At 35.5% G+C, this 51,480-nt stretch carries 49 protein-coding genes; 2 read left to right on the top strand and 47 right to left on the bottom strand.

The window, feature by feature from the left end; translation table 11 throughout:
• The first annotated feature begins 306 nt into the window (after positions 1-306).
• Positions 307-1,653 carry an MATE family efflux transporter gene (locus BTO22_RS18610; protein WP_105056786.1) on the top strand — a complete coding sequence of 449 codons (1,347 nt, stop codon included), beginning with the start codon at positions 307-309 and terminating at the stop codon, positions 1,651-1,653.
• Between the two features lie 396 nt (positions 1,654-2,049).
• On the top strand, positions 2,050-3,582 hold the full coding sequence (gene gpmM / locus BTO22_RS18605) for a 2,3-bisphosphoglycerate-independent phosphoglycerate mutase (RefSeq protein ID WP_105056785.1): 1,533 nt from the start codon (positions 2,050-2,052) through the stop codon (positions 3,580-3,582).
• Positions 3,583-4,025: 443 nt separating this feature from the next.
• Here gpmM and galE read toward each other — a convergent pair whose 3' ends face one another.
• The 47 genes from galE to BTO22_RS18365 all read right to left on the bottom strand — a co-directional run bounded on the left by galE (position 4,026) and on the right by BTO22_RS18365 (position 51,457).
• Entirely contained in the window at positions 4,026-5,033 is a 1,008-nt protein-coding gene (gene galE, locus BTO22_RS18600; RefSeq protein ID WP_105056784.1) for a UDP-glucose 4-epimerase GalE, read from the bottom strand.
• A gap of 363 nt (positions 5,034-5,396) precedes the next feature.
• On the bottom strand, positions 5,397-6,350 hold the full coding sequence (locus tag BTO22_RS18595; protein WP_105056783.1) for an acetyltransferase: 954 nt from the start codon (positions 6,348-6,350) through the stop codon (positions 5,397-5,399).
• A 376-nt stretch (positions 6,351-6,726) separates the two neighbouring features.
• On the bottom strand, positions 6,727-7,956 hold the full coding sequence (locus BTO22_RS18590; RefSeq protein ID WP_374954032.1) for a J domain-containing protein: 1,230 nt from the start codon (positions 7,954-7,956) through the stop codon (positions 6,727-6,729).
• A 106-nt stretch (positions 7,957-8,062) separates the two neighbouring features.
• Entirely contained in the window at positions 8,063-8,320 is a 258-nt protein-coding gene (locus BTO22_RS18585; RefSeq protein ID WP_105056781.1) for a DUF1640 domain-containing protein, read from the bottom strand.
• 275 nt (positions 8,321-8,595) lie between these two features.
• Entirely contained in the window at positions 8,596-8,826 is a 231-nt protein-coding gene (locus BTO22_RS18580) for a nucleotidyltransferase domain-containing protein (protein ID WP_258132705.1), read from the bottom strand.
• 434 nt (positions 8,827-9,260) lie between these two features.
• Entirely contained in the window at positions 9,261-9,689 is a 429-nt protein-coding gene (gene hepT, locus BTO22_RS18575; protein WP_105056780.1) for a type VII toxin-antitoxin system HepT family RNase toxin, read from the bottom strand.
• Positions 9,682-10,071 (bottom strand): type VII toxin-antitoxin system MntA family adenylyltransferase antitoxin, encoded by a 390-nt coding sequence (gene mntA / locus BTO22_RS18570; protein ID WP_105056779.1) that lies wholly within the window; start codon positions 10,069-10,071, stop codon positions 9,682-9,684. Before mntA ends, hepT begins: the two co-directional genes overlap by 8 nt.
• A gap of 383 nt (positions 10,072-10,454) precedes the next feature.
• The gene (locus tag BTO22_RS18565) at positions 10,455-10,577 is read right to left on the bottom strand and encodes a HipA domain-containing protein (RefSeq protein ID WP_258132704.1); all 123 of its coding nucleotides are present in this window, start codon (positions 10,575-10,577) and stop codon (positions 10,455-10,457) included.
• A gap of 14 nt (positions 10,578-10,591) precedes the next feature.
• A complete protein-coding gene (locus BTO22_RS18560) occupies positions 10,592-10,867 on the bottom strand; it encodes a helix-turn-helix domain-containing protein (protein ID WP_105056778.1) in 276 nt (91 codons plus the stop codon).
• Positions 10,868-11,810: 943 nt separating this feature from the next.
• Positions 11,811-12,977, bottom strand: a complete 1,167-nt coding sequence (locus BTO22_RS18550; RefSeq protein ID WP_105056777.1) for a nucleotide sugar dehydrogenase — start codon at positions 12,975-12,977, stop codon at positions 11,811-11,813.
• A gap of 202 nt (positions 12,978-13,179) precedes the next feature.
• Complete coding sequence (locus BTO22_RS18545) at positions 13,180-15,114, bottom strand: polysaccharide biosynthesis protein (protein ID WP_105056776.1); 1,935 nt, start codon at positions 15,112-15,114, stop codon at positions 13,180-13,182.
• Between the two features lie 90 nt (positions 15,115-15,204).
• Positions 15,205-15,753 carry a sugar transferase gene (locus BTO22_RS18540; RefSeq protein ID WP_105056775.1) on the bottom strand — a complete coding sequence of 183 codons (549 nt, stop codon included), beginning with the start codon at positions 15,751-15,753 and terminating at the stop codon, positions 15,205-15,207.
• Entirely contained in the window at positions 15,750-16,706 is a 957-nt protein-coding gene (locus BTO22_RS18535) for a UDP-glucose 4-epimerase family protein (protein ID WP_105056774.1), read from the bottom strand. Before BTO22_RS18535 ends, BTO22_RS18540 begins: the two co-directional genes overlap by 4 nt.
• Positions 16,703-17,155, bottom strand: coding sequence for a PssE/Cps14G family polysaccharide biosynthesis glycosyltransferase (gene pssE, locus BTO22_RS18530; RefSeq protein ID WP_105056773.1), 453 nt, complete (start codon positions 17,153-17,155; stop codon positions 16,703-16,705). The genes BTO22_RS18535 and pssE overlap by 4 nt, the downstream gene beginning before the upstream one ends.
• 1 nt (position 17,156) lies before the next feature.
• Entirely contained in the window at positions 17,157-17,624 is a 468-nt protein-coding gene (locus BTO22_RS18525) for a hypothetical protein (protein ID WP_105056772.1), read from the bottom strand.
• A gap of 172 nt (positions 17,625-17,796) precedes the next feature.
• Positions 17,797-18,909 carry a hypothetical protein gene (locus tag BTO22_RS19890; protein ID WP_146107560.1) on the bottom strand — a complete coding sequence of 371 codons (1,113 nt, stop codon included), beginning with the start codon at positions 18,907-18,909 and terminating at the stop codon, positions 17,797-17,799.
• Positions 18,896-20,161 carry a hypothetical protein gene (locus BTO22_RS18515; RefSeq protein ID WP_105056770.1) on the bottom strand — a complete coding sequence of 422 codons (1,266 nt, stop codon included), beginning with the start codon at positions 20,159-20,161 and terminating at the stop codon, positions 18,896-18,898. The genes BTO22_RS19890 and BTO22_RS18515 overlap by 14 nt, the downstream gene beginning before the upstream one ends.
• A complete protein-coding gene (locus BTO22_RS18510; protein ID WP_105056769.1) occupies positions 20,154-21,344 on the bottom strand; it encodes a lipopolysaccharide biosynthesis protein in 1,191 nt (396 codons plus the stop codon). Before BTO22_RS18510 ends, BTO22_RS18515 begins: the two co-directional genes overlap by 8 nt.
• A complete protein-coding gene (locus tag BTO22_RS20440) occupies positions 21,341-21,940 on the bottom strand; it encodes a CatB-related O-acetyltransferase (protein ID WP_105056768.1) in 600 nt (199 codons plus the stop codon). Before BTO22_RS20440 ends, BTO22_RS18510 begins: the two co-directional genes overlap by 4 nt.
• Positions 21,941-21,954: 14 nt before the next feature.
• Positions 21,955-23,106: a polysaccharide pyruvyl transferase family protein gene (locus BTO22_RS18500; protein ID WP_105056767.1), complete on the bottom strand. Its 1,152-nt coding sequence runs from the start codon at positions 23,104-23,106 to the stop codon at positions 21,955-21,957.
• A gap of 68 nt (positions 23,107-23,174) precedes the next feature.
• Positions 23,175-24,212 carry an N-acetylneuraminate synthase family protein gene (locus BTO22_RS18495; protein ID WP_105056766.1) on the bottom strand — a complete coding sequence of 346 codons (1,038 nt, stop codon included), beginning with the start codon at positions 24,210-24,212 and terminating at the stop codon, positions 23,175-23,177.
• An 8-nt stretch (positions 24,213-24,220) separates the two neighbouring features.
• On the bottom strand, positions 24,221-25,831 hold the full coding sequence (locus BTO22_RS18490) for a cytidylyltransferase domain-containing protein (protein WP_105056765.1): 1,611 nt from the start codon (positions 25,829-25,831) through the stop codon (positions 24,221-24,223).
• A 63-nt stretch (positions 25,832-25,894) separates the two neighbouring features.
• Positions 25,895-27,598 carry a DUF6044 family protein gene (locus tag BTO22_RS18485; protein ID WP_105056764.1) on the bottom strand — a complete coding sequence of 568 codons (1,704 nt, stop codon included), beginning with the start codon at positions 27,596-27,598 and terminating at the stop codon, positions 25,895-25,897.
• Positions 27,599-27,608: 10 nt separating this feature from the next.
• The gene (gene rffA, locus BTO22_RS18480) at positions 27,609-28,766 is read right to left on the bottom strand and encodes a dTDP-4-amino-4,6-dideoxygalactose transaminase (RefSeq protein WP_105056763.1); all 1,158 of its coding nucleotides are present in this window, start codon (positions 28,764-28,766) and stop codon (positions 27,609-27,611) included.
• 7 nt (positions 28,767-28,773) lie between these two features.
• Entirely contained in the window at positions 28,774-29,139 is a 366-nt protein-coding gene (locus BTO22_RS18475) for an EamA family transporter (protein WP_105056762.1), read from the bottom strand.
• Positions 29,140-29,841, bottom strand: coding sequence for a metallophosphoesterase family protein (locus BTO22_RS18470; RefSeq protein ID WP_105056761.1), 702 nt, complete (start codon positions 29,839-29,841; stop codon positions 29,140-29,142). It lies immediately after the preceding gene.
• Positions 29,822-30,805 carry a hypothetical protein gene (locus BTO22_RS18465; protein ID WP_105056760.1) on the bottom strand — a complete coding sequence of 328 codons (984 nt, stop codon included), beginning with the start codon at positions 30,803-30,805 and terminating at the stop codon, positions 29,822-29,824. Before BTO22_RS18465 ends, BTO22_RS18470 begins: the two co-directional genes overlap by 20 nt.
• Complete coding sequence (locus BTO22_RS18460; protein WP_105056759.1) at positions 30,792-31,604, bottom strand: NAD-dependent epimerase/dehydratase family protein; 813 nt, start codon at positions 31,602-31,604, stop codon at positions 30,792-30,794. Before BTO22_RS18460 ends, BTO22_RS18465 begins: the two co-directional genes overlap by 14 nt.
• The gene (locus BTO22_RS18455; RefSeq protein WP_105056758.1) at positions 31,601-32,326 is read right to left on the bottom strand and encodes a class I SAM-dependent methyltransferase; all 726 of its coding nucleotides are present in this window, start codon (positions 32,324-32,326) and stop codon (positions 31,601-31,603) included. The genes BTO22_RS18460 and BTO22_RS18455 overlap by 4 nt, the downstream gene beginning before the upstream one ends.
• On the bottom strand, positions 32,313-33,248 hold the full coding sequence (locus tag BTO22_RS18450; RefSeq protein ID WP_105056757.1) for a glycosyltransferase family 2 protein: 936 nt from the start codon (positions 33,246-33,248) through the stop codon (positions 32,313-32,315). The genes BTO22_RS18455 and BTO22_RS18450 overlap by 14 nt, the downstream gene beginning before the upstream one ends.
• The gene (locus BTO22_RS18445) at positions 33,238-33,939 is read right to left on the bottom strand and encodes a WbqC family protein (RefSeq protein ID WP_105056756.1); all 702 of its coding nucleotides are present in this window, start codon (positions 33,937-33,939) and stop codon (positions 33,238-33,240) included. The genes BTO22_RS18450 and BTO22_RS18445 overlap by 11 nt, the downstream gene beginning before the upstream one ends.
• Positions 33,932-34,810, bottom strand: a complete 879-nt coding sequence (gene rfbA / locus BTO22_RS18440) for a glucose-1-phosphate thymidylyltransferase RfbA (protein ID WP_105056755.1) — start codon at positions 34,808-34,810, stop codon at positions 33,932-33,934. The genes BTO22_RS18445 and rfbA overlap by 8 nt, the downstream gene beginning before the upstream one ends.
• On the bottom strand, positions 34,810-35,904 hold the full coding sequence (gene rfbB / locus BTO22_RS18435) for a dTDP-glucose 4,6-dehydratase (protein WP_105056754.1): 1,095 nt from the start codon (positions 35,902-35,904) through the stop codon (positions 34,810-34,812). Before rfbB ends, rfbA begins: the two co-directional genes overlap by 1 nt.
• Positions 35,905-35,929: 25 nt before the next feature.
• A complete protein-coding gene (metK, locus tag BTO22_RS18430; protein ID WP_105056753.1) occupies positions 35,930-37,123 on the bottom strand; it encodes a methionine adenosyltransferase in 1,194 nt (397 codons plus the stop codon).
• A 168-nt stretch (positions 37,124-37,291) separates the two neighbouring features.
• Positions 37,292-37,570, bottom strand: coding sequence for an ISAs1 family transposase (locus BTO22_RS20320; protein ID WP_374954031.1), 279 nt, complete (start codon positions 37,568-37,570; stop codon positions 37,292-37,294).
• 593 nt (positions 37,571-38,163) lie between these two features.
• On the bottom strand, positions 38,164-39,255 hold the full coding sequence (wecA, locus tag BTO22_RS18420) for a UDP-N-acetylglucosamine--undecaprenyl-phosphate N-acetylglucosaminephosphotransferase (RefSeq protein ID WP_105056751.1): 1,092 nt from the start codon (positions 39,253-39,255) through the stop codon (positions 38,164-38,166).
• Positions 39,256-39,497: 242 nt separating this feature from the next.
• Positions 39,498-40,664 carry a nucleotide sugar dehydrogenase gene (locus tag BTO22_RS18415; protein WP_105056750.1) on the bottom strand — a complete coding sequence of 389 codons (1,167 nt, stop codon included), beginning with the start codon at positions 40,662-40,664 and terminating at the stop codon, positions 39,498-39,500.
• A gap of 24 nt (positions 40,665-40,688) precedes the next feature.
• On the bottom strand, positions 40,689-41,693 hold the full coding sequence (locus tag BTO22_RS18410; protein WP_105056749.1) for an NAD-dependent epimerase: 1,005 nt from the start codon (positions 41,691-41,693) through the stop codon (positions 40,689-40,691).
• Positions 41,694-42,821, bottom strand: coding sequence for a glycosyltransferase family 4 protein (locus tag BTO22_RS18405; RefSeq protein ID WP_181044699.1), 1,128 nt, complete (start codon positions 42,819-42,821; stop codon positions 41,694-41,696). It abuts the gene before it with no gap.
• Between the two features lies 1 nt (position 42,822).
• Entirely contained in the window at positions 42,823-44,241 is a 1,419-nt protein-coding gene (locus BTO22_RS18400; RefSeq protein WP_105056748.1) for a hypothetical protein, read from the bottom strand.
• Positions 44,234-44,788, bottom strand: coding sequence for a hypothetical protein (locus tag BTO22_RS18395; RefSeq protein WP_105056747.1), 555 nt, complete (start codon positions 44,786-44,788; stop codon positions 44,234-44,236). Before BTO22_RS18395 ends, BTO22_RS18400 begins: the two co-directional genes overlap by 8 nt.
• Positions 44,785-45,729: a glycosyltransferase family 4 protein gene (locus BTO22_RS18390; protein ID WP_219843880.1), complete on the bottom strand. Its 945-nt coding sequence runs from the start codon at positions 45,727-45,729 to the stop codon at positions 44,785-44,787. Before BTO22_RS18390 ends, BTO22_RS18395 begins: the two co-directional genes overlap by 4 nt.
• Before the next feature lie 53 nt (positions 45,730-45,782).
• Positions 45,783-46,967, bottom strand: coding sequence for an oligosaccharide flippase family protein (locus BTO22_RS18385; protein ID WP_105056745.1), 1,185 nt, complete (start codon positions 46,965-46,967; stop codon positions 45,783-45,785).
• A complete protein-coding gene (locus BTO22_RS18380) occupies positions 46,964-48,169 on the bottom strand; it encodes an O-antigen polymerase (RefSeq protein ID WP_105056744.1) in 1,206 nt (401 codons plus the stop codon). The genes BTO22_RS18385 and BTO22_RS18380 overlap by 4 nt, the downstream gene beginning before the upstream one ends.
• The gene (locus BTO22_RS18375) at positions 48,166-48,654 is read right to left on the bottom strand and encodes a serine acetyltransferase (RefSeq protein WP_258132701.1); all 489 of its coding nucleotides are present in this window, start codon (positions 48,652-48,654) and stop codon (positions 48,166-48,168) included. The genes BTO22_RS18380 and BTO22_RS18375 overlap by 4 nt, the downstream gene beginning before the upstream one ends.
• A 5-nt stretch (positions 48,655-48,659) precedes the next feature.
• On the bottom strand, positions 48,660-50,822 hold the full coding sequence (locus tag BTO22_RS18370) for a polysaccharide biosynthesis tyrosine autokinase (RefSeq protein WP_105056743.1): 2,163 nt from the start codon (positions 50,820-50,822) through the stop codon (positions 48,660-48,662).
• A gap of 194 nt (positions 50,823-51,016) precedes the next feature.
• On the bottom strand, positions 51,017-51,457 hold the full coding sequence (locus tag BTO22_RS18365) for an arsenate reductase/protein-tyrosine-phosphatase family protein (protein ID WP_105056742.1): 441 nt from the start codon (positions 51,455-51,457) through the stop codon (positions 51,017-51,019).
• Positions 51,458-51,480 lie beyond the last annotated feature (23 nt).

Genomic DNA, 51,480 nt, shown 5'->3' with positions numbered 1-51,480 from the left:
GAAGGATCGTTCAAGTAGCTAAACGATCGGCATTAAGGGTTAGGGAGGGGTTATTGCGCTGAAGGTAAATCGAATACATAGTTAACTTAATTTATACGCTGCAAGTTCTTGACCCCCTCCCTGCCTCCCCCTTAGTAAGGGGGAGGAGCTAAAATCAAAAGCATTCACCTCTGAAATCTGCAAGCGTAGCGATCTGAATCCTGCTCTTCCTAGCTCTTAGCTTTTCCTCGCCCCTCGAGCGAAGCGTCCTCGAATCTCGTCCCTATTTCCTATACACTACTCATCCCACCACCATTCGAGAAAACCATGCTAGATAAACACGGTTTACTAACCCAACCTATCGCCGACGTATTACAAAAACTAACCACCCCAATGGTGTTCGGTATGGTTGCGATTCTTCTGTTCAACTTGGTGGATACCTTCTTTATCTCACTGCTTGGTACAGATGCTCTTGCCGCAGTGAGCTTTACCTTTCCCGTCACTTTCGCTGTTAACTGCATTACGATGGGCATTGGGGTTGGTTTATCTGCCTCGATTGGACGTTTACTCGGACAAGGCAACAGTAAACACGCTGGTCAATTAACCACGCACGGCTTAATCTTAGCGGTCATTCTTATCCTTATTGCTTGTGTCATTGGCTTCTTTACCATTGACCCACTGTTTCGATTATTAGGCGCAGAAGACAAGCTATTGCCTCTTATTCACGAATATATGTCTATTTGGTATCTCACGATCCCATTACTTGTCATCCCAATGTCGAGCAACAGTGCCATTCGTGCCACGGGCGATACCACCACGCCTGCAAAAATCATGATGCTAGCAGGGCTAATCAATGGCGTACTCGACCCATTACTTATCTTTGGTTATGGTCCTTTCCCTGAATTAGGTATTCAAGGTGCAGCCATTGCCAGTGGCATCAGTTGGTTTGGTGCTTTATGTGCGTCTTTTTATGTCTTAACCCGAAAAGTAAAATTACTTGCCCCACCAAAACCATCAGAGATGAAACAAGATTGGCACCAAATCTTAAAAATCGGATCACCAGCAGCGCTCTCCAATGCATTAAACCCAATATCTGGTGCTATTTTAATGATGATGCTTGCTAGCCAAGGCACGGTGGCGGTCGCATCTTATGGTGCAGCGCAACGAGTCGAATCATTAATGCTATTAGTGATGATGGCACTGACTTCTTCATTAAGCCCATTTGTGGCGCAAAACCTTGGAGCTAAACAACCAGAGCGAGTCAAAGAAGCGATCTTCTTAGCTATGAAGTTCTCTGTGTTATTCCAACTATTTCTTTATATTTTGATTGTTCCACTCAGCATTCCGCTCTCTCATCTATTTGGCCAAGATGACGCCGTACAACATGGCTTATGGATGTACCTAATCTGTGTACCATTCAGTTATGGATTCCAAGGTATTGTGATGGTACTTGTTAGCAGCTTGAATGCGATGCAAAAAACGTTACATTCTTTCTGTTGGAGTTTCATGAGGTTGTTTGTATTTACTCTACCAACAGCTTGGGTTGGCAGTCACTTCTATGGTATGGAAGGATTGTTTGTTGGGATTGCGATTGGAAATGTGATGGGTGGGGTTAGTGCCTGGATATTTGTGAAGCATAGTAAGTTGTTGGAGACTATTCGCTTCGCTAACTAGAAACTATAAGATCTTAGGGTTCAGAGGTGATCGTTGAAATTATAGCGAATAATATACAGTTCCCTCCCCTTAACAAGGGGAGGGTTAGGGAGGGGTTGTTGTGATGATGGTTGAATTGAATACAAATCTAACTTAATTATACGCTGTTAGTTCTTGACCCCCTCCCAGCCTCCCCCTTAGTAAGGGGGAGGAGCTAAAAGCAACAGCAATCACCTCTGAATCCTGCAAGCGAAGCGATCTGAACTCTTTGATCTTAACTTTTGCTTTTATAGAAGCGAAGCGATCTAGTCTCTAGTTAGCCCAGCGTATAGTCTCTGGCCCATTTTCAAACTTTGTAGTAAAATTACACAAAGTTATTTATTCGAATTTATTAAGTTATTGACGAGGAACACCTTTATGTCAGCTAAAAAGCCTATGGCTCTAGTTATTCTTGATGGTTACGGTCACCGTGAAGCTCAAGCAGATAACGCAATCACAAACGCAAACACGCCAGTTCTTGATGGCCTAATGGCAACTCAGCCAAACACACTAATTTCAGCTTCAGGTATGGACGTTGGTCTACCTGATGGTCAAATGGGTAACTCAGAAGTGGGTCACACAAACATCGGTGCAGGTCGTGTTGTATATCAAGACCTTACTCGCATCACTAAAGCAATCTCTGATGGTGAGTTCCAACAAAACGAAACACTAGTTAACGCTATCGACAAAGCAGTTAAAGCAGACAAAGCAGTACACATCATGGGTCTTATGTCTCCAGGTGGCGTTCACTCTCATGAAGATCACATCTACGCAGCAGTAGAAATGGCAGCAGCACGTGGCGCAGAAAAAATCTACCTACACTGCTTCCTAGACGGACGTGATACTCCACCTCGTTCAGCTGAAAACTCTCTGAAAAACTTCCAAGAGCTATTCGCTAAATTAGGCAAAGGCCGTGTTGCTTCTCTAATTGGTCGTTACTACGCAATGGACCGTGATAACAACTGGGATCGCGTACAAAAATCTTACGATTTAATGACAGAAGCAAAAGCAGAATTCACTTTTGCAACAGCAGTTGAAGGCCTTGAAGCGGCTTACGCTCGTGAAGAGAACGATGAGTTTGTACAAGCAACTGAAATCAAAGCGGACGGCGAAGAGTCAGCAGCTATCGTTGATGGCGATGCAGTTATCTTCATGAACTATCGTGCTGACCGTGCTCGTGAAATTACACGTGCATTCGTTCCTGATTTCGATGGTTTTGCTCGTAACGTATTCCCAGTAATCGATTTTGTTATGCTGACTCAATACGCAGCAAACATCCCTCTTCTTTGTGCATTCGCTCCTGCGTCTCTAGCAAATACTTACGGTGAGTGGTTATCTAAAGAAGGTAAAACTCAACTACGTATTTCTGAAACAGAAAAATACGCACACGTGACTTTCTTCTTCAATGGCGGTATCGAAGACGAATTTGAAGGCGAAGAGCGTCAACTAGTTGCTTCTCCAAAAGTAGCGACTTACGACCTACAACCTGAAATGAGTGCACCTGAACTGACTGAGAAATTAGTTGCTGCAATCAAATCTGGTAAGTACGACGCTATCGTTTGTAACTTCCCTAACTGTGATATGGTTGGCCACACTGGCGTATACGAAGCTGCGGTTAAAGCAATGGAAGCGCTTGATGAGTGTATCGGCAAAGTCGTTGAAGCGATCAAAGAAGTGGATGGCCAAATGCTAATCACTGCTGACCACGGTAATGCTGAAATGATGATCGACCCTGAAACAGGCGGCGTTCATACAGCTCACACTAACCTTCCTGTTCCTCTTATCTACGTTGGTAGTAAAGCGGTTGAGTTTAAAGAAGGCGGCAAGCTTTCTGATCTAGCTCCTACTATGCTAGCGCTAACTGATACAGTAATTCCTGCTGAGATGTCTGGTGAGATTCTTTTTAAATAGAACTATACGCTTTGCTGACTAGAAGCGAGACCGCTTCGCTTCTATAAGAGCAAATACATAATAAAATGCCCACAGGTTTGTCGTCTGTGGGCATTTTTTATTTTAGAAGAAGTAGAGTTCAGATCGCTTCGCTAGCAGAATTCAGAAGTAGGGGCTTCAGCTCTTTGCTCCTCCCCTTTAACAAGGGGGAGGCTGGGAGGGGGTCAAGAACTAACAGCATATAAATCAAGTTAATTATGCACTCGATTTCACCGTCATCGTAACAACCCCTCCCTAACCCTCCCCTTATTAAGGGGAGGGAACAGTATTATGATCGCCGCAATCACAGCGATCACCTCTGAACCCTTTAAGGGAGCTTGCGACCGATCTGAACCCTACTCTTTCTTGAAGCCTTTACCATAGGACCAAAGGACCGCTCTTACCCCGCCTTTGCTCTTCCGCTCTTAATACCCTTCCGGATTATTTGACTGCCAGCGCCACGTATCTTCCGTCATATCATCAAGAGACAACTTCGCCTCCCACTTCAACTCTTCACGAGCCTTAGCAGGGTCAGCCCAACACTCGGCAATATCACCTGGGCGGCGTGGTGCAATTTTGTGAGGAACAGGAACGCCCGCAGTTTTCGAGAAAGCTTCTGCCATCTGTAACACACTGTAGCCTTTACCTGTACCTAAATTATAGATATGAAGACCTGCTTCTTTACCCTTGTACTTCAATGCTGCTAAGTGACCATCAGCCAAATCCACCACATGGATATAATCACGAACGCCCGTGCCATCTACCGTTGGATAATCATCACCAAAGACAGATAAGAACTCACGACGACCAACCGCAACTTGTGAAATAAATGGCATCAAGTTATTTGGAATACCTTGTGGGTCTTCACCCATAGTACCTGATTTATGAGAACCAACCGGATTAAAGTAACGAAGCAGCGTTACACTCATTTCTGGATGCGCTTTTTGAATATCAGTTAGGCACTCTTCAACAATCAGCTTACTACGACCATAAGGATTGGTTGCTGATGTAGGGAAATTTTCATTGATTGGCACAGAAGCAGGATCACCATACACGGTTGCAGATGAACTAAATACAATACTATTCACGCCCGCTTTACGCATCGCTTCAACTAAAACTAATGTACCCGATACATTGTTATCGTAATACATGATTGGCTTTTCAACCGACTCACCCACCGCTTTTAAGCCAGCAAAGTGGATCACGCTATCAATTTGGTTTTCAGCAAAGATAGTCGCTAAGATTTGAGGATCACGAATATCACCCTCATAGAATTTAGGTTTTACACCAACCAAAGCTTCAATGCGATCAAGCACCACTTCTTTACTGTTGTATAAGTTATCTAGAATGATTGGTGTTAAGCCCGCTTCAATCATTTGTACACATGTATGGCTACCGATGTAACCCATTCCGCCAGTGACTAATATGTTCATTATGTATCCTAATTATTATGTTCAGAAGCGAGTACTGTCAGCTTCTAAATTCAAAATATTGTAAACCTGTTAATAGAGTTCAGATCGCTTCGCTAGCAAAATTCAGAGGTGTGTGTTGTTGCTCTTTGCTCCTCCCTCTAACTAAGGGGGAGGCTGGGAGGGGGTCAAGAGCTAACAGCGTCTAAATCAAGTTAACTATGCACTCGATTTATCTTCATCGAAATAACCCCTCCCTAACCCTCCCCTTATTAAGGGGAGGGTACAGTATTGCGTTCGCTGAAACAACAACGATCACTCCCGAACTCTGCTTTGCTCTTACTCGCCCCTCGGCGAAGCGTCCTCGTATCTCGAAGCGCCCTGCTCTTAATATTTCCCTTCAACCGCAGCAATAAACTCAGCAATTCTCTCTTTCGGCAACGCATCAATTCCCGCCGCCGCTTCACGACCACCACCGGTTGCAAACGAGCTACAGATCTCACCTGCACCTTGTTTATTATTCAGTGGCGCACGCAATGACACCATATAAGAGCCATTCGTATTTTTCGTTAAAACCGCATGAGCTGAATTTGGTAATAAATTAGCCAAAAGATTACCATAAACACCGCTAATACGACGTGCCCATGCTTCATTTGGTAATTCAAATAAACCCAATGTCTCACTTTTGTAGTGCGCTTTAATCGCCAGCGCATTATTCATATCCGATTGATACGCCGCTTGTAGCTGATAAAAAGGGGATGCTTTATCGGCAATGACATCAAATGGGGAGGCATATTTTAACAACATTTGATATAAAACCGCCGGAGAAAAATGTAAATCCTCAACACTCGCCCCATACCCATTATAGTTTATTAATGTCCCAAGCTCTTTTAATTGTATTTTTTGCTCAACAGATAAACCAGCTATATCCGCCAACTCATCAGCTTTAGCAATTAAATTATCACCATAAGCAGCCGTCATCGCCCATGCGTGAAACTGGCCATCTAATAGGTTATCAATAATTAAGGCAGTACAGGTATTGGCATCTAAATCGATATGAGCAGATAGATTCTCGTGTTCAGGAACATCACCCGCACGATGGTGATCTGCATAAAACACTTCAGCGCCTGAGACCAAAGCGAGCTTTAGAGCTACCATGTTCTTTTCCATTGAGATATCAAGAACGGTCAGTTTAGCACCTGCTTTAGCATTAACTTTAGCTACTAAATTGATGTCACGCTTAACGCCAGTAATTAAGGTTGATTTTTGAGGGTTAGCCAGACGAAGTTGAAGAAGAGCGATGATGCCGTCAGCGTCACCGTTGAAGATATCGTAGTTCATGAAAATCCTTTTTAAGAACGGGAAGAGCGGTCCTATGCTCCTGACTGGGAGTCAAGGTCATAAGATTGAAGTAGACGCAACAAGTTGCTTAAGGGCGCTACGCTTGAGGAAAGCAAAAGCAGAGTTCAGATCGCTTCGCTAGCAGAATTCAGAGGTGCTCGTTAAAATTACCGCGTTCACAATACAGCTCCTCCCCTTTATCACCATTAGTCACTTGGCTAAAAATATCAATATAAGCGGAAGCTGGGAGGGGTTGGTTATAAAAAACTAGGATTCAGGTGTACTCGCTTTTGATCTTCCTGAAACCTGAGACCTAAACTCTGCTCTCTCCCTTAAACATTATAGTCATAAAATCGGCATAGTTAATGCTGAGAAATTAAAACCAATCGTCATCGAAACCAAACAACTCTGAAGGGTCCACTCTCAAAAATTGAGCCCCAAAGCGAGAAGCATTAACTCGATCTTTTAAATGTAACTGTAATTGTTTAACTGTTTTTATCTCTTGGCACTTTTCAAATAACGCTTTCGTTTCTCTCAGTAACGTATCTCGGTACTGTCTTAACTCTTTTTCACGAACCGCCTTGTTACCACCACCAAATTTTCGCCAAATAACATTCTTTAAATCATTACCATATTGAAGATCTTGATGCTCGATATTTAATTGTCTAATTTTTTCTTTAAGCGTCGCTTGCAAACGCTCAATCATATCTTTATCCATCACCATCTCATGATTAGGAAGATACTGCTGAGCCATCAATAGCAAGGCAATCACATCTTTCTCTTTCTTGGTTTGTGATAATTGCTGCATTAAAGCACTTTTTTCTGACTTCTTGACTTCATCCATCTCCCTATCGGGATGCAGCTGCTTTGCTAACTGGCGATAGAGCTTCGTTATCTGTTTATCGCTAAAAAACGCTTTACTGGTCTCATTATGTGACGAGTCAACATTTGCTTGACCATTCCCTTCAGAGAAAAAGCCATCTGCTCCCCAATCAATCTCGTCCTCTCCTTCTGAGTGCTCACCTTCCATTCTTTCTGCTATTAATTCTTGTAGATAATCATGAAACTTCTGGGGCTCCTTAACCATCTCCAATAACTCTTCATCACTGATATCAATATCATAACCGAGCATCATAGACATCTCCTCACGGAAATAACCTAGTTCCTCATCTGTGATCGAATCTGTTTCGGATTGGTTTGCTGAATCAGCCATAAGTGCTTCAGTAAAAGTGTCACGTAACTCTATCGTATTAACCGTATTGAATGGGTTCGCCTCTAAAACGGCCAATTCTTCTTGTATCCAATCGTACAGCGCTTCACGTTGCGCCCCTTTAATTGTTTTACGCGGGATAAAAGAAAACAAATGATGGATCCACTTCTCAGCCGCAAAACAAACTTCTTGCTCTTGCTCTTCTGTGGACGCTTTGAAGTAGTGATAAAAATCATCTAATTTAGCTTGATAGCGTTGATTACGTTGTCGCTTTTTCTCAACATCGCTCCATAGTTGATTAAGCTTACTCTTTTTGGTCTTAGTAGATTGCGTGGTCGTTAAAGAAGAAAGAATTACAGTAGTCATAGCTGTGATACGGTTGAGAATGATAACAATACTCTACCTTTAATCGACCTCTAAGAAAATTAAATATTAAAAATTTGAATAAAGGCCACCAATCAGGAAGGGAGCCTGCGATCGATCTAAATTCTTTCTTTTAAAGTTAACTTAAAAATAAAGCTAAAAAAGCAACGGCAATCGCTATAACCGCTAAAATCTTATTTGAATTTGATTCAATTCTTTTTTCTAAATTCTTTTCAACTTGATAAATATCCGCTCTTGTTGCTATCTGTGTATCAAGAATGACCCTTTGCTGCTCAGCAAGAAACTCGGCTTGCTTCTCATCCATTCCTCTTTCCATTAGTCCTTTAACAAAAGAATGAGAATCAAATAATCCTGTTTTATTTACTGTTTCATTCATAAGTACATCTCAAAGAATTGATTAATAAATACACTATAACAATAAACGATACGCTGCGCTAACTAGAAGCTAGACCGCTTCGCTACTATAAGATCAAAAGCAAGTGCCGTTCCCGCTTTTACTCTTTGCTCCTCCCCCTTACTAACCCTCCCCATAGTTTTTATAATGATATTGGTAATCAAGCTCCCATTTAGACAAGATTCGCTGTGTTACAAACAACTCTTTAGACTGATTTCGTGATAGCAACTGACGACCAGTGGTTAAAACAGCCATCGCTAACGGAATAGGGGCAATCCAAGAGAGTGAACCCAATCAAGAGCTAAGCATTCAGGCCGAGTTCGCCTCTGTAGTTGTAGTGGATCTTGCTCAAATTGTCGAAACAATACAGCCAAATCATAATCACTTTCTTTACTCGCATTCCCTTTTGCACGTGAGCCATAAAGCCACATAGCTTCAATACTGTCATCCATTTTGGCCAAACTAACGATAGAATCAATCAGACTCAATCCATTATTGTTGTTTATTTGGATACCATAACAGAGTTTAGGGCGCTACGCTGGCAGAATTCAGAAGTGATCGCTTTTGCTCTTTGCTCCTCCCCCTTACTAAGGGGGAGGCTGGGAGGGGTCAAGAACGAACAGCGCGTAAATCAAGTTAACTATGCACTCGATTCTACCGTTATCGAAATTACCCCTCCCTAACCCTCCCCTTGCTAAGGGGAGGGAACAGTATATTACTCGCTGTAATCACAACAATCTCACTGAAATCTATTGAAGAATAAAATACAGAGACTATACGCTACGGGCAGAGGTTTCAGGGGTACTCGCTTTTAATCTCACAATATCAAATAAACACAGCGCATAATATCTAGTTTCACAACGATCACCTCTGAGCTCAGCAAGGAAGCCCGCGACCGATCTGAATTCTGCTCTTATCACTTCTACTCAGACAATAAAAAAGTGACCGCCTTCTCCGTAAAATCGGCAAGAGCTTGATAATGGCCTTCACGTAAAATATCTTCAACAATCAATAAATCAATATTTAAATAATCATGCACCAGACCATTACGCATACCAATAATCTGTTTCCACGTACGTAACTCATTACTAGAAATCAGACCATGCTCTTTTAGCAAAGAAAATGATTGATAGGCTTCAGTTGGGCTTTTATTTTGGATTTTCTTAACCATGTGCTTAGATAAACCAATGCACATTTCAGTAAAAACCTGTAATAGGCGCTCGGCAGCTAAATAATCACGACTTTTTAAACCCGACTGATTTAGGTCAAAACGAAGTTCATTTAACTCTTTGAGGTATTTTTCTTTATGAGATCCAACTTCCGCTAGATATAATTCAAGCCCTTTATTCATACGATGCACTTCTTTTGCTTTCAATCAATTGATACTCAAACATTGAGCTAATGCGGTTCTGCTCTTTATAAAACAGAAGAGGATTATTGTTATAAATCAGTTTCCCGTACTCAATGACATTAAATGCAAGGGCTATCGGTATGTGATTAATATCTACGATACTGACTTTATCTAAGGGTAGGTTCAAATGCTCAGCCCATTCTATAGCCAAACACTCAGGACGAGTTCGCAAAGCAAAAGTAGATAGTGAATGGTCATTAAATGCCACCGCTAAATCAAAATCACTCTCTTGATGATGCGTGCCTTGAGCGCGTGAGCCGTATAGCCATACAAGTTCAATACTCTCATCCATTTTGGCCAAACTAACGATAGAATCAATCATACTCAATCCATTATTGTTGTTTATTTGGATACTATAACAGAGTTTAGGGCGCTACGCTTAAGACGGACTTCGTCCTAGAGACGCTACGCTTGAGGAAAGCAAAAGCAGAGCTCAGATCGCTTCGCTGGCAGAATTAAGAAGTGATCGCTTTTACTCTTTGCTCCTCCCCCTTACTAAGGGGGAGGCTGGGAGGGGGTCAAGAACGAACAGCGCGTAAATCAAGTTAACTATGCACTCGATTCTACCTTTATCGAAATTACCCCTCCCTAACCCTCCCCTTGCTAAGGGGAGGGAACAGTATATTACTCACTGTAATCACAACGATCTCACTGAAATCTATTGAAGAATAAAATACGGATACTATACGCTTCGCTACTATAAGATCAAAAGCAAGGGCTATAAACGATGTCGTAAAATGGCGACAATCTCCAATTATCGTTATCATCGGCGAGAAAGGCGAAATTCTTGCTGTGATCATCCTGATTAACTGTGATGTAATTAAACAATGCTCTTTTTACAGTTAAAGATTTCTTAATACCTCTTCAATACTCGTCGGTTCTTGATTAGATGGCTTTGTTAAATTGTGTATATCGTTAAGGCTGCCAACACTTTCAAGCAACATGAGAAACTGCCTTAAAGAGATATTCCCAGTATTTTCAAATTTTCGAATTGTGCTATAAGGTACACCAGAGCATTCAGCTAACGCCTCCACACTGAGTTTTTGTTGTTTACGACGTTGTTTAATAAAATCTTTTAACTCAAGTTGAACATCAAAAGCGGTATGAAGAGATAGCATATTAAACCTAACTGTTACTATAGTAACAATATTATAGTATTTTATGAATTAATTGCCATTATTGTAGCAATTCAGGCTAGATATTAGAAACTATAAAGAGACAGACGCAACAAGTTGCTTAAGAGCGCTCGCTTGAGGAAAGCAAAAGCAGAGCTCAGATCGCTTCGCTGGCAAAATTAAGAGGTGATCGCTTTTGCTCTTTGCCCCTCCCCCTAACTAAGGGGGAGCCTGGGAGGGGGTCAAGAACGAACAGCGCGTAAATCAAGTTAACTATGCACTCGATTCTACCTTTATCGAAATTACTCTTCCCTAACCCTCCCCTTGCTAAGGGGAGGGAACTGTATATTACTCGCTGTAATCACAACCAAACAAATCACATATGGCGTCGCAGCGTAGCCGTGATGAACCTTACATAAAGCTTCGCTTAAACTTCTCATGGTTTTCGACATTCGACCTCAAATCTTCTTTATCCCAAATTTGAAGCTCCCACGGAAAGTAAAAATTACTTCTATTTTTAAAATAAATGTGAAGTCCTTTATAGCCTTCCTTATCGCGCAAATACCAGTTTTTCAACCCAAGTTCATCTTGCCAGTTATCCAGCTCCTCCATCACCTCTTCGATCTCGGGCTTGGTTATAAATGATTTAAAACTATACGCTGCACTAACTAGAAGCTAGACCGCTTCGCTCCTATAAGATCAAAAGCAAGCGTAGTACCCGTTTTTGCTCTTATAGTCTCTAGTCAGCGCAGCGTATAGTTTCTAGTCTCGAAGCGAAGCGTCCTGCCCTTCCGCCTTCAAAACAAAAAAGCGGACACAACCAAACCAGTCATATCCGCCTTTCTTTTAAATCTTAACCACAAAACCGCTCTTGCTCTGGTTTTGCTCTTACTCGCCCCTCGAGGACGAAGTCCGTCCTCGTCTCTCGAAGCGAAGCGCCCTGCTTTTAGTCACTACCAAACAAATCGCGGGTATAAACCTTACCCTCAACATCTGCCAGCTCTTCCATCATACGATTTGAGACAATCACATCAGACACTTGCTTAAATTCATTCAAATCTTCAATAACACGAGAATTAAAGAAATCCGCATCTTTTAAGACTGGTTCATAAACAACCACTTCAATGCCTTTGGCTTTCAAGCGTTTCATGATGCCTTGAATCGAAGAGGCACGGAAGTTATCAGAACCCGCTTTCATAATTAAACGATAGATACCCACAACTTTTGGATTACGCTTCATAATAGAGTCAGCAATAAAATCCTTACGTGTGCGGTTTGCATCGACAATCGCACCAATAATGTTATTTGGAACTTCTTGGTAATTTGCTAATAACTGCTTAGTGTCTTTTGGTAAGCAATATCCGCCATAACCAAACGATGGATTATTGTAGTGATTACCAATACGAGGATCTAAACCAACCCCTTCAATGATCTGACGAGCGTCTAAACCATGAGCTTCAGCGTAAGAATCTAATTCATTAAAGTACGCCACACGCAAAGCAAGGTAAGTGTTAGAGAACAACTTAACCGCTTCAGCCTCTGTCGAATGAGTTAGCAATACTTCGATATTTTCTTTAATTGCCCCCTGAACAAGCAAGTTAGCAAAAGCTTCAGCACGCTCAGATTGTTCACCAACAATAATGCGAGACGGATGAAGATTATCAAACAGCGCACGACCTTCACGTAAAAATTCAGGAGAGAAAATAATATTTTCACAACCTAATTCTTGCATAATACGCTCAGTATACCCAACAGGAACCGTCGACTTAACCACCATTATCGCATTTGGATTAATCGTCATGACTTCTTTAATTACCGCTTCAACTGAGCTTGTATTAAAGTAATTTGTCGTAGGATCATAATCAGTTGGTGTTGCAATCACTACATACTCAGCATTTTTATAGGCTAACTCTTTATCTAAGGTAGCAGTAAGATTCAGCGCCTTGTTAGCAAGAAAATCTTCAATTTCAACGTCAGAAATCGGCGATTTCTTATTATTAATCAACTCAACCTTTTCAGCCATGATATCAACTGCAATTACTTCATTATGTTGAGCTAATAGCACCGCATTTGAAAGGCCAACGTAACCTGTACCTGCAATAGCAATTTTCATTATTATTTATCCTGTAGGAGAATTTATCTTAGGGGATTATAAGGGAATGGAGTAGACGCAACAAGTTGCTTGAGGACGCTTCGCTTAAGACGGACTTCGTCCTAGAGACGCCATGCTTAAGGAGAGCAAAAGCTATTTCTTTTAACTTCCTCAAGCAATTTATTGCGTCTTCAGCGCAGCGTTCTCAAGAGCGAAGCTCGTCTCAAGCCGAAGGCGTCTGATCTTGTGCCTTCCACACCAAATCACCAATCCCATCAACTGGCGCGAAACCAGTCGGTGCATCAAGGAGCAACTGACGAATAGCTTCATGATCAAATTCATGACAAGCAGAATCTAATTTACTTAATAAATTATTGTATTCAGCAAGAGGTAAAAAGTCTTCTTGTGCGGTCATAATCCGTTCATGTGCGGTAGAACCAACATTGTCACCAATCAATAACTCTTCATACAACTTCTCACCTGGGCGTAAGCCCGTATAGTGAATCTCAATATCACCATATGGATTATCTTCATCTTTCACCTCCAAACCAGAAAGACTAATTAAGTTTTTTGCCAAATCAACTATTTTTACTGACTCCCCCATATCAAGTACAAATACATCGCCGCCTTTTCCCATAGCTCCTGCTTGGATTACTAGTTGCGCGGCTTCTGGAATCGTCATAAAGAAACGGGTTATATCTTCATGGGTAACGGTAATTGGAGTTCTATTTTCAATTTGACGCTTAAATACAGGAACAACCGAACCAGACGACCCTAAAACATTACCAAAACGCACCATACAAAAGCGAGTCCCTGCATTAGCGTCTTTTTCTCGAATCGCATTTTGTTGCTCAGCCAACGCTTGCAACCCTAATTCTGCCATACGCTTGGTTGTCCCCATGACATTGGTTGGACGAACGGCTTTGTCGGTAGATATTAATACAAACGACTCTACTTTTGCTTCAATAGCTGCACGTGCAGTGTAATTAGTACCAAAAATATTATTACGCACGCCTTCAACCACATTATATTCAACCAAGGGTACGTGTTTATAGGCAGCAGCATGATAAATGGTTTGAACTTTAAAGCTTCCCATTACTTTTGATAAACGGTTAATACGTTGAACCGAACCAAGCAGAGGAATAATTTGAATATCTAAACCCTCTGCATCAACAAGCAAAGATAGCTCTCTATCAATCTGATATAAGCCAAACTCAGATAACTCAAATAATACTAACGCTTTAGGTTTGTTACGAACAATCTGACGACACAGCTCAGAGCCAATAGAGCCCCCAGCCCCTGTTACCATAACCACTTTATCTTTAATGTTTGCTTCCATTAAGGCTTGCTGTGGTGCAACGGGATCACGACCTAAGAGATCATCAATAGAGACATCTTTTAACTCATCAATACTTGCGTTACCTGCAACGATATCAGACATATCAGGAACAGTTAAAACCTCAACAGGTAATAATGAAACAGTATCTAACACTTCTTTACGACGACGACGAGAAGCGCTAGGTATAGCTAGTAATATTTGTTTTACGCCATTTTTTATAATAACTTTTTCAGCACAAGCTGTCGTATATACGTATAAACCCATCATAATTGTATTTTGTAAGGTAGGATCTTCATCAACAAAGCCAACAACTTTATGACTGTCTGATTGGCGTAGTGCTAACGCTAGCTGACGACCCGCACTGCCCGCTCCATAAATTAAGACAGGATTACCTGTTTTATTTGATGATTGCGCGATTAGACTGCGTACAATTAAACGACTACCACCAACACTAATAGCTAGAAAAGCACCATAAATAATAGGAACGGAACGAGGAATAGCGGCATCAAACCAAAAGGCCAATCCAGCCATTAAAACGGCTGATAGCCAAGTACCAATACCGACTAAAGCTAATACATGTAAACCAAGATAACGCAGTACTGCTCGGTACAACCCTAACTTAGTAAATAAAATTAAAGTAATGAGTATCGTTCCGTAAAGGACATATTGACTCTCTGCCGATGGTAAAATTTGGAATTTACCAATACGAACCCAATAGGCACCAAGAAAAGAAACAACAATAAAGAAAAAATCAATTGCGATACTTATAAGGCGTTTTTTATAGCGAGGAAGAGACCAAATGACGTTTAAATTAGACATAGAAACCATCGTTATTATTTTAAATTAAGCCGCGAATATTTATTTATATAACCCCCCCCAAAAGACCCTTTGAGAATTAAAATATAAACATTATTTTACTGCATCACCCGAGCCACTGCCTGTCGCTGTCATGATGATATATTTAAAGTAATCTTTAATGGTTAGACTATCAATCATCTGCTTGTCAGTTTTGGCTAATAACTCAGGTGTCGACATATCGATATTTTGAACTTGAGCTAAACCAGTCACACCCGGTAAAACATCATAAACACCTAATGCATCACGCTCTTTAATTAACTCTTCTTGGTTAAATAAATTAGGACGAGGGCCAACCAAGCTCATTTCACCTTTAACCACATTAATTAACTGAGGAAGTTCATCAATTTTGGTTTTACGTAAAAAATTACCCAATTTTGTAATTGATGCGTTATTTGCTAAATGGCTGGCTACTGACTTGGTTTCGACTGACATAGTACGAAACTTTATTAGCTTGAATGGTTTTTTATTACGCCCTACTCGTTCTTGAATGAAGATTGGTGATCCAGTATCAAACATGCCAATAATGACCACAATCAGCAGAATTGGCCATAAGAAAAGTAAGCCGAAAAAAGCGGCGAGGAAATCGATAGTACGTATCATTGCTTGTTCTCTTTATTTAACAAGAAGGCCTCAGCAGTTTCTTTGAAACCTTCTTCTAATGTTTGCGGCGGTTTCCAATCAAGTGTCTCTTTGGTATGCGTAATATCAACTTGCAATGAACTTAATAGCCTATCAACTACATCTTGCTTACCAAAAATACTGCCCGCTAATCTATAACACCATTTAGGAATAGGAAGTTGCCATTGAGGCTTATTGAGCGATTTTGCCATTTCACGAACCATTTCTGATGTTGATACATCATGGTCATCAGATACTAAAAAAACTTGATTCACGGCTTTAGGGTGACCGATGCAAGTCACGATCAAATCGACTAAATTATTAACAGAAACTAAACTGCGTTTATTATTAGTAATACAACCAAACGGTAGTGGTAGCCCTTTCGAAACTAAATTTAATAAAGACGCAAAATTTGCTTTAACACCTGGACCATAAACCAATGTTGGGCGAATAATTACAACCTCTAAACTTGTTTCTTTAGAAAGTTGTAACAGTTGTTCTTCTGCTTCTGATTTAGACTGACCGTAAAAATCTTTAGGTGATCTTATATCTTCAGATTTAAATGGGCAGTCTAACTCAGTTGCTTCGCCATTCACTTTTATTGAGCTAATGAAGATAAAGCGTTTAACGCCAGCAGCAATCGCCTGTCTTGCTAAGTTTAGAGTACCTTCTGTATTTACTTCACGATAGTCATTAAGAGGAGTGCTAGATTCGTCACTCATAATATGTACACGAGCTGCAATGTGAATAATTGTATCAATATTACATAAAACTTTAGAGTAATTAGTAGAGTTACCTATATCTTGTTTATAAAACTGAGAGCAAGGAAGGTTTACTGGTAAATTTCGTCCTAATGCTTTAACTAATGATAAGTTTAACCTTTCAAGTAACTTACTACCTATAAAACCGGAAGCCCCTGTTACAAGTAAATTCATTTTAGTAGATCCTTGATAATACTATAACCAAAAAACTTCTCACATTGATACGGTTCGAACTCAGTATTCTTAGCGTGAATGACACAACGTTTAATATCTGTTAAGTCAAAACAAGAAACTGCAAAGTTATTGTCATGGACATATTTAGCTAATTCAAGCTGGTGATTATCGGCACGCGTTAAATTAGGTATAACAACTAATTTTTTACTATTCTCAAGCATTGAATAGACTGAACCAGCCCCAGCATGAGTAATAATCAGGTCTGCGGCATCAACATACGATTGAAACTCATCGCTAAACGCAAATGATTGAAAGTTTTTTGGTTTATAACTGGAGCTAGATGATATTTGTGCAACAATGTTAACTGATTGATCACCTTCAAATAACTTATCGATTGCTTTAATAAGCATATCAAATGCAGTAGTACCAACCGTAACTAATATATTCATATTAAAATCTACCTACAAATTTCCCATAAGGAACAGAGTCCTTTAGTTCTATATTTTGAATAAAAATATTCTTAGTTAAATATTTCATCACCTTCGTCGTCATTGTTGGAGAGTAAAACTTAGACCATGTTTCGAAGTGTATAATAGAGCAACCAGCAATTTTTGCCGCAACACCAACAAAAATAGCGACTCCAGGACCAAAAGAAACCAAAGTAGATATATTATTATCACGTAAAAATTTATACGAAATAATTATATTAGAGATAAATTTTATTGGAGAAACACATTTCCCGGAGTACTTATTCCGAAATGGTTCCAATAATAAAAACTCTTTACTCCAATCAGGAGCTTGTCCTTCATCTGTAACCCCATAAAAATCAGCACATTCATCTTGAGAAAATGTTTGGTAGAATCTACCAGCTTGAGCTCTATGTCCACCACAACCAAATACAATAGCAATACTCTTCACTTACTTTACCTTTTATCAACATTATCGGTCAACACGCGATAATAACACTTAGCACGGCTTCTAACTCTTAATATTTCTTGCTTAAAAATACAGGTTGCATACATCTAATCGATCTGTGCTGCATATAATAAACAACTTAACTTACAACTTCACTCACCCCAGGTATAATAAATTAAGAAAATTCTTCATCACGATAAAACAAAGCAAAAAATACTATATAGAAATAAATAGGGTTACCAATATATAACATATTACTATTCGATATTCCTGCAGCTAAAAAAGCCATTAGTAATAATTTATTATGATACGTAGATTTAAACGACTTAATAAAGAAAGAAAGAAAAAGCAATAAGCAAGATAAACCACCAATACGAAAAATTAAAAATAAAAAAGCATTATGAGAATTATTAGTTTCACCAATAGACCAACTAATCGGAACAGTTGCAGCTTCAACATCACTCCATAAAATACTATAGCTAGTCATATTTTCTAATTGTGTATTCCAAATAAAATTACGGCCATTGGTCGCAACCCCGAGTAAATCATTAATATATTCAGAGGATAATGATAAATACAGCATAAACACATGAACAATAACAAACAAAATAATCAAACTCGAAAAATGCCTAAAAAGCCTAAGATAAATAGCCGAGAGCATAACAACTAAGAAAATCAAAATAGGCGTCACTGTACCTGAGAATAATATGATACAAGATGCCAAACCATATAGAAGAAAGCGTGATTTAAACTGATTAAAAAAGAAATTTATCAATATAACAAAGGTAGAGAATGAATCTATATTTGCGGGTGACCCTTCAATGCCATGGAATGCTCGGAAGCTAAAACCAGGAAGAGAAATTGAACGATAGAAATCACTCATAAATAAATAACAAAATATAGATGAAAAAAAATAGACTACATAACTATAGTTAATAACTTTTAAAAATTCCTCTATACTTACTTTGTGAGATTTAAAGTACACATAGAAACAGACCAAATATAAAAAAAAGAAAGTCGGAAAGAAAGCTCCTACTGTTCCAGTTTTATTGTAAAAAATCAGAATACTGGCACTCATTAGAACTAAAAATCCTAAAAATCCTAAAAATACGGTCTTGCTTACCTTTTTTTTCAGTAGCAAAAAATACACTAACAAAACTGTAAATAAACACACTACAGTATACAGCAATGAAGTACTTTGTGTTAAAACAGATAACACAGCAATTAAACTATAAAAAGTAAGAAGTAGCTTAAATAACTCTTGGTAGCCAAATTTAATCGTTAACATAAAATTCTGAATTAATAATATTTTCTAGTATTGGATTATCAGCTATATACTCGGCGCCCTGTAAAGGAGCAAAGTAAACTTTACAGTCAAAATCTACAGCTTCTAAAATCGCTGTAGAAAAAACACCAATAACCGTTGTTGATTCATTTAGCTCTTGATATATATCTTGGTTAGACATTCGAATTTTTGAATGACTAAACAAAACTTGATAAATCTCCATTTTAGATATTTCACTTGGGTGAAGTTTAAATGTTACCTCATCAAATGAATCTAAATTAAGCTTAGTTAATACAAACTCTGCCAGCTCCTCGCCGATAACTGACTGACTAATAATAACCAACTTATTTTTTTTAGTCACATTTTGAATTCTTCTTTTATAAAAAGGCTCAATATAATCAATGTTAATAGATTCAGGAAGATGACACCCATTAATCCACTGAGGTCCCCATGCTAAGAACTTATCTGGAAAGAGCTTAAAATTACGTTTCGGTTGCCCTACACTATAACCAAGATGGTAATTAGAAATAATGCCATGTTGGAACTCGATAACCAGAATGCCTAAACGATGACAAGCATCAATAATTGCTGCATTTTTACTGTAGCTATCAACCAAATATAACTCCTTAACTGGAGAATTCGATAATAGCTCATAATATCGATTACGAAGATAATTAAAGTTTAAATACTCGGAGTATAGGTATTCCTCAAAGTCTGCCTGCTCACATTCTAAATTAGCAAATAATGGAGAAAGGCTTTTATAAAAACATTTAAATTCACGACTTCTAAAAGGCAGTTTCGCTAATAACTTAAACAGCATAAAAGGCCAATACATAAAATCTAAACTCTTGGAGTCTTTAGAAAGGCTTTTTTGTCGTTCACCAATTGAACTTCTAGACCAATAGGTAACATCCTTATCATTTTTAAAATAAGGGTATGAATAAGCATCCATCCATTTATCACTGATTGCTATCGTTCTAGGATGCATCACAACCAACTTTGTAGTAATTGGTTTGGTCGCTCGACTCTTAACACTATTAACAATAATATTTATTAGCGATTGTACTTTATCCAACTTAGATAAATTAGGCTTAACCGATTTAAAGTACCCCTTTATTTCTGACACTCGATAGTAAACACCGGAACGAATATTCTTCCATTGAATCTCATCAGCCCCAGAGGCAATAAATAAGTCTTGTTCAAAATTTTTAAATATTTGCACTACTTCACTGACAATGTTTTTTTCTTTAAGCATTGTTTTTTCTCAAGTATAAATAAACTAGTGAGGACATCAGAAGGTATGCCAAGCATGTTGACCATGCTGCAATTTGCGCCCCCCATGTAGGAATATATAAAAGGTTAATAGATACATTAACGAAAGCAGAAAAGGGAGTTATTAACGGCAACACTTTAGTTCTACTTTCCAAAATCAGTCTAGATACATTAATCTGATAAAGATTAAATAAAACTAAAGATAACAATAGTACGGGTAGGTAGGTTAAAGAATCTCTATATGAATCATCAAAATAATAGTCAAAAATTAATGAGAAAAAGGCATATACTACAAAAGAGAAAATTAATACAAGTAATACTATTGCTAATTTATATTTATATATATACTCTTTTGAATGATTTTTAGCATAAAAAACATTCCATGACTTCATCAATGCATCACTAAACACCTTGACTGCCAAGCCGACATTTGCTGCCAATATATACCCACTAAGTTCATGTGTAGAAACAAATCTTTCTAAAATAAACCTATCAGAAATTGAAATAGTTATTAAAGCTAAAGAATGTGGAACCAACGGGGCTGATAAGTTAAAAACTTCTTTTATTGTTAGGACATTTCTACAATCAGTTCCTTTACATTCTTTATAAATTGCAGTAGCAGCAATCATAAAGAATATCGCAGATACTATAGCATAGCTATAAAACCAAGCTTGATAAGTTAAATTATCAAAATAATGGATAGACAATAGCACTGAAACTACAAATATTAACGCATAAGATAGTTCTAGAAAAAAATATCTTTTCACCGCCTCCTTAACTCTTAAAAGACTTAAATAAATATTATATATAGCAAGAGTGAAGCTAACTAACCCAACAATATAATAATCTAACGAAACATCAAGACTAATCGAAGCGAAAATCACTAAAACATTGATTAAGATAAATACAGAAGTGACAACTAAAATTATACTAAATATATAATTTTTAAACTCATCATCCTTTTGTTTTTTAAAGTAAAATTTAGGGATAGTTGCTTGAGTTCCAAAGCTTATAAATACATTAACTATAGTAACTGCTGAAATTAGTAACGAAGCATAATTAAATTCAGCATTACTTAAATACTTTGTTAAATATATCAAAGTAAAAAAAGGAGCTGACTTAGATATTACCCCCGAAATTAAGTATACAACTGCATTTTTTATCATTTGAAAATTTCTAAATTATCTTTAATTTTAAAATCATCCCAATCCCACCATTTCATTTGTAACAGCTCACTGACTTTATCTTCTGAGAATCTTTTTCGAATAACTCTTGCTGGGTTACCGGCAACAATATCATATGGTAAAACATCTTTAGTTACTACACTACCAGCCCCAATAACCGCACCAGTTCCAATATCAACACCTGGTAATATAATAGCTCCAGTCCCCACCCAAACATCATGGCCAATATTTACCCATTGATATTCAATATGGTCTTTTTCAACAAAACCCATTCTCTTTACATATGGGAAAGCACTAGTAGTCAGTGCTGATAAATTGTGATTTCTAGCATTTATAGTTACATCCCATGAAATCGAACAAAAATCCCCCATCTTAACCCTATATAATTTCGAACTTCTACCAATGCTACTGTATCTTCCTATGAAAGAACTTCTGACATCAGCATTGGGCGCTAATCTAGCACCCACTTTAAAACTAGAATTACTAGCTTTAGCAAAAAGGGAGAACCCTTTATAAGATGCTATATTATTATTTCGAAAGATAAACTTAGCAACCACATTTTTAAGCATGATTTTCATAATATTCGATTTCTTTAAGGCAATTTATTCAAAAATTGCTTCATCACTTCAAAATTTGCATTAATTGAAGATCTTGAAGCTGTTAAACGTGGGAAATCATTTTCAATTTCATATTTAATTACGTCTAAAGTCTCTTCATGCTGCTTATTGTAAGCTTTATAACCTGATTTGAGCTTCAACTTACGTAGTACTTTCCCTAAAAAGCTTGTATCAAGATGATTAAAAGCATCAATAACTAATCCACCAAATACATCTCTTAATGCCTTGCCTCGACCATCTTCTGCGATAAGTACTGAAGCTTTATTAATACTATTCATAAAAATGTGAGCATGGACACGATAACCGATATGTAAATCACAAGATGAATAATAATTAATTAAATTATCTGCACTACCAGAAATATCAATATGTTTGACGTCGTTGCAGCCCAACCAGTCAATGAATTTTAAATGCGATTTTAAATGATTAGAGGTGGCATTATGAGTCTTTAAAAATTCTTTTTTCGTTGAATGATGGAAAACAACTTCAAAGTTTACGTCACTGCCAAAGTATTCTTTTAAGGTTAAAATTGTATTCCTCATCTGATCAAGCATTTCAGGAGACTCAATAAAGGATACCCCCAACGAAAAACCAACTTTATTAATATTTTCTGGCTTGACAAAAGATTCATCTAAAGCAGAAGTAACATATGTTGCCGGGCAACCTGTCATCAATACATTAGATATGCCATTTCTACTGAGTACATTCCAAGTATGATAATCTCGAACGCTAGAAAAAAGCCCATCAGACTGAATTCGTTTTAATAGTATTTTCGTTTTATCACTTAACGGATATGATTGTGAATCTCCCCATAACCCAGAATGAGATTTCCAACCAACTCCCATTAAGGCTATTTTAGTCGTGATTTTAGATAAATCATCAACCAAAGGGTAAATACTTGGATACATATTTTTCTGTAGAGCAGGCCCCCCCATTAATAATAATGCTTCAGCACCATTAACTAATGTCAAAGTATCCTCATCAAAAGGCTTCCAGCCATCAATATCAATAATTTCTCGGTCTGGCCTTAGCTCTTTAAAAAGAGATTTTGCCCTATATTTTATAAGAAAGTCGCCGGCATTATTTTTAGAGCCAGTTAAGATTACATAATATGGATTTTTCTTCATCGTATTCAACCTAGAAACCAGCAAGTAAATTACTGGTTTAATAGTTCTTATGTCTAAATTTTAATTAACTACACCATATTCCAGGTAAGTACCGTATCTTCTTGCAAGTCTTGCTTTACCGTTCTTCCAATGACGATATCAATATAATCAGGGCTAATACCAGTTCCCGGTCTCTTAGTCATCAAATGATCAGAGGTGATTTTTTCTCCCTCTTTCAAATCTTGAGTTAAAACAAGAGAACGTCGAGCTTCACGTCTAGGTATCATCTCACAAGGTAGAACTGATTTAACCTCAGAGCCGTAAACTTGTGTTAATAAATTAAAGTTTTCACTAGTTTTCTTAAGGTCGATACAATCCATCGCATGATAATGATCGTTACCAGGCAATGATTTATCCAACGTAAAATGTTTTTCAATTACTGTTGCACCTAGCATATAAGATGCTGTTAAAATCGTCATTGATGGATCTGGTAATGTATGGTCACTATAACCTATTTTCAATTCAGGAAAGATAGCTTTCAAATGCTTAATCATGCCTAAATTTGCATCTTCATTTTTTGTTGGATAAGAAAGTACACAGTGCATAACACAGAGTTCAGTGCAACCAGCATCCAGAATCACACGTACAGCCTTTTCAATTTCTGAAATATATGCAGCACCTGTTGATAAGTAGACAGGCTTACCTTTTTTGGCTATGTACTCTATAAATGGAGTATTTGACAAGTCAGAAGAAGAAATTTTATAAATATCGATCATGTCATACAGATAATCTGCCGATGCATAATCAAATGGAGTCGACATGAAGTCTATACCGACTTCTCTGCTATAATCACATAGTTCTTGGTAGTCTTCTTTATTGAAGCTATCATGCTTCTGGAATAAACCATGTTGTGTAGGAGTCGATTCTTTTGACAGGTCCCAATAGGCAGGAGAGTTTTTTGAAACAATAGTATCTGCTTTATACGATTGAAATTTTACAGCATCTGCACCATTCTCTTTTGCTTCCTTAACATAAAGCTTTGCAGCTTCCATCGGTGTAATGTTTAATGATTTAGCTGTATCAAAAAAGTTAACACCAACTTCAGCAATAAGGTAAGGTTTGTCCATAATATCCTCTATAGGCTGTTAATTAATCCAAGAACACGCTTTCTACCATTTCTGAGGTCGTGTTCTAGTAATTTTTTGTGAATTCTCTGTCTTTCACTTTGCTCAAGCGATAAATATAAATCTAAGTTAGCTTTTATCACGCTATTATTGGGATTCAATCCTAAATAGTTAAAACCATTTTCTTGGCTTACAAAGCCGTGCTTCTCCTCTCTAGTATTCTGTGCCATTGCCAATGTTGGTATACCTAAGAGGGCCAATTCATATCCTGTTCTTCCTCTCGATGTTATCGCAATATCACATTTAGACATTAATTGAGGCATGTTACGAACATCATACAGAACTTCAATATTATCAATATCGGTATATTTCAAAAGAGCTTCAACATTTTCCTTAGCTCTACCAATAACTACAATAAAGTTATAACCTTGGTATTCTGGGCTCTTTATTATCTCAAGAACTCGATCTGTGTAATTTTGAGGGTCTGCTCCACCAAAAGAAATAAACACATTTTTCACATCATTTTTTATTTCAATTGGGTCATAAAACAAAAAGGTTTTTCCACATATATAAAAATCTTCACCAGCTTTCATCTGTGGTACTGTAGGATTTTGATACAATGCATTAATAACCAAATCAGCCTTCAACACTCCTTCACCATCATCTTCAAAGTTAATGATTTTTTTAGCAGGATTACAAGCTTTCAGCGCAATCATGTAATCAATCGTCGTATTTAATACATCATTTATAAAAACATCATATTTCTTATTAGATAACGTCTGAAACAACTCCCCAATACCATTCACACCTATGAAGTTATGGGTACTTTCGCCAAAAATTTCTCGTGTTGTTTGGTTAATATCATAATAAATATCAGGACTAACATAAAATTCATCAGCAAGTTCAAGGCATCGATAAATATGACCGAGCCCACGTTTCGTATTCCCATTTACATAAAATGCAACTCGTTGATTTGATAAAACATGTTCTGCTGTTTTGAGATCTGAATAAGTGTCAATATCAATAGATTCATCGTCACTGATTTCAAAAACTTCAATATTCTGACCTAATCTAGATTCAGGAGTTACACACTCTTTTCGAGTAATTAAAAAAGCTCCTGTTTCTAAATAATATGGAGGTAAATACTGCCTGTTAAGTCGTTTCTGGTAATCTGGATATTTGTTTCCTAAATCATCTTGACGCCATGCTAGGTGTGGCTTATTGACACAAGATATTAGTGTATCAAATGTACTCTCTTTGAAATACGTTAACGCAGATTCCAAAGTTGCTTTTCTTAGTGTTGGCGATGTCGGCTGCATTGTAATAACAATATCAGTATCAACTGCCGAACTGCTAGTGGTTGCATCGTAAATAACCCCATCAAGAGTTATCTCATCTCCACAAAGCTGTTCATTACGCCAATGAACCTTTGCTCCCATTTGTTCTGCTATAATCTGCACTTCTTTAGAGTTGGTAGAGACAATAACCTCATCAATCATTTCACAACAAAGTGCATTATTGATCGCGTAATAAATTAAAGGCTTCTCATTTACCAGCCGAATATTTTTATTCGGTATCCCTTTTGAGCCTGCACGAGCTGGTATTATTGCAATTGTTTTCATTAGTTCAAATCCATCATAATGTTGGAAACCTTACCTAAATAGTCAATTTAATTATACAAAGGATTAAAGTTTATTTTTTATCTTATACAAATACAACATAGAATATGGACGCCAAAAAGCCTCACTAACTTTTGTTAATCCAAGTTCCTTCATATTTTTCAACTTGCATATACTAAATATATACTCACCACCTATTGATTTGAATACATTCATATCTAACTTTAGCTCAATAGGTTCACAGTCCCCATATTTATTTGTTTTCTTAAAATTATTGGAGTCTTCAAAAGCATACATTCTCGCTCCCCAATTATCAAAACTACTCTTCTGTATTATGTTACTTTCAAGCTGGGGTGATATCAAAGTTCTAAATAAGTGTTTTCTAGATAGTGGAGCATATGAAAAATATCCATCTAATGTACTAATTTTATTATACTTCAGTACGGATGGATAAAAACCTACTGCTAATGAATTTTCATGATTATAATTTATTTTATTTTTTAAATTAGAAAAAACCTCTTCTCCATAGAACTCTTTATAGGTCACATACTTTTGATTGCTCTCACCTGTCATATTATCAAAGTTCTTTTTAAAATCATTGTAAACCGCAGGTTTCATCATATTAAAGGATATTAATAAAATCACAAATAGCAATGACAAGAATTTATTAAAATCACATAAAAGCACACCAAGCATTATATATAAAAAAAAGCTCATTATGAAAGTAAATCTACTCCAATTGAGTAGTGATATTAATTTATAATTTTCAGCCATCGAATAAAAAAATGCTGTATGAGAAAATGAAGCTATAACCGCGAATATAACATATAAAGAAAGAAGCAATAGAATTAACTTCCCCCTACCCTCCGATAACTTTCGTTTAAATAAAAAATAATTAAGCACGTAAAAAATTATTATTATAGAAGCAACATAGTATACATTGATTGCAAATATTTCAGAGTGATATTGACCTTTAGTTATTATATTTATAAATGTATTTAAAAATAACTGCGGAGCTCTTAAAATTTCTTCTCTTAAAGATACATATCCACCGAAGAGCTGAAGTTCAAAAATTCGATATTCACTTATTATAAAACCCAAAGATAAAATAATAATTGATATTGCTATACGACTAGATTTTTCATACTTTAGTAAAAAAAGAAACAAGAATAAAAAAGATAACGTTATTAATACAAACACGCCATACAAGAAAAGGCTTGATAAAAAAGAGAGACTAAATAGAACAAATAATGATGCTATATACATCTTTAGGTTATTAACTTTAAAACCAAAGTAAACCATGTAAAAGATTAATGGAACGCTAGATTGTGCAAGATATGACGCTGGATGACCTGGTAAAACTGCGAATGCACAACCAACTCCAAATGCTACAGTTTTATCTAGCTTAATTAAATCAGAAGTTAAGCACAAATACATGCCAGTCACTGCGATGAGTACTTTCAGTATTAAAATTGAATAATATGCTGTTAATGGTGGAAATATATTATATAGCTGTGTTGCTAAGTTTAGTTCACTTGGAAACGTATTTCTATCCAACTCTAAAAATGAGTCTAAATCCCCACCACTATATAGTAAACCACTTTCCATTAATGTTTTATAATAAACATGATTAGAATCAAGGTTATCATGCACAGTTATAATTGCATTTTCCCAAGGTAAAATTTGAGTAATTAAGAAAATAATTAATAAAGAGGAAAACAAAAAGAGCGCAAGGGCACTAATTCTTTTATCATTACCTAAATAAAACATATAACTCCTATTAACGATTAACTTTAGAATTTAAATAATCAACAACAATCTGTATTACTAAACAAGAATCAGAATTGCTCATATTATAATACAACGGCAACCGGACTAATCTTTGACTCTCTTTCGAAGTAAACACATCATCATTATTAAACATTCCGAACTCAGAACCAGCGATAGAAGAATGCAATGGAATATAATGAAATGCTGCTGACACTTTATTATTTCTCATATATTTTATAAATTTAGAGCGCGCATCAACATCTTCTAACTTGATATAAAACATATGTCCATTATGAGTATATTCCGCTGGAATTGTTGGTAGTTCAATTACGCCTAACTTTGATAACTCTAGTAGTTCACTATAATATTTATTCCATAACTCTAGACGTTTTTTATTTATCTTCTCGGCGTTTTCTAATTGTGTATATAAATATGCTGCTTGAATCTCACTTGGTAAATAACTACTTCCAATATCTACCCAAGTATACTTATCTACAATACCTTCAATAAACTGGCTACGATTAGTGCCTTTTTCTCGAATTATTTCTGATTTTTTTATAAACTGCTTATCATTAATAATAAATAAGCCACCCTCACCACCTGAGGTGTAGTTTTTAGTTTCATGGAAACTAAATGCACCTAAGTGCCCAATCGTACCAAGAGGTCTACCTTTATATGTAGACATCATTCCTTGGGCTGCATCTTCAATTACATACAACTCATAACGTAATGCTATCTCCATTATCGTATCCATTTCACAGGCAACACCTGCATAATGAACAGGTACAATAGCTTTGGTTTTAGATGTAATGGCTTCTTCTATTAGGTTTTCATCAATATTCATTGTATCTGGACGGATATCAACAAATACTATTTTTGCTCCACGTAAAACAAAAGCATTTGCTGTAGATACGAACGTGTAGCTTGGCATAATGACTTCGTCACCAGGCTGAATATCAATTAAGATTGCAGCCATTTCTAATGCAGCGGTACAACTTGGCGTAAGTAGTACTTTCTCACACCGTAAATGCTCTTCAAACCATTGATGACATTTTTTGGTAAACGGACCATCTCCAGAAAGATAACCTGATTTTATTGCTTCTTCAATGTATTGCTGTTCTTTACCCGTAACGGTTGGTTTTGAAAAGGGGATCTGTTGATTTTTCATAGATAAATTAAGACCTTGCCACTAATATTGTTCCTAAAACGATAAGTATCACTCCACATAATTTATAGAGGCTAAATGTTTCAGAAAATAATGGGATGCTAATTAAAAACACAAGTACAAAGTTTAAACTCATAAAAGGATATGCATAACTAATTTCAAACTTTGTCATTGCAGCCATCCAAGCAAATGAAGCTAAGAAAGCAGCAACAAAACCCGAGAAGACAAATGGATCAAATAAAACGCTAAATAAAAACTTTACTTTATCAAACCAAAGGTCAGGGAAAGCACCAAATTTAGCTATTCGCCACTTCATGACTATTTGTCCATAAACTGTTAATATTATTGTTGCAAGTATGTATAGGTGTCCTTGCATCTAGCTGCCTTTAATTTTATCAATTTTCCCGCCAATTCTAGAACCCTTAAGTAAGTTATTATAGTAATAATCACTAAAGCCAAATTTGATCAATTCGTTAATAACAGAGTTCACATCATACTCGACTCGTTTCAAAGTTATTTCACCTGAATCTGGGGAAAATAACGCATAACTCGCTCTAGCATCTCCATCTCTTGGTTGCCCTACAGATCCTGGATTACAATAAACTTGGCCATTTTCAAAATACTCAACATGCTGAACATGAGTATGCCCAGAAAAAAAATACTTATAATTAAAACGCTCGAAATAGCTTTGAGATATAGAATATAAATACTCATCAATTGGATTTTGGAATCCAGCGTGCACCATTATTACATCGTTTTCACTAAAGAAAAGAGGACTCACTTTCAAAAAATCAATAGAGTTCTTTGTTATTTTATTCGAGAAAGTTTCACTCAATTCATTAACACTTTTTGACCTAGGGCACCCTAATCCAGATAAAAGATAAAAATCATGATTGCCCATTATATTGATTGCATTAACGTCAATAAGCCTTTCAATACATTCATTCACAAATGGGGCATATCCAGATACATCACCAAGAGAAATTATTTTATTTACATTCTTATTTAGATAAATATCATTTAAAACAGCATTTAATGCAGGTAGATTTCCGTGAATATCAGATATTATCGCTATCATAGACTATAACCTCATCGATAAATCGTTCCGCTGAACCATATTTTACGAACTGCTGTTTAGGTATTTCATTAAATAGATAAAATTCCAAACACATTTCAGCTTCATTAATACCAAACTTCTGACGTATTGAAGTAGATGAAGAGACCCTTGGATTAACTTCCAAAAGTAAGATATCGTCACTACTGTCATCTGAAATAAACTGAAAGTTAGTTGGCCCTTTCGGCTTTGTTTTTTGACAAAGCAGCTTCACAACCAGTTCGAATAGAGCAAAATCAATTACTTTGGCTTTATGTGTAGCACCATCAGGACCAAGACGACGCTCAAAAGCGATTGGATTAATAAAACCCCCATCATCTAAGCCAAAAACTGATACTGTATACTCCTTATCAGAACGAATATACCTCTGAAATATCCCTTCTTTTAGCTCGCATTTTTTTTCTACTTCAGATTCTGTGTGAAGAATCGCTAAACCTTTACCTGCATATGCACTATATGGCTTATAAATGCATGGTAGACCACATTTATCAATAACTTCTTTCTTATTACTTAAGGATGCGTCTGCAAACTGGATATATGGTATGTTTAATTCAACTTGAACGTTACTCGTATTGAGTTTGTTCTGAAATGTCGCTAAACCACATTTTGAGTTTATGGCTACTAATTCTTTGGGTAACTTCCCAATTTCAACTAACTTTGCTAATGCATCTACATCTTGTTCAATACCTGGAATAATAAGGTCTATTTTATGCTGTTTAACTATTGAAATAATAAAGTCACTGAATTGCTCGGATTGTGCATAAACTCCTTGAACAAAGGTATCGCACCAATGTCGGCCAACCGCATCAGGAAAAACATCAACCCCTACGATATGTAGTTCTAAGTTAGGTATTTTTTTCAAAGAATTGATAATACCATAACCAATGATTGCACCAACTCCTGTAACTAGAACTTTAATTCTTTTCATTGGTAACCATCTCCTTTATGTCAGAAATTAAATTTGTCTGAAAATGCTCAGAAAAATTTTGGCAAAGATACGGAATATGAATTGTTTTTAAAGATGGTTTTCCTTTATCCCATTCAATTTCAATTGGTTTATCTAATGCCTGAGACATTTTTTTTATCAACTCTGAAACCCTAAGTGTTTCCCCAATAATGTAGCCAAAGTCATCAACTTTGTTTTCAGCGATATATTTAATGCTATTAACTACAGTTTCCAAAGACACATAGTTACGTTTTACATCCCCATTACCATAGAAGATAACCTTACTATTATGACTGGCACTACTGATTAAGTTATAAAAAAATGGTTGATTCTTACTGGCCTTCCAATTAAGGTCATAGATCTGGCTACAACGAACAATACTGAATTCAATATTTTGTTTTGCAAGATAATCCTTAATCAATAATTCACCGGCTAGTTTACTAATGCCATAACTATTAAAATATTCATTATCTGAGTGTTGTTCACAAGAAGTGCTCGATATATGTATCAGCTTAGCCTGAAGTAAAACTGCCAATTTTGCTATATTTAGTGCTCCAAGAGAGTTTATAGATAATAATTTAGCTGTATCATTTTGTTCAAATATAGCAGCGCAATTAATTATACAATCAATATTACCAAGCATTTTAGCTAAGCTTTCAACATCAAAGCTTTCAATATTACATTTATGATGATTTAGTTCAATTATCTTATGTTTCGAGCTAAGTAAGCCTCTTAGTTGAGAGCCAACTAACCCTGAACTACCAACTATACATACATTCATTTAACTTTCGCTTCTAATAAGATTCCGGTCGACAATTCTGGATAATCAACTCCCTTCTTCATCAAAGCATCAAATATTTCATCATCAAGATCAAGCGAGGTTATTTGTGCTGTAGTAAATGGTTTTAGGAATAGACCTTCGATACTAATCACTTCATAACCACTTACTTCAACTAATTTTTTTAAACTGTCAACGGTAAAATATCTTAAATGACCTAGCTCTTTATCTGATTCTGATAATTTCTTAATATCAGGTAACATCCCAGCTAAATGAGCTAATTGTCTATGCAGTGAACTAGCATTGGGAACTGAAATAAATAAACGACCTTCGGTAGTCAAAAATTTCTTATATTTTCTAAGGATTAATCCAGGATCTTCTACATGCTCCAACACAAAACCCATAACAATATTGTCATATAGTTCTGGTGATTCATAATTTTCAAAATATGTTTCAACAATCTTAATATGGTTTAAATCTGGATTATTTTCTCTGAACTGACTTATAACCGCTGGAGAACCATCCAAAATGGTATACTCATCAACTTGCCTTGCAAACTGCTTACAACTGTAGCCATGACCAACACCAAGCTCAAGAAGTTTGCCATCCACCATCTTTTTTGCCACTCGTTTAGGATACCAGTTTAACATCAACTGATTATCAAGCTCATAGGAAAATGACTGTTTATAAGCTGTAATAGACTTATCTAATTTATTTTTTAGCATAGATCTCTTTCACTAAGTAAGTAGGCCGATTTTTTACTTCATTAAATATTTTTGAAATGTAGATACCCAGAATACCAAGTGCCATAAGAATAATTCCAGATAAAAACCATATTGATATAATTAATGAAGTCCAACCTTCCAATATGTACGTACCACTAAATATACGGATTCCTAAATAAAAAGAATATACAAAGGACAGAAATGAAAAGGTACCGCCTAAGTAAAAACAAAGAACTAAAGGCAGAGAGCTAAATGAGGCAATAGCTTGAACAAAAAGACGAACTCGTTTTAAAGCAGTATACGACGTATCACCACGTGATTTTTTCTCTACTTTTCTAGCAACTTGATTGAAGCCAGTAATCGCAAATAAACCAGCCAAATATAGTTCTTTTTCATTGTGTAGGAGCAACGCTGAAACATAACGACTAGTCATAATTCTTAATGTCATAACATTATCATCTATATCTACATTAGAAAGGGATTTAAATAATCGGTAGAATATTTTACCCCCATATTTCTTCAATCCTTTACCGCTGCGTATAGCTTGAGTTCCATAGATAACATCGGCATCCATATTATGTTTTTCATTAATTTCCCTATAAAATTCAACTAAGCACTCAGGTGGTTCTTCTAAATCAATATCAGTTAAATAAATATGTTTCCCTACACAATGGTTCAACCCTGCCATAATCGCGGCATGATGGCCAAAGTTACGAGTTAAGTTTATAACTTTAATCCTAGCATCCTGTTCAGATAATCTCTTTAATTTATCTAAAGAATCATCGGGAGAACCATCATTAACAAAAATAATCTCACAATCATTAGATAAGAGCAGAGCTTCGATTGATTTAGAAATCCGATTATAAAACTCATCAATAAATCGACTCGACTTAAAAACAGTTGTAACAATACTAAGCTTCATCTAATACTCTCATATAATCTCTAGCATTAGATCCTTCGTTAAAAATCAAATCTAACACTGTTACATAATGTTCAAATGGTGAGTATTGTTGAGAATACTCAGGGTAATTACCATACTCCATCCATTCAACAGTAATACCTTCTTTAGAAAATAGCTCTACATCTAGATAGTCTTTTGCTGCTGGCCCACTGAGATAAATATCAGCATTAAGATCTTTACACACACCTAATAGTCTTTCAGACTTCCCATCAACAAGTTCAAATTCATCAGAAAAAACCAGTTTTGTATCAATGCCTAAGATATTGCAAATTGCTTTTAAAAATTCATAATTAATTTTACTAAGAGACGTTTCACTAGATTCTAAATATAAGTTTTTAAAGATTTCTTCATAACTTTTAAAATAAGGCGCTTTTGAATAGTTCTGACAAATTGCAGCCCAATGCTTTCTACGCCAAGATTGTTCAGCAACTAAAGTCTCGTTGATTTTTTGGTAGTATTTTCCTTTTACATCTACAGGAATAGTTAGCCACTGAGGACCATTTGCTGTTTGAATCTTATTTCTATTTCGCCAGTCTCTTTTTGTATATTGCATATCATCATATAATACAAAAACATCAACACTCGCAATTAAGTCAAAATATCCTTTCCATGGAATATAGTTTGATTGTGAAATAGCTACTTTTTTAGTCATAAGATTTACTCTTCAACATATTCAATACATACTTTCCATAACTTGTTTTATCTGATAAATATGGATTTTTTATGATTTTTTCTTTATTAAGCCATCCATATTGCAATGCAATCTCTTCTAAACAAGCCACTTTAAATCCTTGTCGTTTTTCTATAGTTTCGACAAACTGTGCTGCTTCTAACAAGCTGTCATGTGTTCCTGTATCTAACCAAGCAAACCCTCGACCAAGTAGTTTGACCTTTAAATTGCCTTGTTTTAAATATTCTTGATTAATTGAGGTTATTTCAAGCTCGCCACGTGAAGAGGGTTTTACCTTTTTAGCTATTTCAACGACTTGATTGTCGTAAAAATAGAGACCTGTTACAGCAAAATCAGATTTAGGCTTAGAAGGTTTTTCTTCTATTGATACGGCATTAAGGTGTTCATCAAACTCTACAACACCAAATCGTTCTGGATCATGTACTTTATAGCCAAATACAGTTGCACCATGGTCTTGGTTTACCGCTTCAATTAGTAATGGCGAAAAACCTTGTCCCCAAAAAATATTATCGCCAAGAACAAGGCAAACACTATCGTCACCGATGAATTCTTCACCAATGATAAAAGCTTGAGCTAATCCTTCAGGTTTTGGCTGCACCGCATATTCAAGTTTTACACCAAATCGAGAACCATCACCTAATAAACGTTGAAAACTACTTAAATCTTCAGGTGTTGTAATCAATAATATCTCATTAATACCCGCTAGCATTAAAACTGATAGAGGATAATAGATCATTGGTTTATCATAAACGGGTAATAACTGCTTAGATACCCCCATAGTGATTGGGTACAAACGAGTGCCTGAGCCCCCCGCGAGAACAATCCCTCTCATTACTTAGCCACCTTTTCTATTACTTTAGACTCTGAATACACACCTAAACGTTCTCCTGCATAAGAACCGTCTAAAACGCGTAACCACCATGGCTTGTTATCTAAGTACCATTCAACCGTTTTACGAATCCCTGATTCAAAAGTTTCTTCTGGTTTCCAACCTAATTCACGCTCAATTTTTGATGCATCAATAGCATAACGAACATCGTGACCAGGGCGATCTGTAACATACGTGATTAAGTCAAGATACTGATTAACGCTTTCTGGTTTATTTGGTGCGAGCTCTTCAAGCAATGAACAAATAGTCTTTACTACATCAATATTGGCTTTTTCATTATGACCACCAATGTTGTAGGTTTCTCCGACTTTACCCTCTGTAACAACTTTATATAGCGCACGAGCATGATCTTCTACAAACAACCAATCACGGATCTGCATACCATTGCCATAAACTGGTAATGGCTTTCCATCTAAAGCATTTAAAATCATTAAAGGGATAAGCTTTTCTGGAAAATGATACGGACCATAATTATTTGAGCAATTGGTTACTATTGTTGGTAAGCCGTAAGTACGTAACCAAGCGCGAACTAAATGATCAGAAGACGCTTTTGATGCTGAGTATGGCGATGATGGCTCATAAGAAGTAGTTTCCATAAACAGTTCATCAGTGCCTTTTAGGTCACCATATACTTCATCTGTTGAAATGTGGTGAAAACGAAATCCTGCTTTTTTCTCATTGCTTAGAGAATTCCAATAATTACGAGTAGCTTCTAATAGAACATAAGTACCAATAATATTGGTTTCAATAAATGCAGCAGGGCCATCAATAGATCGATCAACATGAGATTCAGCGGCTAAGTGCATCACTGCATCAGGTGTATGATCTGAAAATACTCGTTCTAGCTCTGCTCGGTCGCAAATATCCACTTGCTCAAATGCATAGTGCTTATGATCTTGAATATCAGAAAGAGATTCCAAGTTGCCTGCGTAGGTTAGCTTATCTACATTAACAACAAGATCATTCGTATTATTGATAATATGGCGGGTAACTGCTGAACCAATAAAGCCAGCACCACCAGTAACGAGTATTTTCATATATTAATTACCGCTATAACAATGCTTAAATTGACTGAAACTTCTCTAACTCATCCAACTGTTCCCAAGGGTAGTCACTTTGACCGACCTGACCACGAGATGCTACATCGGCATATAAGAAGGTTTCAGCACTTGGTTTATCAAGATTAAATTTCTTAGTAATCCAGTTTGGCGTTAAAGAGAAGTTATCAATAATAAACTGCGATAACACATCATCATCTACTTTTGTAAACGTACCTTGGGTATCAACGGATACTGACGTTGGTTTCGCTACACCAATCGCGTAAGAAAGCTGAACAATACATTTAGTTGCTAGGCCCGCTGCTACAACATGCTTTGCTAACCAACGACCGGCATACAAGCCTGAACGGTCAACCTTTGTGTAATCTTTAGATGATTGTGCACCGCCACCAATAGGTGCATAACCACCAAATGAATCTACGATTAACTTACGACCAGTTAAACCCGAATCATGCAGTGAACTGTGGTTTACATAGCGACCAGTTGGGTTGATATGAATAATCGTTTCTTGTGGGTTGTAAAGATCCGTTGGTAAACCTGTATCATCAATTAAGCCTTGGATTAAAGTACGAACCTCTTCAATTGGCATGTTTTCTACTGATGGGGCAGAAACAACGATAGTATGAATTTTTTGAGGTTTACCGTTTTCAAAGTTTTCTTTATTGCCATAATCCATAGTTACTTGCGTTTTAATATCAACGCCAAGTTTGTGATCATGATTTAGCGCATAATGGTAGACTTTATCACTAAGCATACGAGCGTAAGAAATTGCAGAAGGCATAAAATCTGCTGTTTCAGCTATAGCATAACCAAACATAATACCTTGATCACCGGCACCTGTTTCACCATCTTCTTGGTCAACGCCTTGATTGATGTCTGGTGATTGTTGATTTAATAATACTTGAACATTAATATCATCAGGGTGTAAACATTGCTCTTTTGTAAAAGCCCCTTTCCCTGTATAGCCAATCTTAATCAATGCATTTTTTACAATTTTTTCATAATCAGCTTGTGAAAGGCTAGCGGTTGTTTTTACTTCGCCACCGATGATGATGTTTTTACCAGCAACAAATACTTCACTTGCGACACGCGACTGTGAATCATGAATAATAAGCGCATCGACAATTGAGTCTGAGATGATATCCGCACATTTATCTGGGTGCCCAGGAGCTACTACTTCACTGGTAAATAAATACATTTTTAATCCTTTTTGTAAATTTCAAGTACGCTACCGCCTATAGGTTCTAACGCATACCCAAGGCGTATATAATTTATTGATGTGTATTTTGGTAGAAACTATACACAGTGCTAACTGGAACGCTTAGCTCTAGAACCTATAAAATCACGGCAAACGCGTGAACATTTTTTAACCAAAAATTAGCTTTTCTCTGTACTCATCATTCATTAATGATTTCATTTGAGCTAAGTTTACGCTGTCTTTACCTTTATTTTTCTTCAGTAAATTAAGCGCTATATGACGAAAACGAGCAAAGTTTTGGCCATCATTTCCAAGTAATATTTGGCATTCATCTTCTCGCATACTGACATCTAAAGACCAGTGCATCGATTCTATACCCCAATGGCCACGAGCAGAATGAGCAAAGCTCTCTGCATCTAATTCAGCAGAACTGATATAGTAACGAATACTGCGTTTTATACATGCGTCAGCCCTGTACGCATCCCCATCGCGTTAGCATTTTATAGTCTATTTTTTGGCTGTTGCCATTGTATTACAAATTTGTTTTTTTCTCAGCAAATTATATGCCAGTATATTAATAGCTTATAAACTACTTTGGTAAATCGTTTATAATTCAGAGGGATGATACAGCCCTTGAACTATCGCTATTGGCCTTATAACACTTAAAATTTTACAGCATGCCTTGATAAATAGTGCCTTCTGTTATTTCTTTGTAAGAAAGCATGACTGTCTAACATTTGCTTCAAATAAGAGACCATTAAATACAAAGTTTTAGTTCGCTCTTTAAGCCCTATTAAAACAGAATCACGAAAATCATCCATGATAGCTATCAAACTATTGTTTAAATGTGCATAAAACCTTAACAACATGCACTTTAACGCCTCATATCGTATCAAAACACCAATAACTTAGCATTATCAATTGATAAATTGTAAGCCCATGCTGTACCTAACCAACAATTAGACAAAAAAAAGCGGAGACAACTTAGCCAGTTATCTCCGCTTTTATGTATTCAAATTGTAGTGCTACTCAAAAGAGAGTTACTTACCAACTTCAGCCTGAACCTGTATCGACATGCGTTTGCCCAAAAGCTTATGCACAAAGGTTGTGATACGCCAGATGTAACTGATAGTCATGAAGTACACAGCAAACAATGCCAAGAAACTAAAGAACATGACTGATTCTCGTATCCCGTTTAGATCTGCCCAAATACCGTAACAAGCACAAATCGTCGCTACTGTACAAATAAGGAACAGCGTCATGCGCGAAGATAACCCTAAACGCTGGCAAATGTGGTGTAAATGCTCGCGGTCTGGTTTGAATGGCGATTGGCCCTTACGAACACGGCGGATCATAATGGTAGCCATATCCATAAGAGGAATAGCGATTAGCCATAATGCAGTTACCGGTTTAAATGCAATGACCGATGGCTCTTGAGAACCACGAATAAGCATCCATACCACAGTAAAGCCAATGAACATACTGCCGGCATCACCCATAAAGACTTTAAAACGACGCCCTAATGGAAAACCAAGGTTAAGCATAATATAAGGGATGATTGCGACAACAATTAATGCACACACCTGCGCTAAGTAATCATTACCACTGTAATGGAACACCGTAGCCAATGCTGCGAACGTTACCGATGCCAAACCACCAAGTAAACCATCAATGCCGTCGACCATATTAAAGGCATTAATCGCCCCTATCACACCTAAAATGGTAATGACGCCACTGGTTACCGAAGACAACATAATGGTCTCACTGCCCATTAAAAACCCTAAGTGATGTAAGCTGTGTCCACCAACAAAGATAATAATAAGTGAAATGGCAACTTGAACCACTAAACGGATTTTAAAGCTGATGTCGTAAAAGTCATCAAATGCGCCTAATACTACCAGTACTGCTGCACAACTTAGGTACATGAGTAAGTTTTCATCTGCTGGGAAAAACAGAAGTAATCCAATACATAAAGTAGTAAATATAGAAATACCACCAATTAATGGGATCACTCCTTTGTGATGTTTACGCTCATTGGGTTTATCAACCAATCCTACGCGCTTAGCCACTTTGCGCATGATAAATAAACTGACGAATGAAACGAGAAACACAAATAAATATGCGTTAATCATAAATAGACTTCCTATAGGAATGTAGTTATCTTTTAATTATATATAGATGAGTATTGCATAAAACCACGCAGTTGCTACGTGGTCTATTTGCTCGCATTTTATTCAGTTATCAATGTAACGATACAAATAAAACACGAGCCACGTTTGTTTTTTAGCCAAAGAAAAAACAACGTGCGGTATTGTACAAAAATAGAGCAGATTATCAATAGTTATCCGACATTAATTATTAATAAAATGAATGATTAATCAGAACCAAATAAATCACGGGTATACACTTTTGACTCTACATCTGATAATTCTTGGTCCATACGGTTAGACACAATCACATCACAGGTTGATTTAAATTCGTTTAAATCTGTTATCACCAATGAGTTGAAGAATTCTTTCTCTTGCAGAACAGGCTCATAAACCACAACCTCAATGCCTTTCGCTTTTAAGCGCTTCATCACACCTTGAATGCTTGATGCACGGAAGTTATCAGAGCCTGATTTCATCACTAAACGATAGATACCCACACGCTTTGGGCTACGTTTTAAAATACTATCAGCAATAAAATCTTTACGCGTTGTATTTGCCTCTACAATGGCACCAATAATATTATTTGGTACATCACTGTAGTTTGCTCGTAATTGCTTAGTGTCTTTTGGTAAACAGTAACCACCATAACCAAATGATGGATTATTGTAGTGATTACCAATACGAGGGTCTAAACCTACCCCTTCAATAATTTGGCGAGCATTTAAGCCGTGCGATTCAGCGTAAGTATCAAGTTCATTAAAATAAGACACACGCAGCGCTAAATAAGTATTTGAAAATAACTTAACCGCCTCAGCCTCAGTTGAATCAGTAAACAACACATCAATATCTTGTTTGACTGCACCTTCAACTAACAAATTTGCGAAAGCTTGTGCACGTTCAGAACGCTCACCAACAATAATGCGGGACGGATATAAATTATCGTACAGCGCTTTACCTTCACGTAGGAACTCAGGAGAGAACATGATGTTATCACAGCCTAACTCTTGTTTGATTTGTGCCGTATAACCAACAGGAACGGTTGATTTGATGATCATCACCGCTTGTGGGTTAATTGCCATTACGTCTTTAATGACAGATTCAACCGATGAGGTATTAAAGTAATTTGTTTTTACATCGTAATCTGTCGGTGTTGCGATAATAACAAAATCGGCATTTTTATAAGCACACTCTTTATCAAGCGTTGCGGTAAATGACAATTCTTTATTATTTAAAAAATCGGTGATTTCTGCATCAACAATAGGTGATAGCTTATCGTTAAGAAGATTTATTTTATCTTCAATAATATCAACCGCAATAACATCATTGTGTTGTGCCAATAACATAGCGTTAGACAAGCCAACATAGCCTGTGCCAGCAATTGCAATTTTCATTTTTACCTAACCAATTAATAATATTTATTTGTTATAAAATTCTTTGTACCATTCTACAAATTTCTGAACGCCTTCTTTTACCCCTACTTTAGGTGTATAGCCTGTAACTTTAAACAGATCAGACGTTTCTGCATAAGTTTTATACACATCACCAGCTTGCATTTCACGGAAGTTCTTTTTAGCCTCAATGCCAAGCGCTGATTCAATCTCTGAAATAAACTCCATCAAATTGATCGGGCTACCATGACCGATATTATATACCGCATAAGGAGCAGAACTGGTGGCAGGAGTACCGCTCTCGACTTTCCATTCATTATTTTGCACAGGTATAACGTCAGCAATACGTACTACACCCTCAACAACATCATCGATATAAGTGAAGTCGCGCCACATATCACCATTGTTATTAATATCGATTGTTTCACCATCGAGGATCTTTTTAGTAAAGATAAATGGTGCCATATCTGGACGTCCCCAAGGACCATAAACAGTAAAGAAACGAAGACCCGTTGTTGGAATCCCATAAAGATGAGAATAGCTATGTGCCATTAACTCATTTGATTTCTTTGTTGCTGCATATAATGAAACAGGGTGGTCTACAGAATCTGATGTTGAGAATGGTGTTTTCTCATTCAAACCATAAACAGAACTAGAAGAAGCATAAACTAAATGCTGTATTTTATGATTGCGACAAGCTTCAAGGATATTTAAATGTCCTACTAGGTTTGAATCGGCATATGCCATTGGGTTTTCAATTGAGTAACGAACACCCGCTTGTGCACCTAAATGAATAACACGATCAAACTTATGAGTATCAAATAAAGAATCTACAGATTGCTTATCTGAAAAATCCATATTGATAAACTCAAATTTATCACTCTTAATTCTATCTAATCGAGCAAACTTTAAATTAACATCGTAATAGTCATTATTATTATCTATACCAACAACATAATGTCCCTTTTCAATTAAAACCTCAGAAACTCGACTACCAATAAAACCTGATGCACCTGTTATTAAATATTTCATTTATTTCTCCAAAACTTCTTTAATCGCATCTAAATAGCAGTTTATAACTATTGATTCATCAAATTCGTTCTCAATTTTTTCTCGACTTTTAAGTCCCATAGTTAAGCGTTCTTCATGACTCATCTGAATAATAAGCTCTAATTTATCTATCAAACTTTGCGTTGATCTAGGTACACATAGAAAACCGTTAACTCCATCATTAACTGTTTCACGGCAACCTACATTATCAGTAGTAACGATTGGCTTCCCCATGGCACCAGCTTCAAGAAGCGATTTGGGCACACCTTCACGATAAAATGAAGGAAGTACCATGCAATCAACTTTAGCAATTTCTTTTTCAACCTCATCCGAAACACCAAGATAGTTAACAATTCCTTCGTCAACCCAGCTCTGCATTTCAACTTCAGATACCGCCGATGGATTTTCAACAGCAAGAAACCCCAAAAGATTAAACTCTACGTTATTACCATATTTAGCTTTTAACACTCGAGCCGCTTCAACATAATGCCCAATGCCTTTGTCATAAAGCATACGAGCAATAAGTAAAAACCTTACAACACCATCATCTTGAGAAGGGATAACTTCAAATCGACTGAGATCGACACCAGAACCTGGTAAACGAGCAGTAATAGATTCATTAGCTAAATTATGTTCTAAGAAAAGTTTCTTATCATCTTCATTTTGAAAAAAAATCTTATCGGCATTTCTTTGACTTATTTTATAAAGTAGGCGAGCAATTTTTGATGTAACACTTTCATTAATAAATAAGATCCCAAGACCTGCTATATTATTTATTACTTTGATTTTATTTATCTTAGCAGCAAGAGTACTATATATATTATTCTTAGGGGTAAAATTTAAAACTACATCATACCTATTAGAAGAGAATACTTTATTGAATTGAATTAATGTTCTGAGATCATTAATTGGGTTTGTACCACCTTGGTCAATAGAAATATCAATAAACTTTACACCTAGCGTTTCAAGTTTTTCTGAATATGAATCATTTGGAGCAAGAGCTGTAACAATAAAACCATTTTCAATCAAAGCTATAATCGTATTTTTTCTAAAATTATATAGATACCAACTAGTATTAGCAGTTAATAAAACATTTTTCAAGTTAGACATATTAAACATTATCCCAAACCAATGAAAAAACTTTAAATTTAACAAATTCAAATTCACTTGTTGCATCAACTGAAAAATATATATTTGATATATAGTTCATATTATTATTAATAATATGCCTTGCTCTAATTTCATTATCAGTTTCTTTTCCTATTTTATTTCTTTTTTGGTTACGCTCGATAGATACATTAACAGGAACATCTAAATTAATAACTACATCAGAAGGATACATCGTTTTATAATTATTAATTTCTAACTTACTTAAAAAGTTATATAATTTTGATTTTCTTATACTACATACTATTCTTGGACTGTCCATTTTACCATAATCGGTCGTTATATAACGATCAGTCAACACTATGTAACCTTTTTCAGCATATCGATGCGCATTTATAATCGCATTTTTTCTTTCATAGGATAATAAAAAATATCTAAATGCTGAAATAATACCCACATTACTTTTAGGGAAGTATTTTTCAATTGGCTTTGATTCATCTTTTTTTGTATTTTTTATTAACTCAATAAAACGAATAAAAAACCAAAAAACAAATGTCAATTTAGTCGGGTTTGGTCTACCGATTGATACTTTCTTAACTGTTATTTTATCGGAAAAAAGCTCAGATAAAGATGCAACCATCGTTGATTTCCCTGAACCATCTAACCCACAAATTGACACCACCGTACCATAATCTAAATATTTTTTCTTTTTAAAGAAAATTTTATTTACCGTACGCTTAAAAAAATTAACGTATAAAAATGGAATATAAGATAAGAAACCACGTCTTTTATACCCAGAAAATGTTAGTTTTAAGACTATAGATGTATAATATTTACATATAATATTATTTGATTTGAATGAAGAAATCATTTTTTTATAGCTTAAATCATTTATATTTAATGGTAATTTTCCATTATAATCAAAAGTTACACCTTCAAGCTCTTTACTATATTTTTCACGATCTCTAATCAATAAAAATGTATTATATGCACCACCAAACTTCAAAAAATATCTTATTAAAAAAATAACGCCTTGAGCATCTGAATTTAAGACCGGAAACTCCCTACCATTATCACAGTTTTCTTTAAAAAAGTCATCTAATGGTAATATATAGTTTTTTGAATTACTTTGCCCTGTGACAATTTTATAATAAACATGCAAATGTACAGTTTTCATTTCTACCTCATCATAACCTAAATAATGAGCAATATAGGGATGATTTGAAACTGTAGTGTTCATTTTCTTAAATTTTTTATTTACTATTGCTTTATGAAACTTACTCTTAGAGTCATATGATACATAAAGATCTAAATCAGTATTACCATCAAGAGCCTTATTCAATTCATGATTACTTTTCCAACTTAAGTAGAAAATATTTAATCTTTTTAATTCATTAAATAAATCAATATATACCTTAAGCATTTTCTACAACCTCGAAATCCACTAAATACTTATTTAAGTTATTTATAACATTATTCTCTACACTTCTATTTATAGAAATAAAATCATCAATATTAATAAAGAACAATCTTGTATGACCTCTATTTATCAGTCTTTTCTTTATTTCAGAATCATTAGCACTATTTATAAAATATACTTTACTTTCTAAATATGGAAAAACAACCTTAAATACCTCATCCACATTTGAATTCAATAAATTAAATGGTATTTGGGAAACACCTTCATCAATGATATAACCGCGGTTACGATATATTTTATTTAAACCAAACTTTCTCACTATATTCCTAAAAATATTCACTTTAAATAAAAAGCTCACATTTTCACGACGCACACAAGATATAAAGAACTTTATATCCTCTATTTTTAAAGTTAAAATACCGCATATAAATAACAACAATTCATATATTATATTTTTCCTTCCAGACAAATAACGGATATTACTAAATTTATTTGCACAAATATAGCTTTTACCACAACAAGGAATACCAACCAATTCGATATTTTTCATAGCAACAACTCAGCATATTCTCTATAATATTTTTCATGCATAGTCTTTAATGAAAATTCATTCTTAAGTACAATAATATTATTATCGATAATGTTATAAAATTCAAAATCAGTCATTAACTCACACTGCACTAAAGCATTTTTCAATTCATTTTCGTTATTAACAATAAAACCTTTAATACCCATAGAAAAAATTTCATTATGAGGTTCTATATTTGACAAAATGGGGACACATCCCATAGATATAGCCTCTAATACAGAAATAGGCATTCCCTCTATTGAGGAATATGATATGTAATATTTTGATTTTAAAAGCAACTTTAATACTTCATGCCTAGGGAGTAACCCATGTATATTTACATCATAATTCCCTTTCAACATTTCTTTTATTTCAGTAGATTTATCACCAGCACCTACAACATTTAACTTATTCTTAAACTTACCCGACAAATATATAGAGATTACATTAACTATACGTTTCAAAGAAATAAGCCTACCAACGGAAATAAAACCATACTTTATATTATCAAATGGTTTAATCTCAAAATCCACACCATTTACAATATAACAACTCTTTTTATTTTCCCTAATTATCTTAGGAAATGACAAATAACTTGATTTACTACAAAAAACAACTTTATTAACTAAAAAAAAATTCAATAAGAATAATAATTTATTCTTACCCTTTAAATTCTCATATGATGTATGAATAGTATAAATACTTTTAATGTTAAAAAAACTTAGTTTATTAATAACTTGCGATATAATAACAAGCTGATGAGAGTGATAATGAATTACATTCGCATCTTTTAAGTGTTTATAAAACATTTTAGAAAACAAAAAAAATGATTTAATTAAACCTCTATCAACTCCATCTTCAAACAAATAAACACAATCAACAAATTTATTTTTACAGAATAAATAAAAATCATTATATCCCATATTTGTTATTCCATTATTCTGAACAATATGTAATACGCTAATATTATTCATCATCATCTCTTTTTTATATTAAAAAAATATGTAAACTGAATTTTTTCCAAAAAATTACCTATCAAAATAGATATTGTTGTAGCTATTGCAGCTCCTATAGAGCCAAAGACACTTATAAAAAATGGCAACAACAAAACAGAGAGGCATATAATAATTATACTATTAAAAATAGAATATACCTGCTTATCTATGTATAAAAGCATGTATCCATAAAGACCAAAATATGCAGTTCCAATATGTAAGATTAAGAATATCAGAGATATTTCAAACACATTATCAACTTTAATATTGAATGTATTTACTACAATTGAACTATTCAAGGCTAAAAGTATTATTAAAGATAAAATAGCTGTTAGTATTAATGATTCTCTTCTTATTTTTTTCGATAGTTTTAATGCTTCAAAATTTCTCGCTTGTGAGAATTCTTTTGCTATTTTATGTAAATGTTTTGCCTGTATAATTTGCATGAAAAATAGAGATTGATACATTACTCTACTTACAAAACTATAATCAGCTAGAACATCTATTCCAAGTAATTTGCTAACATAAAATGTATCTATTCTTGATACTAATAAATATGAAATGCCAGTAAATACAATAGGAGAAGAAAGAACAATTCTACTCGTTATATCTTTAATTTTAAATGAATTAAGATTTATTTTATTAAATTTCATTTTCTTGAACACAAGAAAAAACAAAATAATAAAAGATAAAAATAAAGAAATGAAATATAAAATCGTAAGATCTATTTGATATCCAATAAAAAAAGTCATTGAAAGCAATATAATAAAAAAAGATGATCTAACAACATCCTTTAATATATACCAATTTATCGTCATACTATTAAATCTATAATACGTCGAAAGTATCATTATCAATGATAATAATAACGAGCCAAATACAACGTATTTATTTACATAAACAAAAAAGGAACCAATTAATATTATAGAAGTTATAATAAATGAAATCAAACAAGACAATATTAATGATTTTGTTTTACTGTTACACGTGGCCATATCTTTTAATAAATAGTTAACACTGCCAAATGATATGAACGATGACAACAACATTATTTGAGCTAAATTAAGAGCAAAATAACCATAAACATTAGTATCAACAAAAGCTTTTGGTACTATTTCTATACAAAATAATAATAACTTTGAAATCAGAGCAACGACAAAAATCATTTAAACTTACACCTAGAAATTAAAATTATTAATGTAATCGGTACAATTGAATACCACCACCAAACTTTTGTTAATGATAATAATTCAGAACGAAATATTTTATGCATTATTGGAATTAGTGTTGCAGATATAAAAAGAAAATAAATATATTTTTTTGAGAATGTATTTATAATACCGATAAATATACCTAATATTAAAAAAACCAACGGTATTCCTAATAAACCAAAATTCAATATTGCTTCAGCCAATAATGAAAAACCTCTCCCCCCCCCAATAGATGCAACAAGAGGTTCATATTTATTTACATACCAAACTGAAAGGGGCGTTGTATCATAAAAAGGGTATAATAAACTACATATTGCATCCAAGAACGAGCGCCCCATGATAATATCTTCCTGGAGCATATTATTTGTTATATTATTCCAATGAACCAACTCTGATGGGATTTCCAATTCAAAACTTGAGAAATCAATACTTCCCTTAAATATCAATGATGATAACATCCACTTCCAAGAAATAGCTAAAAAAACACCTACAACCAAAATCAAATTCACATAAAATATACTTAATCTCTTTGTATATGATAACATATACAATGTTGAAAGAGCTACAAGAACAAAGTGAGCTCTAGATATAGTAATAATTGAATAAACTAAAGTAAATAAACCACAGAATATTAATAGTCGCTTATAAAAAAAATCATTCATTCTATATAAATACAATACAAGAGATATTATATAAATAGCTGATAGTGTATCTTTGAAAAACATTAAAGGGCCATAACCAGAAAGTAATAATGATCTACCACCACGAGTTGAATATATGAATTCCACAATGTTTATTTTTACAAAGAACAAATAAAAGAACATAATTACGCATAATATCGTCAATATTATAATGCTATTTTTAAATTTACTTGTAAAATATAAATCTAATCTATAGTTAACCTCACGATTCGTAGTTGTTAATAAGATTGATTCAGTAAATTTAGCCGATATATACGTGATAATTACAGATATCATCAACAAATAGCTTATATTTTTATTAATAGCATCATAATCATATAGAGAACCTAATGAGTATAATGCCCCATAGAGCAAAAGCATACTATTAAGCGATAATGCCACTTTTGAATTTTGTTGCTCAAAATTAATAAAAAGTATAAATACGCTAAATATTAAAACTGATTCTATATAAGTCATTTAACAAAAACATCACTTTTACAATCAAAATATATTACTTTATTAGGTGCTACTTTAACTCTATCTCCTAATTTACAAGATATAATCTTAGCTCCCACCGATATGTAGCAATCATTCCCAATTATTATTTTTCGTTCTATTTCATTTTTATTTTCATTAATTCCTAATGTTACTTGATGATATATCGTTACATTATCACCTACTTCTGCATATTTTGATATTATGACACCATCACCTTTATGGGGTAACCTTATTTTATAACCTAACTTACATTTATACGATATTTGACTAGGTATATTAAAAATCCTTTTTATAAAAATAAAAATTGGATGAATAATCTTATGAAGCCCCTTATTACAAGTCCATACATAGTTCTCTAATCTATAAATAAAGAGTGTAATTCCTGATATAAAAGAATTACAACTGAAATCTCCTTTTACAAAGTAAAAGAAAGTATCTTTGTTTATTATATTTACTTTATCCATTATTATCACTTATCACTATCATAACTGTAGTTATAATAACCGTAACCATATGTGCTGCTTGCTTTCTTCTCTACTGCATTCAGGATAAAGCCTTTCACCTCTATCCCTGCTTGTTCAAATCTGTGTCTTGCTACATCAATTTCTTTAACTGATGTTTGATCAAAACGCCCAACCATTAATGTTGTGCCAGCTAGTGCCCCTACAATGCTTGGGTCAGTTACCGCAAGTACTGGTGGTGTATCAATCAATACTAAATCGTAATTTGCTGATGCCCAATCAATAAAATCACTAAAGCGTTTTGTCATTAATAGTTCAGATGGGTTTGGCGGCACTTGCCCACGAGTTAATACATCTAGATTTGGTACTTCTGATTTTTGAATAGATTGTTCTAAACTTAATTTGCCTGATAAGTAGTCTGATAAGCCGTTATCCCACTTCATACCAAAGTAACGTTGCATATAGCCTTTACGCATGTCGGCATCCACAACCAATACTTTTTGACCTGTTTTGGCAATAACCGCAGCAAAGTTCACCGCCACAAAAGATTTACCAATGTTTGGCGCAGGACCGGTAATCATCACTACGTTATTTTTCGCTTCCATCATGGCAAAGTGCATGCTAGTGCGTAATCCACGCAGAGCTTCAATAGATAAATCAGCGGGGTTAGATTCAGCTAATAGCGTCTCTAAGTGCCTTACTTTCTTTTTGTTATAACGGATATCTAGCTTTTCTTGCCATGTTGATTTTGGAATGCTCGCATAAACAGGAATACCTAGCGCTTCAATCTCATCTGGGTTTTCTACCCCACGGTGAAATGCGGCTTTTAGCAATACGATTGCTACACTTAACATGCCACCTAATAACGTGGCTAATACTACAATTAATGGTTTTTTCGGTTTTACTGCATGAGAATAAGCTTGTGCAGTATCTAAAATACGCACGTTACCGACAGTACCGGCTTTAACAATGTTTAACTCTTGAGTTTTGTTTAGCAGTTGAATATAAATTTGCTGGTTTAACTCAACATCACGCTGCATACGCAGTACCTGACGTTGTGTTTTTGGTAATTTCTGTACTTGTTTGTTTAAGCGTTCTTTCTCACTCAATAGCACTCTGCGTTTATCAAGTAATGATTTATACGCCGGGTGGTCTTTAGTAAATCGTTGGCTAATCTCACTTTCTTTAAAGGTCAATTCATTTAATTGCGCTTCAAGTGTAACCATCGTATCAAGAGCTGAACGAGCCTCTAAACTTAAATCAACCGATTTACGCTCTAAACGGTAATCATTTAATACGTTTTCAGATGCAGTTAATTTATCTTTAATCGCAGGCAGTTGTGCAGTTAAAAACTCAAGGCTTTGCTCTGCTTCTGCGCTGTTGCGGGCAATGTTTTGTAAAAAATAGTTTTGGCTAATATTATTAATAATGGCTTCAATCTTGGCTTTATTTTCACCTTCTAGAGAAAACTGTAATACGCCTGATTGTTTGCCTTTTTCACTAATAGATAAGGTTTGTTGTAATGTTAAAATTGCATCAAAACGAGAGGTTTTAGCCACATCAAACACATCACCTGTGTTACCTGATAATTGCATCACAAATAAGTGGTAATCCTTGTTATCAGCTAATTCACCCACTTTGCCTGTTAATACCTTGCGTTCGTTTGCATCAAATAGGGTATAAGTGCCCTTTTCTGCATCGTCTAACACTAGAGTGAAGTTTGGTTCATCAATGTATCTTGGAATATCAAAGCGGCTTACGTTAATGGCTTTATCTTCACCCATTAAGCGAGATAAGCCTTTGCCAATAATAGGCATGTATTGCGGTGCAGCGACTGTGGTTAAGTTTAATTTATCAACCGTCTCACCTAATATCATACGAGATTTGATTATTTCAATTTCAGTAGTTGATGATGATTCAGACGCAAACATTTCGCCCATATCACCAACAAGGGCAGACATGCCGCCATTACTTTTTTGCTCGACTTGAACAAGGGCATCGGCTTTATAAATTGGGGTAGATAAAAGTGCAAACGCGATACCGGCAACAGCAAATGCAGTGGTTACTGACATAATTAACCAACGGCCATCAATGAGTTGACCAAACAGTTTTGCTAAATCGATTTCGTCAGAGGGAGATTGTTCGTGGGTGTTTTTTGTTGATTGTGACATGACTAAAGGCGGTCCTGAGGTTTAGAGCGGGAAGAGCGGTCCTATGTAAAGCGCTATCCTGTTGGATATAACACTCAAATTATAAGATTCACTACTCTTGCTGTTTTATTTAAGATTCAAAGTAATAAAAAAAGGTACGCAGATTTTAGGCCATAGGACCATAGAACCGCTCTTCCCCATTTTAATTACCGTTCTTATAGTTTCTTCGCCCACTCTTGGGCTGCTTTTTCTATTAATCCGTAAGCGTGATCGAATGCTTCTCGGCTTTGGCGGTATGGATCGGGGATATCTTGTTGCCCTATCCATTGCCCAAACAGCATGGTTTTGCTTCTTGCTTCTGGTGCTAAACTGGTTACGGCTTCTTTGTGGCCCGCTTCCATTACTAGGATTAAATCGTAATCTCGGCAAACATCACTGGTTAATTGGCGTGCTTGGTGTGAATCAATAATCACGCCATGCTCTGACGCCACTTCGGTTGCCATTGCATCGGCAGGTTTGCCCGTTAAACGACTTTTTTCAACGGCAACACCAGCTGAATCAACGGTTTTGTTTGGGAGTAATTGTTTTAGTATGTGTTCGCCTGTTGGAGAGCGGCAGATATTGCCAACGCAGACGACGAGAATTTTGTTAAACATGGGTAAAAGCGGTCCTATGGGTT

This window comes from Aliivibrio sifiae, assembly GCF_002954705.1.
Lineage (GTDB): Bacteria > Pseudomonadota > Gammaproteobacteria > Enterobacterales > Vibrionaceae > Aliivibrio > Aliivibrio sifiae_A.
The sequence above is the reverse complement of the archived record's forward strand: the minus strand, read 5'-3'. Positions and strand labels throughout refer to the sequence as shown.

Bases quoted from the DNA above. Each gene is read 5' to 3' on its own strand.
- BTO22_RS18610 (WP_105056786.1), top strand. From the start codon at position 307: ATGCTAGATAAACACGGTTTACTAACCCAACCTATCGCCGACGTATTA.
- gpmM (WP_105056785.1), top strand. From the start codon at position 2,050: ATGTCAGCTAAAAAGCCTATGGCTCTAGTTATTCTTGATGGTTACGGT.
- galE (WP_105056784.1), bottom strand. From the start codon at position 5,033: ATGAACATATTAGTCACTGGCGGAATGGGTTACATCGGTAGCCATACA.
- BTO22_RS18595 (WP_105056783.1), bottom strand. From the start codon at position 6,350: ATGAACTACGATATCTTCAACGGTGACGCTGACGGCATCATCGCTCTT.
- BTO22_RS18585 (WP_105056781.1), bottom strand. From the start codon at position 8,320: ATGAATGAAACAGTAAATAAAACAGGATTATTTGATTCTCATTCTTTT.
- hepT (WP_105056780.1), bottom strand. From the start codon at position 9,689: ATGAATAAAGGGCTTGAATTATATCTAGCGGAAGTTGGATCTCATAAA.
- mntA (WP_105056779.1), bottom strand. From the start codon at position 10,071: ATGATTGATTCTATCGTTAGTTTGGCCAAAATGGATGAGAGTATTGAA.
- BTO22_RS18560 (WP_105056778.1), bottom strand. From the start codon at position 10,867: ATGCTATCTCTTCATACCGCTTTTGATGTTCAACTTGAGTTAAAAGAT.
- BTO22_RS18550 (WP_105056777.1), bottom strand. From the start codon at position 12,977: ATGAAAATTGCTATTGCAGGTACAGGTTACGTTGGCCTTTCAAATGCG.
- BTO22_RS18545 (WP_105056776.1), bottom strand. From the start codon at position 15,114: ATGTCTAATTTAAACGTCATTTGGTCTCTTCCTCGCTATAAAAAACGC.
- BTO22_RS18540 (WP_105056775.1), bottom strand. From the start codon at position 15,753: ATGATACGTACTATCGATTTCCTCGCCGCTTTTTTCGGCTTACTTTTC.
- BTO22_RS18535 (WP_105056774.1), bottom strand. From the start codon at position 16,706: ATGAATTTACTTGTAACAGGGGCTTCCGGTTTTATAGGTAGTAAGTTA.
- pssE (WP_105056773.1), bottom strand. From the start codon at position 17,155: ATGAATATATTAGTTACGGTTGGTACTACTGCATTTGATATGCTTATT.
- BTO22_RS19890 (WP_146107560.1), bottom strand. From the start codon at position 18,909: ATGTTAACGATTAAATTTGGCTACCAAGAGTTATTTAAGCTACTTCTT.
- BTO22_RS18515 (WP_105056770.1), bottom strand. From the start codon at position 20,161: ATGCTTAAAGAAAAAAACATTGTCAGTGAAGTAGTGCAAATATTTAAA.
- BTO22_RS18510 (WP_105056769.1), bottom strand. From the start codon at position 21,344: ATGATAAAAAATGCAGTTGTATACTTAATTTCGGGGGTAATATCTAAG.
- BTO22_RS20440 (WP_105056768.1), bottom strand. From the start codon at position 21,940: ATGAAAATCATGCTTAAAAATGTGGTTGCTAAGTTTATCTTTCGAAAT.
- BTO22_RS18500 (WP_105056767.1), bottom strand. From the start codon at position 23,106: ATGAAGAAAAATCCATATTATGTAATCTTAACTGGCTCTAAAAATAAT.
- BTO22_RS18495 (WP_105056766.1), bottom strand. From the start codon at position 24,212: ATGGACAAACCTTACCTTATTGCTGAAGTTGGTGTTAACTTTTTTGAT.
- BTO22_RS18490 (WP_105056765.1), bottom strand. From the start codon at position 25,831: ATGAAAACAATTGCAATAATACCAGCTCGTGCAGGCTCAAAAGGGATA.
- BTO22_RS18485 (WP_105056764.1), bottom strand. From the start codon at position 27,598: ATGTTTTATTTAGGTAATGATAAAAGAATTAGTGCCCTTGCGCTCTTT.
- rffA (WP_105056763.1), bottom strand. From the start codon at position 28,766: ATGAAAAATCAACAGATCCCCTTTTCAAAACCAACCGTTACGGGTAAA.
- BTO22_RS18475 (WP_105056762.1), bottom strand. From the start codon at position 29,139: ATGCAAGGACACCTATACATACTTGCAACAATAATATTAACAGTTTAT.
- BTO22_RS18470 (WP_105056761.1), bottom strand. From the start codon at position 29,841: ATGATAGCGATAATATCTGATATTCACGGAAATCTACCTGCATTAAAT.
- BTO22_RS18465 (WP_105056760.1), bottom strand. From the start codon at position 30,805: ATGAAAAGAATTAAAGTTCTAGTTACAGGAGTTGGTGCAATCATTGGT.
- BTO22_RS18460 (WP_105056759.1), bottom strand. From the start codon at position 31,604: ATGAATGTATGTATAGTTGGTAGTTCAGGGTTAGTTGGCTCTCAACTA.
- BTO22_RS18455 (WP_105056758.1), bottom strand. From the start codon at position 32,326: ATGCTAAAAAATAAATTAGATAAGTCTATTACAGCTTATAAACAGTCA.
- BTO22_RS18450 (WP_105056757.1), bottom strand. From the start codon at position 33,248: ATGAAGCTTAGTATTGTTACAACTGTTTTTAAGTCGAGTCGATTTATT.
- BTO22_RS18445 (WP_105056756.1), bottom strand. From the start codon at position 33,939: ATGACTAAAAAAGTAGCTATTTCACAATCAAACTATATTCCATGGAAA.
- rfbA (WP_105056755.1), bottom strand. From the start codon at position 34,810: ATGAGAGGGATTGTTCTCGCGGGGGGCTCAGGCACTCGTTTGTACCCA.
- rfbB (WP_105056754.1), bottom strand. From the start codon at position 35,904: ATGAAAATACTCGTTACTGGTGGTGCTGGCTTTATTGGTTCAGCAGTT.
- metK (WP_105056753.1), bottom strand. From the start codon at position 37,123: ATGTATTTATTTACCAGTGAAGTAGTAGCTCCTGGGCACCCAGATAAA.
- wecA (WP_105056751.1), bottom strand. From the start codon at position 39,255: ATGATTAACGCATATTTATTTGTGTTTCTCGTTTCATTCGTCAGTTTA.
- BTO22_RS18415 (WP_105056750.1), bottom strand. From the start codon at position 40,664: ATGAAAATTGCAATTGCTGGCACAGGCTATGTTGGCTTGTCTAACGCT.
- BTO22_RS18410 (WP_105056749.1), bottom strand. From the start codon at position 41,693: ATGAAATATTTAATAACAGGTGCATCAGGTTTTATTGGTAGTCGAGTT.
- BTO22_RS18405 (WP_181044699.1), bottom strand. From the start codon at position 42,821: ATGTCTAACTTGAAAAATGTTTTATTAACTGCTAATACTAGTTGGTAT.
- BTO22_RS18400 (WP_105056748.1), bottom strand. From the start codon at position 44,241: ATGCTTAAGGTATATATTGATTTATTTAATGAATTAAAAAGATTAAAT.
- BTO22_RS18395 (WP_105056747.1), bottom strand. From the start codon at position 44,788: ATGAAAAATATCGAATTGGTTGGTATTCCTTGTTGTGGTAAAAGCTAT.
- BTO22_RS18390 (WP_219843880.1), bottom strand. From the start codon at position 45,729: ATGGGATATAATGATTTTTATTTATTCTGTAAAAATAAATTTGTTGAT.
- BTO22_RS18385 (WP_105056745.1), bottom strand. From the start codon at position 46,967: ATGATTTTTGTCGTTGCTCTGATTTCAAAGTTATTATTATTTTGTATA.
- BTO22_RS18380 (WP_105056744.1), bottom strand. From the start codon at position 48,169: ATGACTTATATAGAATCAGTTTTAATATTTAGCGTATTTATACTTTTT.
- BTO22_RS18375 (WP_258132701.1), bottom strand. From the start codon at position 48,654: ATGGATAAAGTAAATATAATAAACAAAGATACTTTCTTTTACTTTGTA.
- BTO22_RS18370 (WP_105056743.1), bottom strand. From the start codon at position 50,822: ATGTCACAATCAACAAAAAACACCCACGAACAATCTCCCTCTGACGAA.
- BTO22_RS18365 (WP_105056742.1), bottom strand. From the start codon at position 51,457: ATGTTTAACAAAATTCTCGTCGTCTGCGTTGGCAATATCTGCCGCTCT.